Below are 54,615 nucleotides of genomic sequence, written 5' to 3' on the forward strand. Positions count from 1 at the left end.
AAAGGCTATGGGCAGGACCGCTTGAGGTTCGCTTCGGCGGTGGCGCGCGCGGTCTGGGCAAGGTCGGCGAACTGACCGGCGAGCGATTCGATGACTTCCGGGCGCAGGCGGTAGTAGATGTACCTCCCGCATGGCTCCGTCTCCACGACCCCGGCCTCGCGCAGCACCTTCAGGTGGTTGGAGAGGTTCGTCTGCTTCGCTCCGGTCTCCTCGACCAGGTGCGTGGTGCAGAGCGTCTCCCGTGCGAGGAGGGTCACGATCTGGAGCCTGAGCGGGTCGGCCAGAACCCGGATCAGATCAGTGTCGACTGACGTCATCATGGGCTGATACTGTCACATCAGCTGGGGCTGACACCAGCCTGAACTGACCTTATTGGCTCCTTTGAACGGGAACGCCATGTCCACGTCTTCCTCGCCCCGTCTGCCCACCCGACCGAGGAGGTCGAGCCGTTCGTCGCGCAGGCTCTGACCGAGGCGGGCGTGGACCTGGCAGATGCCTACCCCAAGCCGTTGACCGAGGAGGTCGTCCAGGCCGCCGACATCGTGATCACGATGGGCTGCGGTGACGCCTGCCCCGTCGTGCCCGGCCGCCGCTACCTCGACTGGCCCGTCCCCGACCCCGACGGAGCTCCGATCGCCGTCGTCCGCGACATCCGCGAAGCCATCGACACCCGCATCACCGAACTCCTCACCGAGCTCGGCGCCTGACCAATCCGCTCATCCCCGCAGTTGCCCGACCTTCAAGGAAGAACGATGTCCTCCACGCCTGCCGCGTCCGTCCTGTTCGTCTGCATCCACAACGCCGGCCGCTCCCAGATGGCCGCAGGCTTCCTGCGCCACCTCGCCGGCGACCGCGTCGAGGTCCGCTCCGCCGGCTCCGTGCCCGGCGAGCACATCAACCCCTCCGCGGTGGCCGCCATGGCCGAGCTGGGCATCGACATCTCCGACCAGAAGCCCAAGGTGCTGACCCCCGAGGCCGCTCAGGCGTCCGACTACATCATCACGATGGGCTGCGGGGACGCCTGCCCGTACTTCCCCGGCAAGACCTACCTCGACTGGCAGCTCGAAGACCCGGCAGGCCAGGGCGTCGAGGCCGTCCGCCCCATCCGCGACGAGATCAAGGGCCTCATCGAGGACCTGATCGCCGAGATCGACGCCAAGAAGCAGGGCTGACACCGATGCCGCAGACCAGCGCCGGCGACGGCATACGCGACGTCATCATCATCGGCTCCGGCCCCGCCGGATACACCGCCGCCCTCTGCACCGCCCGCGCACAGCTCAAGCCGCTGCTGTTCGGCAGCTCCATCTTCGCCGTCGACGGCCCCTCAGGACGCCAAAGCCTGCGCCGTCGTCCAGGGCCGCGGCACCGTCTGCGCCACCCAGCAGGGCGCCGTGGCCCCCGCCCCCACCGCAACAGGCTGAACCGCTGTTGTCACCTCTGTTGTGAAAGGCTACGACCCTTGGTGAGGGCGGGCGCCGCCTCACTCCACGGGGGAGCAGTGTCGCTGCCTATCGTTCGGTGGCGCGGGCGCGCAGGCGGGCCATGATGCCGTTCGCCGGACCCACATCCACCCCGCGGCGTTCACGTTCGAGATCGCGACGCGCCTGCTCGCAACGGGGGCACAGCCCGCCTTCCTCTGGCCGGTAGCCGTCCCGGCGACGCGCTCCCGCCGGCCTGGCCGCACACACCTGCCCGGTCTGCGACCGCGTCTTCACCGCCAACCCCCGACTCCGCCAGGTCTACTGCTCGCCCGAATGCCGCCGCGAGTCGGAAAGACAACGCCACCGGACCCGCGACGAAGAACGAGCACGACGCCTCGACGAACACCCCCGAGCACTACCGCCCGCCCCGCAGCCGGCAGCCCCCAAAAAACATCGCCCCTCTGGCACCGACGGCAGTCCGGAACTGTCCTCACTGCGACCAGCCCGTCACGATCGTCGCCCTGCTCGCCACCCAGGAAGCCGCCCGCCCCACGATCACCAACCGCGTCACCGACATCGTCCCGCTCAGACGCCTCCAGTGAGCTCCGGCCGACCGTCACCGATCAGCGGGCCCGCCGACCTGACGGTCGGCGGGCCCGCAACAGTCAGGTCACCGATCGCAGCCGGTCCAGCTCGCTGCCGAGGAACCCTGTGTCGTCCACGACCAGCACAGTCGGGTCGATCTCCTCGTGTATCCGCCACGCCGGCCTCGCCCGCACATGAGCGCTGTCCCACGGGCTGGAGGTCACGAAGTGAGCCAGCGCCTGACGGTTACCGTCCTCGCCCAGCCGGGCAGCCATCTGCTCCACTGACTTGCGCCGCCCGTCCAGCAGTAGCCCGCGCACGTATGCCCGCCCCCAGCGGTGCTGATCCGTGCGCGTGAACGCCTCGAACATCCCCGCTGTGAACGCCACCAGGTCCTCCCGGACCTGATCCAACTCCCCAGGTGTCACACACCATCAACGCGCACAGCGCCAGCAGGACACGCCATCAGCACGTACACCTGACCAAGCCCTACTAGAAGCCCCGCGCAACAAGCTGATCGTGTTTCACGGGGTCGGCGGCATCGGTAAGACCACTCTCTCCTGCAGGCTCGAGAACGCGCTCGCTGGCCCCGCCCACCGGCCCGCCCAGTGGGGCGAGCCCACTTTGCAAACACGGATTTCGAGCAGCTCGTACTGACCATCCGGGCCTCGCTCGCTGCACTCGGCCGCCCACCCGCTTCTCGACCTGGCACTTGTTCAGAGTGCCTTCCGGTCAGCCTCACCCAGCAAGCAGGAGCGAAGACGATGTCATCACACTATGTGCGGCCGTAGGAGCGCACGTCGGCGGAGGCTACGAAGGCACGGCAGGGTGAGGCCATGATGCCCAGGCCGACTCCGAGCGCTACTGCCGGCGGCACCGGGAGCTGCAACCCCGGCGAACCGGTGCCGACCCGGCGGGCGTAACGAGCGACACCGGCCGCACGATCGCGAGAAGCACCCACAGAGCCGCTGCTGCTGACGCATGTCGAAGCGATCTGGTGGGCGGCGGATGCGTTCGGCCGCGTCGTAGGCATCTCAGCGGGCCAGCGTCGAAATCGCGGGTCATTCGGAGTTCCCCCAGCCCACCCACCCAGTGCGTTGCCGCCGCGGCTCCTCGACACGTGCTGGAACACCGCTGACCGGCAGGGGCGATGTCGGGCATTGGGGCCGGGCGGCGAGCGACGGCGCCGTGACATGCTGTGGCCCCGCCGGGTCGCGCAAGGGAGCAGCGTCAACTGCCCGTGGATTCCTGGGGAGGTTCCGTGATCATCACATGCGCACAACTGGACGATCTGCCCATGCTGTTGTCCTTCCGCGATGAGGCGGCGGCCTGGCTCGGTGGGCTCGGTACCGACCAGTGGCGTCGTCCCTACCCGGCAGAACGCCTGCGGGCAGCCGTCGAAGCGGGGCAGACGTTCGTAGTGCGCGACGGCGAGGTGACCGCCGCCATCGTCACCTTGGCCCCGGTTCCCCCGGAAGGGCTGTGGACCTCGCAGGAGGAGGCCGACCCTGCGTTGTACATCAGCAAGCTCACCGTGGCCCGCACACACGCCGGGCAGAACCTCGGCGGGCGGCTGCTCGACTGGGGCGGGGACAGGGCGTACCGGTCTCGGGTGGCCTGGGTCAGGCTGGACGCCTGGACGACGAACCGGGCCCTGCACCGCTATTACCTCCGCCAGGGCTTCGAACACGTCCGCACGGTCCTTGAAGGCAGCGCGGTCAGCGGCGGTCCCCGGGTGTCGGGCTGGCTCGCCCAGCGCGCGGCCCGCCCGGCGGAGCACGGTTTCGCGGACCGGACGCCGGTGGCCTGACGCGGCGGGGGCAGGGGCGGCAGGGTGCGACAGCCTCGAGCTCGGGAGGCGCCACGGCCCTGAAGATCACCTCTGCAGGGGGACACTCCTGTCCTCGGGCGGAGCCGCAACGCGCCGCGGAGTCATCAGAGCGGCCAGACGCTCGAGGTCCTCGTAGAGCCGCGGCTCACAGCGGGCGCGCCTCTGGCGCTCGATCCACGGTCGGTAACCCTCCCAGATGGCGATGACCGAGCCGCCCCATGCCTGGTCGATGACTCGCAGGTCGAACGCGTCCGACCGCGCGGCCACTCCGAGATGGTTGTAGATCGTCAGGTAGGCGTAGACGAGCCGTGTCGCCGTCCGGTCACCCGCGTCCATTCGGCCGATCAACGCGGAGACGGCCGCGGGGTCCCGCTCGTCAGGGATGCCCTCGTCGCGCAGTTCCTTGCGCCTGTCCATAGTGGCGGCGAGGTACTCCACCGTCGCCTGCTTGCGCCGTCGGTCATGGTCGAGTGTCGTGGCGCGCGACAGCATCACGAGCTGCCACAGCACCGCGCCGAAGGCGACGACACTAACCACGAGGGCACCGAACGAGGCGACCAGCGACCAGCGCTCATACGACGTCACGACCGCACACCCTACGCAACTCGCCGACGTCGCACACCGGTTCCTTGCCTTCGGCCGGGCAACCCAGCCGTCCATCAGGAGCCCCCGACACCACCCACTGGAACAGCTCGCCCGCGGTCGATGTCGCCCGGGCCGCCTGTGCCACGCCGCTACTTGGCGTGCCAGTACCCGAGGTTGTTCTCGCCCGCGTCCGCGGCGCGCTGCAGCTCGTCCGTGCGGCCCAGAATGCCGTGCGGCAGGTAGCCGGAGCGGACCTCCAGCTCCCACCCGTGGACCTGGACCGCGAGGGCTGCCAAGGCGAGGGTGTCGAGCGGCAGCAGCGTCCGCGGGACGGGGTCCGCGCCGACGCTCTCCCGATGCTCAACGAGCCGGGCCACAAGGGCCTGCTCGAAGGCGCTCCGTTCGTCGTCGAGCAGGACGCGCAGAAGCCGCTGATCCGGCGTCAGGGCGCCGGCTGTGTCCAGCCGCCCGGCCGCCTCGGCGCGCTCCTGGGCGTCCGGCTCGCGGAGGGGCACGGTCGGCCAGTCCTACCGCCAGGAGCCTGAGCAGCCGGGGACGGCTACTCAGGCCGGGCTGCATGGGCAGTTGGCGGTGGACCCGGTGACGGACTGACGACGCACGCAGCGCCATGATGGCGACGGCCTTGAGGCCCCGTGGAGCGCCGGCGGCCTGGGTCTCCTGCGGCTGTGGGAACCGCGAGCGGCATGGGGTCGTTGCTCAGCGTCGAGAGGGCAGGGATGCCGTTGACCAGCGCAGGCGCTCACTGGCATGCAGACGCTGTCTGCCAGACGGCCGACTCGGAGGAGATGTTCGCCGACGCTGCGGAGCAGAGTCGGCGTACCAGCTCACCGTCGGGCGCGGGCCCCACAGTGTCCTCGATCCAGCAGCGGGGGTCCGGTGCCGCCCTGAGGTGCGGGATGCGACCCCGGTTGATCGGTGGTGTCATGGAAGAGGGATCTGGCGCGCCGTCACCGCCATGTCCTGGCAATCGGCGGGCTCACCGCACACTCGATCCGGTCTGTGCGGATTTCTGTGCAGCAGACCGACCAGCTGCGCGCAGCCAGCGTGATCGCCTTCCAGTCTCCTTAGAGGCACACCATGACAACGTACAAGCAGACCGCGCACGCGCCGCGTTTCGTCAATGACGGCGAGCGGCCACTGACTCCATATGAACTCGCCACGCTGCGGCCCAGTCTGGGAACCGGCGAACGGCCTCCGGCGATGGCTGAGCTCGCCAGCCGTCGGCCCATCTATGTCCGTGCCGATGGAAGCCCCCCAGAGCCAGAGGTCCGCCGCATGGATGGAGCGGCTGAGGATCTGTGGCGTGTCGACGTGCCGGTCGGGCCCGAGGGCGAGATTTCCCTGCCCGGCAGGACGGCCCTGCGCATCGACCCACGAGAGCTGCTTTCCGGGATCGATTCCGATGTGGATCTGCAAGCATGCCGCCCCGAGTGGCTCGACCTGTTCCATGTACCGCGCGTCCTTCCCCTTCGCAGCAGAGGACCGATGAGGCGAGCAAACGGCGATCTCGTTGAGCCGAGAGTTGACCCGAGATTCGTCTTCGGCGACGACAACCGGCAGGAACTGAACGAAACGAGCTGGCCCTGGGGCTGTGTGGGGAAAATCGTCAACAGCGAGGGCCAACACGGGGCAGGGGCGCTCGTCGGCAACCGTCTAGTGCTCACAGCCGCCCATGCGTTGCCATGGGATGACATCGCGGCAGGCAATTGGTGGATGCGTTTCGTGCCCACCTACTGGAACGGCGAGTCCCTCCACGGTGCCGGCGTCCAATCCTACGTCTCGGATGCGACGGCCTTTCCGGAGAGCACGTCAACAGCCCATGACTGGGCCGTTTGTCGACTGTACGAACCGCTCGGGACATCGGAGCGACTCGGTCACTTCGGCACCCGGCCCTACAACCCCGCCTGGAACGGTCAGAGAAACTGGATCAACATGGGCTACCCGATCAACGATTGGTTCCTGGGCACCAGCTTCCAGAGCGGCATCAGCATCGATGCCGCCTACAGCGGCGACCACGGTGGCCTCGAATGCGAACATTACGGCGACACTACCGACGGCAACTCCGGCGGCCCGGTGTTCGCCTTCTTCGGCGCAGGAAACCCTCGCATCATCGCGGTTCAGGCCTTCGGGGCAGTAAACGAAGATGGCACACGAGTCAACGTCGCGGCCGGCGGCCCTGGCCTTGACAAGCTTGTGGCATGGGCACGCACGAACTGGCCCTAGAAATCCACTCGAGTTCGGCTTGCGGGCCGATTTGCCCGTGGACTTACGATGCGCTGGCGTTGTTGGCCGGCAACCGGCCCAGACGCTGCCTCTCCACCCTGATCTCACCCGTGATCGATCCCTAGCGAGCAGGTGCCCGGCCCTCCGTGCCCTCCCCCACGAGGCTACGAGCCGACGCTGACAGCCGGCCTCACGGGGCGGGCGGCCTCTGGGCCCAATCTCTGCTGGTCACCTGACATATGAGCGACGGAGCGGGGGCACAGCGCGGCGGGCATCGGCGGAGCCCCGTGGCACGCAGCGCCGAGGACAAGGGAGGCGGACAGCGCGAAGCAAGGGAGCGGGGCGCGCAGCGCCCTCAGCGACCGGCTGACCGGCCTCCGCGGCGCGTGAGAGCGCGCAACGCTCGGTCCGGCCGCAGCGCAGCGGAGCGCCCGGCACGCAGCGGGGGGCGAGGGCCGCGAAGCGGACCCGCCCCGGCCGCCGTCGTCCGCCGCTCAGTGCCCCGCCCCCGGTCAACGACGGTGCTGCGCACATGCCTCACTCGCGGCGGTGAACAGGACGGGCGAGCGTTGACCGAGGGGCGGGTAGGCGCCGGGCATCCGCAAAGCGGCCACCTCAGCGGCCCGCGGCCCGGACTTCATGCTGAGCACATGAATGACTGGGGCGGTCCCGATGAGCAATAGTCAATAGTTGTGGATCACTTCGCTTCTTGGTTGTCCGTCGCGCCGGTGTCCTCCAGTTGTCGGCGTAGGCGCCTGACTTCGGCGACGAGGCGGGGGATGTTGTCGCGGGCAGCGGCGATGAAGTGCGCGTTCTCGTCCCAGCGCTCATCGGCGGCCTCGACGTAGCGGGGCTGTTGGATGAGGGTTGCGGCCACGATCTCGCGATGGTCGAAGCCCGGCCACCGCTCACCGAGGCCGGTGTCGGGCAGGGTGCTCACGGCGACGAGGCTCATGGCGTCGACGTCGTCGAGGCTTCGGACGAACCACGGGCCTGGGGTCGCGGCCCGCGCGAGTTCGTCGAGCTCGTCCAGTTCCTCGTCGGTGAGCGGTTCCGGGGTGGTCATCAGGCCGCCAGCTCCTTTCGCTCCAGGAGCTGGCCACGTTCGAAGCGTGCTCCCGTGCGGACCAGGGGCACCAGGTGGGCCCCGGTGATCGCGCGCCAGCGGGCCTGGGCGGACTCGACGAGCTTGAACACCATGGCGAGGGCCGCGGCCGGGCTGCCGGCGCCGCGGGTGACTTTGGTGCGGAGCTTGACCCTGGAAAACCTGGACTCGATCGGGTTCGTGGTCCGCAGGTGGATCGAGTGCTCGGCCGGGAAGTCGTAGAACGCCAGTAGTTCCTCGGCGTCGTCGGTGATCTTCGCGACTGCCTTGGGCCACTTGGTGCCGTAGGTCTTCGCGAACGCCTCGATCGCCTTCTCGGCGTGCGCACGGTCCTCCGCGTGTAGATCTCCTGCATCGCCTTCGCCGCGCCCGGCTGCGCGGACTTCGGCAGGGCGTTCGAGACATTGCGGGCCTTGTGAACCCAGCACCTTTGATGCCTCGCTGCGGGGAACACCTCGGCCAGTGCCTTCCACAGGCCCATCGCGCCGTCGCCGACCACCAGCTCCGGATCGCGCATGCCGCGGTAACGGCAGTCGCGCAGCAGGTCGGCCCATGACTCGGTGGACTCCCGCAGTCCCTCGGCCAGCGCGATCAGCTCCTTGGTGCCGTCTGGGCGGACGCCGAGCAGGACCAGCACACGCACAAGTGCGCCTGCCCGAGCCGGACCTTGGGGTGGACGCCGTCGGCCCATACGCAGACGAAGTCGCGGTCGGACAGGTCGCGGTTCTGGAAGGCTGCGTGGTCATCGGCCCACTGCTTCGTCAGCCGCGTCACGGTCGTCGCCGACAGCCCGGACAACGGCGCCGGGTGCAGATAGCCCGCCACGTGGAAGTGCGGTGCTCCTGTGGTGCGTTGGGCCGTCATTCCGACGATGTGGTGGTTCCCGTCCACAGTCAGGGTCTCGATGAGGAACGGACTCGCCAATGACTCGGGTCGGATACAGCCAACCGGCATGACGACCACCCCGCGCGAGCGCTTCTCGATGCGCATCGGTGTCTCCGATGCCGTCGACGCCGCGCCGTACGACGGCGTTCCGGACCCCTTGCTTCGCCCCCTGGTGGAGGACCTGCAGGCGCCTTCCGAGTCCTGGGCGACACTGGTCGAGTGATTGTCGAACGCGCGTATGCCCATCTCTCCTCGTACGACGAGGGCTCCTGGCCGTGGTCCGTGCCCTGCGTCCGGCAGCTGCTCAACGAGGGGCTGCGCTTCACCGCACCGGTGACCTTTCTGGTCGGTGAGAACGGCTCGGGAAAGTCGACCCTGGTTGAGGCCCTGGCGGAGGCGTTCGGGCTCGACTCCTACGGCGGCTCCCACGAATGGCGCTACGCCTCCCCGCGTGGCAAGTCGGCGCTGGGCGAGCGGATAAGGTTCGACGCCGCCTCGCGGGGGCGCCGCATGGTCACCAGCTGGTCAGCCCGCAAGGGCTTCTTCTTGCGAGCCGAGACCGCGATGGACGCCCTGGACAGGGAGGGGTTCTCGCCAGACTCGGTCAGCCATGGCGAGGGCTTTCTCGCTGCGTTCCGCGGGAAGTTCCTTCACGCCGGCCTCTATGTTCTCGATGAGCCGGAGGCGGCGCTCTCCTTCTCTTCGTGCCTCGAACTACTCGGGCACGTCGATCGGGTGGCCAAGGCTGGCGGCCAAGTTATCTGCGCCACGCACTCCCCGTTGCTGACCGCCCTGCCGGGCGCGGACATCGTTGAGGTCGGCGAGCACGGCATGCGGAGGGTCGCGTGGCGGGAGCTCGGCATCGTGGATCACTGGCGGCGTTATCTCGCCGACCCGCATGTCTATCTGCGGCACATCGTCGAACCGTAAGCGACGCCTCCCCCTCTCGGCATATGGCCCCTCACCTGAAGCGATGTCGAAATCAACTTGGCACACCCGCGGCCTCGTGGGGCGGTGCGAGTGGTGACGGCCGCACCAGCTTGGGCTGCCGCCGCGCTGGATGCACCACGAATGGGGACGTGGCTGTGTTCGACTCCGTCTAGCGACCGGAACGAGGGGCGTCCTTCTCTCACCTCTTCGTCGCCGGATGCCGCCCGGCGTGCCGCTGGCCTGCTCGGTGTCAAGAGGGTGTTGCTCGTTCGGGTGATGCGGGCGGTCTATCCACTCCCCTGCGCATCAAAGCGCTGGGCGAGGTCGGTGAGGTCGTGTCGGCAGAGCTGACCACCCTGCTGCAGCAGATGGCGCACGAGTGGGTGGTGCTGGAGTACCAGCAACTGCCGCACGGCGGGCTGGCCCATCCGGCGCTGCCCGGGGTGACGTTGTCCCCGAACGAGATGTACGCAGCGCTCGTCTCCCGCTCCGGGTACCGGCCCAGGCCCCTGACGCCGGAGGACAACCGACAGCTGCTGGTGCCGGCCTGGGTGACGATCACTGACACGGGTTTCGACATCGACAAGCGCACCTACCAGAACGGGGCGGGTGAGCTGCGGTGGATGGCCGGCCTGAATTCCGGGCTGCCTGGTCCTGGGCAGGGCGGCAGGTGGGAGGCACGCTACAACCCCTACCGGCCCGAGGTCGCCTGGCTCTACGACCGCCGCGGAGATGGCCACTGGATCAAGGCAGAGTTCGTCCACCGTCATCTGCTCACCAGCCCCTGGACCGTCGATCACTGGGAAGAGGCCACGGCACGGGTCTGGCCGCGGGATCCTGTTCGTCCTGCACACCGGCATCCAGTGGGAGTATCTGCCTCAGGAGCTCGGCTTCGGTTCCGGTATGACGTGCTGGCGGCGGCTCGCCGCCTGGAACGAGGCCGGCCTGTGGGACCGTCTCCACGTCATCCTGCTGTCGAAGCTGCGGGCGGCGAAGCAGCTCGACTGGTCCTGGGCGGTGATCGACTCCAGCCACGTGCGGGCCGCTCGGCGAGGCCCAAAAAGCGGCCCCAGCCCGGTCGACCGCGCACGTCCGGGCAGCAAGCACCACGTCCTCGTCGACAGCCAGGGCATCCCACTCGCCGTGTCGCTGACCGGCGGAAACCGCAACGACGTCACGCAACTGCTGCCTCTCCTCGCCAAGGTCCCGTCCGTTCCGGGACTGGTCGGGCGTCCGCCCCGTCCTTGGCGATCACTCGAGTAACCCGCAGGCAGCCGCTTGCGAGGGGGCGACTTCGTCGCCCATCGCGAAGCGCGGGACGTTCCGGGTCGGGCGGAGCGGCCCGTGCCTCCGTAGCGAGTGGACGACGACCTCACCCGCCTGGGTCGCCTCGCATGCCCTCCCCCGGAGTCCGCCGCCGCGCACGGTGATGACCGGCGGAGGTAAACAGCCGAAGCCCTACGGAAGGTGCTGTGTGATGCGGGCGCGGGGCCCAGCGGTGTTGAGTGGGGGAATGAAGCTCCTCACCCGCCGCACACTGGTTCCAGCCTCCCTGGTACTGGCCGTTGTCGCCGCCTTCGGGCTCTACTTTTTCCAGCCGTGGAAGCTGTTCACCAACACGACCGTCGATGAATCGCTCCCCACCGTGCCCTCGATTGCCGCGCCCGAGCAGCCCGGGACGGCCAGCCAGTCGCCGGCTGCCGCACCGGAGGAGCTGGCGCGGGGCTCCTTCATCTCGCACGGCCACCCCACCAGCGGCACGGCCCGGACTTTCCGTCTCGCTGACGGTGGGCAGATTCTGAGGTTCGAGGACCTGAAGACGGATGAGGGGCCCGATGTACGCGTCTACCTCTCCATGCGTTCGGCGCAGGAGGCCGAGGACGGGCTCGGGGTTGGCGCGATCCAGCTGGCACATCTCAAGGGCAACCTGGGCAACCAGAACTACGTCGTGCCGGTCGGCACCGACCTGTCCGGCTTCAAGAGCGCGGTGATCTGGTGCAAGCGTTTCTCCGTCTCCTTCGGGGCCGCGGATCTGGTGCCTGTCCAGGGACAGTGATCCGTCTTGTTTGGCCGGGGCTCGGCCGAGGAGCAGCTCCGCCTGCCTGAGCCGCCGGCCACATCGAAGCCGCCCGTCACCCATGGCGGTGCCCTGGAGCCGGTCGAACAACGCCTCCACCTCACGGTGGTCCTCGATCAGCTCCTCAATCACATTCCCGCCGTACCCTATAGCCGCGTAATCCTCCAGGTCGGATCCCGTTGCGCCGGCCCGCGGCCGTGAGATACCCGCCATCCCTGACCAGGCAGCGAACCGGTGTAACCGACTCGGCCGGACGGCCTTGGAGAACCGCCGACCTCGAAGGGCGAGAGCGGGTCACAGCTGCTGCTTCACTTCGCCGCGGGACCATCACTGCCACGCGGTGAGTGGGGGTGCTGGTCGCTGCTCCAGGGACCGGAAATTGGGGGCGGGCTGGCGTATCCGCGCGGCCGGGTGCTGCGCACCGACTCGCTTCCCGCCCCGCAGGGCGTACCCCGGCCGTGCCCTGCGGCCCGGAGGTGAAGGCCGGAGGCCAGCCGTCGCGCTTTCACCGCGGTCTGTACCGCCAACCTCGAGCTCGCCGCCCTCGGTGTGGCCAGCAGGTGCTCATCGTCAACTGCCGTGGCATCCGGGCCTCCGAGTCCCAGTGTCGGTTGGAGGCCTGGCATGACTGGGGTGCCGGGCGGCACCATCGCAATGCTCGCCCTCATCCTCACCGGCATCAAAACCCCCGCCACGGGTCTCCTACGGCCGCGGAACCGCGGGGCCTCACCCAGGCGGGTGCCGATCTTTCACTGGAGAAACGTTGCCCCCTGAGGACACCGATCGTATGAGTGGGCGGGACACCACAATTGGCGCTCTCGATGACCGGCGGTGCGACAGAATCTGCTCCGGGGCCGCGAATTTCATGGCGGCGCGCATGGGGGCAGGGACCGACGTGAACGACGAGCAGGACTTCATCGCGGTGCGGCTGGGCGGTGAGGAGTGAGTTGATGGGCCATCCAGCGACGGGGGCGGGCATGCCGGACGGGCTGCAGCGGCGGCTTGGGCTGTTCGACGCCGTGACCATCGGCTTGGGCGCAATGATCGGCGCAGGGATCTTCTCTGCCCTTGCCCCGGCTGCACATGCGGCCGGCTCCGGGATGATGCTCGGTCTGGCTCTGGCCGCGGCGGTGGCGTACTGCAACGCCACCTCATCCGCCCGGCTCGCAGCTCGCTATCCGGCCTCGGGTGGCACCTATGTGTACGGGCGCGAGCGGCTCGGGGAGTTCTGGGGGTACCTGGCCGGATGGGGGTTCGTAGTCGGCAAGACCGCCTCCTGTGCGGCTATGGCGCTGACTGTCGGCTCGTACCTGTGGCCGGGCCACGCGCACACGGTAGCGGTCGCCGCGGTTGTGGCGCTGACCGCGGTGAACTACGCCGGGGTGCACAAGTCCGTGCTGTTGACCCGCGTGATCGTGGCCGTCGTCCTAGTGGTGCTCGCGGCGGTGGCCGTGGCCCTGCTCAACTCCACTGCCCCGGACTCGGGCAGCCTGGGCGTTGGTGACGATGCCACCCTCGGCGGCGTGCTCCAGGCCGCGGGGCTGCTCTTCTTCGCCTTCGCCGGATACGCGCGTATCGCCACCCTGGGCGAGGAGGTCCGCAACCCGTCCCGCACCATTCCCAGGGCGATCCCGATCGCGCTGGGCACAACGCTCGTCGTCTATGCCGTCATCGCGGTCGCCGCTCTGAGGGTGCTGGGCCCGATGGGGTTGGCTGATGCGAGCGCGCCGCTGTCGGAGGCGGTCCGGGCGGCCGGTGCCGGTTGGCTGGCGCCGGTGGTCAGGGTCGGAGCGGTGGTTGCGGCGCTCGGTTCGCTGCTGGCCCTGATCCTCGGCGTCTCGCGAACCACGCTTGCGATGGCCCGCGACCGGCATCTGCCGCACGTCTTGGCCGCCGTCCATCCGCGGTTCAAGACGCCGCACCGGGCCGAGCTCGTGGTCGGTGGCGTGGTGGCGCTGGTTGCCGCGACGGCGGACCTGCGCGGGGCGATCGGTTTCTCGTCCTTCGGAGTGCTGGCGTACTACGCCATCGCCAACGCCTCGGCTTGGACTCTCAATCCGGACGAAGGCCGCCCCGCCCGCTTCATTCCTGCTCTCGGCATGGTCGGCTGCCTGATGCTTGCCTTCGCCCTGCCGCTGACGTCGGTCATCGCGGGGGTCTGCGTGCTGACCTTTGGGGCCGCCGCGTTCGCACTCCGCCGGGTCGTAGCCGCCCGCACGCCGTAGACCGTCAAATACGCCTGCGTCTTCGAGCGGAAGGCTGCCGGCTGCACCGCTGCTCACGATCAGCCGGTTCGGCGGGAGCGGGGCGGCAGACAGGAGCGGGCGGCGGTCACCGACCGCCGGCGCGCGGCGGCCCGCGTCAGCGGGACGCCCTTGATCAAGTAATCTGACAGCTCGCTCCGTGCTGCTCCGTCCTGCGTGTGTTGCCGCTCCGTCGCGTGCGGCCGGTTCAACGTCGGCGTCTGCCTTCTTTCAGCCGGTCGTGCCGGGCCTTGGCGGCGGCCTCTTCGGGTGTGTAGTTGCCGCTGAAGCGCTTGCGTTGTTCCCTGACGCGCGCATGGCGTCGCGGTGGGCGATGGCTGCTTCGCATTCGGTGCTGGCCTTGGCGAATCGTTCTTCGGCAGCGGCGAGCTCGGCGGCTACCTCGTCGTCGCTCTTTCCGCTGAGCCGTACCGCTTCCTCGTCCGCCCGGCGCTGGGCCTCCTCCAGCGTCTCGTTGTAGCGCTTGAGGAACTGATCGCGCGGGCTGAGCTGGCGGACGAAGACGCCCCGGCCCTGTACGGAGTAGATCAGCCCCTCCTCCTTGAGGATGCGCAAGGCGTTCTGCGCGGTGGAGTTGGCGATGCCGTACTGGGCTTGCAGGTCGCGGGCGGACGGGAGCTTGGCACCGGGCGCGAACCGGCCGTCCTGGATCTGCTTGCGGAGCTCGTCCGGCGGTCATCCAGGTAGGGCTTGAACGCGTCCACCTTGGACGGTCGGCCCTGCCACTGCCCATGGAAGAGGTCCTCCGGTGCGGCTTGCGTCGGCGAAGAGCTTGACGGCGCGCGAGGTCATGCGGAGTTGGCGGCCGATCGCCCTCCGGCTGAGCCCTGCCGCAGCAGTTCGTGGACGGTCGCGTGCTTGGCGCGGGTGCGGTCGGCGTAACGATGTCCGGTCGGCCAGGGCGAGCCGGATGGGTCTTCGAAACTTCTCCGGTGGGGGCGGCGGACTGGGCTGGATCCGGGGCCAGGACCCGCAGGCATCCGCGGTGGTCTGCGACACGACGTTCGGCTGCACCCACGACCTCACCGCTGCCCGCACCCACCGGATCATCCGGATCTGTGAACGTCAAGGCGTGCCCGTCCTCGCCGACCGCGCCTACATCGGAGCCGGCCCCTGGGTGACCACGCCGATCAGACGCCCGCCCCTCGGAGAGCTCACTCCCACACAGCGGACGGTCAACCGAGCTCTGTCAGCAGCGCGGGCACCAGTCGAACGAAGTGTCGCAAGGCCGAAGTCCTGGCGGATCTTCCGCCGAGCCCGATGCAGCCCGAACCGCCTCTCGTCAATCGCCGCCGCCGTCCTCACCCTGGAGCGTCAACGCTGAAAAGGCTCACTCGCCGAAAGCGGTGCGACAAACGCGCCGCGCGTCCCCACGCGCCGAACGGCGGTGGGCTCGGCCGCACCGGACCACCGCCGCCCCGCTACGGCGCGAGCGCCGACTGCTCCGTCGCCCCAGCCACGACCCGTCCGGCGGGCGACGTGCTAGCTCGTCCGGAGAGCGCAGAAGCGCAATCTCATCGAGTCCGGGTTCACGGCCCTGCGTGCGTTCCGCCCTTGCCGCGGGAGGCGAGGCCCTCACACCGTGCGGACTCCGGCAGCGCCCGAACGAGGTAGCCCAGGCCGATGCTGCTGTTCTCCCCACGGGTAACCGTCCACACCCGCAACGCCTGTGGGTCCGTGTCGAACCCAACCCCAAAGACTGATCCACTTCGCCGCTCGAACGTCTCTACGACGCGCCGAGTCCTCTGGACGTGGGGTCGCACCTCGCCGTGGAGATGGGGTTGCACGCGGTCAATTGACCACTCCACCGGAGGAGACACGCGAACCTTCGGCTGGAACCAGGAAAGCCGCGGACCGCCTTACAGATTGCTGCTTTGTTCTTGTGTGGAGACCAGGTTGAAGGTGAAGTTGCAGGTGCCCTCCTGGGCATTCGCCTGAGTGGATGTCGCCGTATTCGCCTGTGTCAGCGTACTGTCGGTGGTTTCGCCCGTGACGATGGAGTTCGACTGCTCGATGGTCGACACCTGACTCTGGCTCTGAGTGACCACACAGGTGGGCACGATGATGACGGGCTGCTCCTTCTCTCGGTCCTTTGGGTCGTCCCGGTCCATCGCGCGGGACTTCACGACGCGCTCACCGCCGTCATCGGAGTGGGCGAGTGCGGTGCCTGAAGCTGCCGCAGAAAGCGCGCTGATCACCGCGCCGACGAGGACAGCCTTTGTAGTGAAGTGCACAGGTTCTTCCCTTCTCAGTCGCTGCCCAGGATGCGCACCTGGGCTCCAGGAGGCATACCGGGTTCCAAGGAGAACGCCGCTGGAGCAACTGACACTTCGCCTGATCGGACGACATGACGATCAGCGAAGTTGTGCTGGTACCTCGCCGCGGATCGGCCGGAGCGGCAGCCGCCCACCGGCTCGACCTGAGGCGTACAAGCAGCGGAACACCGTCGAGCGGTGCATCAGCTGTTGACTGTTTCCCTGTGCCATCAAATTGATCGTTGCCACTGAAGCTACGCCGTCAAGCCAGGAAGCCACCCGTTCGTCACTCTGAAGTTTGAATGATCGCATGGAGTGACAGGCATGCGCTGACACAGCGCGGGCGGGCCGTGCCGGACCGCGCGTCCACCTATCGCGGAAACTTCGCCTTCCGGAGGTAACAATGGCATCTGCTCGGATGCGACGCGGACTGGTAATTTCTCTGGCCACCATGCCCCTGCTGGCCATGGTCAACGCTGGCACGACCGCGGTGGCCCAGGAGACCATCACACGCTCCGCGGACGTCAGGGTGGAGGGCACATCGAATGTGTGCCTCACCTACGCCGGCTTCGAACGGTGCGTCCCACATGATGGGCAAGTGGAGGGCACCATGACCGTGAGCGTCACAGCACCCTCGAGACCGAGCGTGAACGTCAGCGAACGGCAGTGTCCGCAGGGCCAGAAAGGCCGTCAACTCGCGGTCAACGGCGAGGTGCCCGCCGGGGCAGCCATCACGCTCCAGTTCAGCGGCTCCGTGAACGGGGCGCCCCTCAACCACACGATCGTCGTTCTCCGAGGCACCCAAGTGAACAACGCTGTCGCCAGCGTCTGCACCAGCAAGTAGGGCGACACGTTGCCGAAGTGGGGGCCGAGGAAATCGGCAACGACCAGTTACCCGAATGCGGTGTGCACGCTTCAACGCACTTGAGCAACGGGATGCAGAACATCTCGGCTGCCGCGAAATCGGCGAGGGACTGCTGGGCATCGTTGGGCGGTCGACCAGCCAAGATCACCGTTACCGCTCAACCAGAAAGTGTCTGCAGACAGATCAGGAACGGAACGCCCTGCCCCGGTGAGCCCCTGCACCGCACCCGCGATGCTGGGGCTCACGCGTACCCGCCCGTTTGCCGGCTTGCGACCATGGCCACGCTCATCGTCGGGGTTGTGCGACGCCGTCGACCCCGACAGCGCGGCATCGGCGATCGCCAACCAGGGGGCCAACCGACCCATCCCCGTGTCCGGAGGGAACGTGCACGTGATTCAGCGCCTGGGAGTATCCAGGTCATCTGAATAGCCCTACGAGCGTGCATCTTTTGGGGCTGGGATCTGGGTCGCGAAAGGACTTACGCCGCTATCCCACGCTCCGTCCACAGGGCCCCGCAGCCCCGACACGCGCGATCAACACCACCGCCGAAGGGGACCTCTTCAACGTCTACGCCGCCTTGCCAATGGAACTCCCTGATTACGAGGCGACGTACGCAGTTACTCGGAACGCTTTCGGCGGGGCGTGACCGGCGTTGCAGGCCTCGCATGAAAGGCCTCAGCGGCCGGGGATGACATTGCGCCGAGGATCTCCGCTCCGGCCGGCCCGACGGCACCCCGTTCGCGCCGGGGTGTTCGTAAGCAACCAGAAGGCGAGGCGCGACCGGCTGGGTGAGGGAAACGGCTCCCTCCACTGGCCCCGCCGGAGGGCCGACGCAGGCGGCAAGTGATCGGCTGGCTCCAAGCGCCAGTGCACCGGACGAGTGCTCCCCGGCGCAGAAGGAGGAGCTCTCGATGTTCCGGTTGTGTTTCCGAGGCAAGGGCACGGCTCCGAGCCGGGGGCGAGCGCGTGTTCTCCGGGTGGGCGCGCTGCTGCTGGCGGCACTGACGCCGGCCCTTCCGGCTTCGGCCGCCCATGCGTTTCCCCCCACCTCCCCACCCGGCCAGGCTCCTCGCGGTGTCGTGAGCACGCCGCGGGGCGATGCCGAAGACCGGCTCGGCACTCCCGTGGTCACGCCTCTGGGTTCGTTCGGTGGAATCCGCTACGTGCAGTACGACGGCGTGTTCGAGGGCGAGACGTCGACCGGGCGGTTCCGCGTGCCCTACCGGATCAGCGCTCCGGCCGATCCACAGCGCAACAACGGCACCGTTGTGGTGGAGCCGCCGCACTTCGTGGTGGGGCTCGGCGCGTTGAATGTCTACCTGCGCAGGGACTTCCTGTTCCGCCAGGGATTCGTGCACGCCGGCGTCGGCTGGAGCACGCTCGGCAACCGCATCCTCGACCCGTCGGTGCCCGGCACGTTCATCGAGGGCGGATTCGAGGAGGCCGGCGAGAGGGTCGACGACGAGATCATCACCGACTTCGCCCGGGCGCTCTCCTCCCGCTCCTCCGACGCGCGCCCCCTGGTCGGCAAGGTGCACCGGCAGTACGTCACGGGCTTCTCCGACAGCTCGTATCCGCTCCTGCGCCTGGTCCGTTCCGGCCACGCCGAAGGCGCCTTCGACCTGGTGCTGCCCATCACCACGGAGGGCTTCGACCCCCAGGCCGACATCACCGCCGGCCGCTACAAGGGCAAGATCCTCATCGTAAATTCGGAAGCCGACGACGCGACGAACCTGACCGACCGGGGCGTCGCAAGCAAGCGGTACCGCTTCTACGTCGTCGCCGGAAGCCCGCACATTCCCGATCCGCTGGACGTGCCGCTGGACGTGCCGTTCCCTGTCAGGAGGTCCACACCGGCGAGCTTCGTGCCCGCGCTACGCGTGCACTTCCTGCAGGGCCACGACTGGGTTCGCAAGGGATCCCCGCCGCCGACGAGCACGCAGTTGCGCACCGAGGGCGACAGCATCGTCCGGGACGCCAACGGCAACGCGATCACCGAGGACCGCACCGGCCGGCTCGTGCCCCGGCTGCCGTTCGTCGAACTCGGCGAGGCACGGTACATCGCCGGCTTCATCGGCAGCTACGACACCGTGCGCACCGTGCAACAACTCGGCTTCAGCAGCCACCGTGCCTACACCAAGGCCTTCGCCGACAAACTCCGGGACTACCAAAGAGCCGGCTTCATCCTGCCGCAGGACGCCGCTGACATGCGCCGCCGCGCAAAGCTGTGCCCTCCGTCGACCTTCACCGAGACATACCGCGACCACTACACCCAGTTCGTCACCATCCAGCCCTGCACCGCCCGGTGACCCCCCACGGCACGGCCGACGGCATCAAGGCATGCGCCTGGCACTGCCTTTCTGTTGGGCTGGCGGCCTAGCACCTTCCACTCGATCGGCATCTGTGCTGGCCAAAGTCTCAAGGGCGGGTGGAACGGTGGCCGACAGATGTCGTGCATGGCAAGGACCCGATGTCACTCGGCATGGCCGGGTTTCCCGGTACCCGGACAGCGCAGACCCAGCCGGTGCCGTTCGGCGGTTCCTGACGGGCATACGGGAGATCATGGTCGCGGACCAATCGGGGAAGACACAGGGGGTAGGGGAATCATGGTGGCGTTCCACGCATCCGCGCTGGACGGAGTCGCCCGCAATTCGGCCCTGCCAACACCGCTGCTACTGCGCCTGCTCGCCTTCGACGGGGGCGGTGACCGTCCGCCCCGTGACGTCCTCCAGCGGGCCGGACTCCCCGAGCCGGCCGTCGTGGCGATCCTGGCCCACCCGAACCCGGGCGCCCGGATCGACTTCGCCATGAGCGCCAGGGCGGAGCCGGCACAGCGGGCCCGGCTCGCGGACGATCCTTCTCCCAACGTGCGGGCAGCTCTTGCGTACGGACCCGAGGTGTACGACCCGCGCACAAAGGTCGCGCCGCTCCCGGACGCCGTGTGCGTCCGCCTGCTCGACGACCCCGCCCCTTCTGTCCGGACGGCACTGCTGGACTCGCCCCATTTGGCGCCGTCGTTCGTGGCCTCGATGGCTACTCATAACAGTTCGGCAGCGCGCCGGGAAGCGGTGCGTGCATGGGAGATCCTGCCACCGGGCGAGCGGTCGGCGCTGCTGGCCGACCCTGATCCCGAGGTGCGGCGGGCCGCCGCGCTGTGGGAGTGCCGCCGGGACGCACACGTCACCACCGAACTCCTCTGCCATCCGAAGTCCGCCGCCGATGCGCTGCGCCGAGGGCTCCTCGTCCGCGCCGACGCCGAGCGGTGCGTCGCCGAGCGGACGCACCTGGCGGCCCTCGCCGAGAACCCGTCGTTGCCCGCCGACCTCGTGGAGCGGCTCGCCGTCGACCCCGACGAGGCCGTACGGCTCGCGGTCTCCCTCAGGCCCGAGCTGGACGAGACACGGCGCATGGCGATCGACTTCACGGTCGGGGACTTCGACCGGCGCGACGGCGTGCAGTGGGTACGGGACGGGCTCGCCGACCCCAAGGTGCTGCGTCGGGCCGCGACCTCCGCCCACCCGCTGCTACGGCGCGCCGCCGCCCAGAGCCCCCACCTGCCGCCCGACCTGCTGCGCCTACTCGCACGCGTCGAGGACCCGGTGGTGGAGAACCGCCTGGGTATTCACCACCCCGACACCCCGGAGGAGGTCCTGATGCGTGTGTACGCGAGGCTCGGAGGGACGTTCTCCGCCTGGATGGCGGAGACACACCCCCACTTTCCCCGCGAGGGCCTCGCCGCGCGCTACGCGGACCACCCGGACGGGAACTACCGTCGGCTGGCCGTCCGGGACCCGGCCGCCACGCCCGCGCTGATCGAACGGCTCAGCCATGACCCCGCGGTCTGGACGCGCCAGGCGGCGGTCGGCGACCCGCGCCTCCCGCTCCACCGGCTCCGCGAGGCGCTCCATGTCCCCGAATTGGCTTCCAGCGCGGGCGCCAACCCGGCGCTCCCCGAGGACGAGATGGCCGCCGTCCTGGACCGGGCCGGTGTTCCTGCCTGACCGCTGAGCAGAACCGCCTTGCTCGCACCCCAAAGCGAAAGCCGCGATCCACCGCCCAGTCCTACGCGGTTGATAACTGGGTTCGCAGGTCAGCGCGGGCGGTGAGGGGTGCTGTTGAGCTGGGTCATCAACTCTCGGTCAGCGGCTCGGGATGCCTGGAGGTCTTCTTCGCGTTCGGAGAGCTGGTCGCGGAGTTCGGCGACCTGTTGTTCAAGGTGGTCGATCTTCCGCTGGAGGGTGTCTGAGTCGGTGGGAGCGCCGAGGCCAGTGGCGCGCCAGGCGTCTTGGCCAAAGGCTTCGGACAGGCGTTGAGACCGGCGGGCACCCGGAGAAGTGGCCACGGCGGGAGATCGTCGACGGCATCCGCTACGTCGTCGACAACGGCGCGAAGTGGCGTGCTCTGCCTGAGGATTTCCCTCCATGGGAGACGGTTTACGGGTTTTTCTGGAGGTGGAACCGGACCGGGGTGGTCGCCTAAATCCGTGATCAGCTCCGCCGGAGGATCCGCACCGGCAAGGGCCGTTGCCCGCACCCGGTGACGCTGATCGTGGACTCCCAGTCGGTCAAGGGCGCCTCCACCGTCGGCCGCAACAGCCGTGGCTACGACGCCGCGAAAAAGATCAACGGCCGAAAACGACATATCACCGTGGACACGCTCGGCCTGCCCGTGGTGATCACGGTGACGCCCGCCGACATCCAGGACCGCGACGCCGCCCGCGACGTGTTCTGGCGGCTGCGTCTCACCCAGCCGCAGATCACCCAGGTCTGGGCCGACCGCGGCTACGCCGGCGAACTCGTGGACTGGGCCCGCGAACGCCTCTGGCTCACCCTGCGCATCGTCTCCCGGCCCAAGGGCACCAAGGGCTTCGTCGTCCTGCCCCGCCGCTGGAAAGTCGAGCGGACGATCGGCTGGTGCATGAACGCCCGCCGTAACGCACGCGACTACGAACGTCTGCCCCAGCACTCCGAAGACCACCTGAACTGGGCACTCATCACCATGATGACCCGACGCCTCACCCGCAAAAGCCCCCGAACGAGCCAGTGGACGAGGAAGACTCTTCGCGCAGCCGGGGCTGCGGCCTGACTCCGACGAGCGCGTCACCCAGCCAGCGGACGGCCAGCGCGGTGTGGTGGTTCTCCCACGACACGCGCCGGTCGCCGCCGTCGACCGCCTCAGGCTCAGCCACCGAGAGGTCCGCGGATGAGGTTGACGGTGAGATTCGTTTCAGTGTCGCTGACAAGGACGGCGGAGATGAAGCCTTGGGCTGTGCGGTAGTCCCCCGTACCACCGGTGATCGCGAAAGTGATCGGGCCGGGGCCGGCGTTGGTGATGGTGAACCGGCCTTCTCAACCTGCCGCAGACCGGGCACTCCGCCTGGTCGCCCCTCTGTATCGCGATGACTCGCTGGCGGGTCTGCTGAAGCCTCCGCCACCGCCGTGACCTGCACCGTCCTGAGCAGAACACCGCTTCCGCGGCCATCGTCTGCGGCAGCGGATCACCGCAGCCGCGAGTACTGCCGCCTCTTCGGTGCCCCGCCCGGCCAGGATGCCGCCCACCTGCACAGTACGGCTGCGTCCTAGAGGTGCCCCGTCGATCGACGGGGCGCGCTTGACATGGCGGGAGGGTGGGAACTGACCTGCTGGGCAGGCGGTCGTCGAAGGCAGGCGCACACTCAAGCCCGCACCCGCACGACCGATGCGCTCCGGCGCTGTTTGGCCGCGATCAGTGCATCGCCAGGCGGTTGATCCATCCGTAGCGTTCGGCGAGGTCGGCATCGAAGTCGGCCGCCGTCAGCACGGCTTCGAGCGCCCGGCCCCGGCCCAGCAGACGGGTGAGGCGCTGGATCGCGCCCGCGCCGGGCGGGGTGCCGCCGACTTCGGGTTGGCCCAGGACAGTGTTCTCCCGGGAGGCGAAACGCATGTCGCAGGCGAGGAGGAACTCACTACCGGCCCCGTGCTCGGCCGCGCAGTTTGGCGACAGTGACGGCCGGGATCTCGTTGAGCTTGCGGAACAGCATCCCCAGGGAGGCGTCGCCCGACCTCCGGCTTTCGCGGCTTCAGCGGTGTACTCGGGTGGGGTGTACGTGCACGCCTCGTTGTACCCGTTTGCACCCACCGGCGGGGCATCGGAGGCTGGGCGGGAATGTCCGTACGGAAGGAAGGCGTGAGTCATGCCCGAGCAGAACGAGGCAAGGGACCCCGGGGCCAAGCACCCGGAACCGGACTTCCCCCACCAGGAGCAGCAGCACCCGGGCTGGACCGGACCCATGGATCCGCCTCCCGACCACGGCGAGGAAAGCTACCGCGGCAGCGGGCTGCTGGGCGGGCTGAAGGCCGTCCTGACCGGCGGCGACTCCGGGATCGGCCGGGCGGTCGCCCTCGCCTTCGCCCGTGAGGGCGCCGATGTCCTGTTCACCCACCTGCCGGAGGAGGAGGAAGAGGCCGGGCAGACGCGCTCGCTGATCGAGGACGCCGGACGCAAAGCGGTCTCCCTGGCCTGCGACATCCGCGAAGAGGAGCAGTGCCGGAAGGTGGTGGACCGCGCGGTCGCCGAGTTCGAGCGGATCGACATCCTGGTGAACAACGCCGCATACCAGATGTCGCAACCGGACGGTATCGGCGCGATCAGCACGGAGCAGTTCGACCGCGTCATGCGTACCAACCTGTACGGCATGTTCTGGCTGACGAAGATGGCTCTCCCCCACATGCCGAGGGGCGGTTGTGTCATCAATTCGACGTCGGTGCAGGCCTACAAGCCCAGTCCGCACCTCCTCGACTACGCCATGACGAAGGGTGCCATCGTCACCTTCACCCAGGGGCTCGCGCAGATGATGGCGTCCGACGGAATCCGCGTCAACGCAGTCGCACCCGGGCCCGTGTGGACGCCGCTGATTCCCGCCACCATGCCGGACACGGCCGAATTCGGGAAGCAGTCGCCGCTCGGCCGTCCCGCCCAGCCGGCGGAAATGGCTCCCGCCTATGTGTTCCTCGCCTCTCCGCAGGCGAGCTACATCACAGCCGAGATCGTCAACGCGACGGGCGGGACACCCCTGCCCTGAAATATTCATGCAATGAACTCCCTTGCCCCGTGCCTGGCTTGAGTCGCCTCTGGCGCTCGGGTGCGGGGCTTCGGCATTTGGGCCTTTCCGTTACCGGACACCCGCGTACGCCCCGACCACGGCAGCCGGTCGCCGGTTCGATCGCATCCTTCCGCCTTGGCGGCCAGGATTGCGAGGAACACCCCCCATCCGGCATCGGCGATCGAGCGGTTGAGCCCGGCCTTCGCAGCGGACCCGTTGGGCAGGAAGCTGCCCGGCTGTTCAGGGTCCGGTCTCGACGCCGGGGCCTTGCTCATGTTGCGGATCTTGAGGTCCTCGTACGCAGTCACCGGTGTGCTGGCGGTCGGCATCGCGGCGTACCTGGCCGCCGTCTATCTCACCCGTGACGCTCAGCGCACCGGCGACGAGGTACTCACCGCGCTGTTCCGGCGGCGTGCGCTGGGCACCGGCGTGGTCGTCGGAGTGCTGTCGGCCGTCGGTCTGTTCGTGCTGCACGCCGATGCGCGTCCCCTGTTCGACGAGCTGACGTCCGGGGCCGCGCTGCCGTTCACGGTGCTGTGGGTGGCGGCCGGTGTGCTGTCCCTGCTGCTCCTGCCTGGGGCCGCTGGTACCTGACGGTGCGTCTCACCGCGGCGCTCGCTGTGACCGGACTGCTGTGGGGCTGGGGAATCGGCCAATACCCCCAGCTGCTGCCGGGCTTGAACCTCGACGAGGCGGCCGCGACGGACACGGTGCTCGCCGCCAGTCTGGGCGCGCTGGCCGTCGGTGCCGTGCTCCTGCTGCCTTCGCTGTGGTGGCTGTACACCACATTCCAGCGCGACCCTGCGCGATACGAGTGACACCACAACCGGGTACATGCACCAAGACGCCATAACCCGGTACTTCGGCGGGAGTCGATGGTGTGGCGCCCGTACATAAGGCGGCAGGCAGGTCGTTCGGGGAGCGGCTGGATGTCGCACTGCGTGTCGGTCATGACTCTCTCTTCAACCGCACCCTGCTCGACGAATGGGTCTACCTGCGGCCCTGCACCAGCAACACCGAACGCACCGCAGCCCAGGCAGACTTCCTGCACACCTACAACCACCACCGATGTCACACCGCACTCGGCGGCCACCCGCCGATCAGCCGCGTGAACAACCCTGCGGGTCGATACGCCTGGCACCGAGGCCCGAGGTCACGCGCTGAGGGCGGCCCCCTTGGGGAGCCGCCCTCAGGGGTGCCGGGACCCGGCCGGAGAGGAGGCGGTGGGCGGGAGGACGGCCGGCCTCGCTCGCGAACTTCCCGCGGGGGCAGTGGACCGCCGACGCCAGCAGATAGTGCCCGGGGCTCGTGCTGCGTCCCGTCTGCGCCCTGGGCGGCTGGGCTTGTCATCGAGCCCGGGAGCCAAGATCGATTGTCAGTGGTGGGTGAGACGGTAGGAGCATCGAGTTCGGAAAGAGGGGGAGCTGTCATGTCCGGAAACCAGAACTACATCAATCACGTTGCTCTTGTGCTGGATGCCAGTTCGTCCATGTCGCACCTGAGCCGCAAGGTCGTCGAAGTCGCCGACCAGCAGATCGCGTACCTTGCCCGCCGATCGAGGGAACTGGACCAGGAAACCCGTGTCACCGTGTACGTCTTCGCGGACAAGGTGGAGTGCGTCATCTACGACAAGGACGTGCTGCGGATGCCGTCGCTGAAGCAGCTGTATCGGGTCGGTGGAATGACGGCTCTGCTGGCGGCCGCACTGAAGTCACAGCGTGAGCTGGCACAGACGGCTCAACTGTACGGCGACCACAGCTTTCTGACGTTCGTACTCACCGACGGTCAGGAGAACGCAAGCCACCGCTGCCCGGATGCCCCTGCCAGGAATCCGCGTGAACTGGTGGAGGCTGTCGCCAAGATGACCGAGACACAGGGGGACAACTGGACACTGGCCGTCCTTGTGCCGGACCAGATGGGCAAGCGCGAGGCCATGCAGTGCGGTTTCCCGAAGGACAACATCGCCATCTGGGACGCCACGAGCACACAGGGGCTGGAGGAGGCCGGGCAGGTCATCCGGCAGGCCACCGAGAAGTTCATGGTGGGCCGCACCCAGGGCATCCGGGGGTCGCGGGCGGTGTTCTCCACGGGCGCGGAGGCGGTCAACAAGGAAACCATCAAGGCGGCCGGCCTTGCCCCGGTGAATCCGTCGGAGTATCAGCTGCTCCCGGTGAGTCGTGACGCGGCGATCCGGGACTGGGTCGTCGAGTGCGGGCATACCTACCGTGCCGGTGGTGCGTTCTACCAGCTGAGCAAGTCGGAGAAGATTCAGGCGCAGAAGCAGATTGCGGTGCTGGAGAAAAAGACGGACCGGGTGTACACGGGGCCGGAGGCCCGAGCCCTGCTCGGCCTGCCGGACGTGGAAATACGCATCAAGCCGGACCACAACGACGGCTTCACGATCTTCGTGCAGAGCACCAGCGTGAACCGGAAGCTCGTACCGAACACGCGGCTGCTGCTTATGCTCTGACGCCTTGAAATGTCCGGTTCAGTCCGAGAACGATCCGTGGCGGCCGGCGCCGTGTGTGAACCGGTCGGCACCGGAGCGGGTCTCGCCCGCGGTGAGCGGGACGATGCCGTGCCGGTACTCGGCGGCGAGGGCGTCCGGCTCGCTCAGACCGTGCTGCTCGCGGACGGAGAGTCGGTCGTGGCGCAGACAGAGCTGGGGGAACCCGGCGATCTCACGGGCCAGTTGCTCCGCTGCTGCGCGGGCACCGCCGGCCGGGACGAGGCGGTTGGCGAGCCCCATGTCGTAGGCCTCGCGCGCGGGGACGGGCCGGCCTGTGAGGATCATGTCCATGGCGCGGCTCTCGCCGATCAGCCGCGGCAGGCGCACGGTGCCGCCGTCGATCAGCGGTACGCCCCAGCGGCGGCAGAACACCCCGAAGACCGCGTCCTCTTCGGCGACCCGCAGGTCGCACCAGATCGCCAGCTCCAGCCCGCCCGCCACCGCATGGCCGGAGACCGCGGCGATCACCGGCTTGCTCAGCCGCATCCGGGTCGGTCCCATCGGACCGTCGCCGCCGGCCTGCACCGTGTTGCCGCGCTCGGTGCCGATGCCCTTGAGGTCGGCGCCGGCGCAGAAGGTGCCGCCCTCGCCCCACAGCACGGCGACGGCCGCGTCCTTGTCCGCCTCGAACTCCCGGAAGGCATCGGCGAGCAGCAGGGCCGTGGGTCCGTCGACGGCGTTGCGTACTTCCGGACGCCCGAGGATCACCGTGAGCACGGGGCCGTCGCGCTCGGTCCGTACGGCGGGCGTGGGCATGGGCGGCACGATAGACGCCCCACGTACAGGCCGTCCAGACTGTTTGTTTGCTCCTGCTGGGTACTCTCCCGCCATGCCCGCCGCACCGGCCACCCGAGGCACCGAGCGGCAACGCCGGGAGGAGACGCGGCAGCGGCTCCTCGACGCCACGGTCGGCTGCCTGGTCGAGTACGGCTTCAGGAGCTTCGCAGGGTGGTCGTGCCCAGTCCCCAGGGGCTGCCTGGCTGAGTCCGGTGTCCAACTGGCCGTGTGCCGAGTGCGGGAGGTCCGTCGTCGCCGGGCTTCGGAAGGCCGGGGAAGGTGGGGTGAGCGCCAGTCGGCGGGTGTTCCCCCGACGTCGCCCCAAGGCCTGTTCGCGATGTGTGAACAGGCCTTGGGCGGGTGGGGCATTTTCGTTCGGCTCACGCGGGCTCTTGCCCGCTCCAGGTCACGGCTTGTTCGGGCGTTCGTCCTTGGAGGCGGAGTCGGCCGGGGCGGCGGTCGTGTCGGCCACGGTGACAGTGTCCCTGCAGCTGGTTCGATCGCGGATTCCTGTCCCGGAGTGGTCGACGCCGTCGGCGCTGCTGTCGTACGTGCAACTGCGGGCCACCGTGTCGGCAAACGTGCGGGCAGGTGGGGGCGGGTGTCTCAGCGACGTACGGCCCAGGGGGCCGCAGGAGTTCCTTGATCTGCCGGCGGCAGCTTGGGCCGGTGCCACGTCGGGCATCGTCGAGATGCTGCTCCAGAGAGCCGCCACGGCGTCATCGAGATCCTGCCGGCCTGCCGGAGCGCTCGGCCGGCAGCGCGGACGCTGATTTCGACACGCGGCTGCCACGAGGGAAAACGATTCTCCATCCGGCGGGTGAGTTTGACTTCTCGGGGTCGGATTTCCCTGCTGGAAGGATGCTGCCGTGGACGCTGTGCAGGCCCGGGCCGAGGTGGTGGCCGAGGAGATCCTGGCCGTATGGGACCGTTCCCCGGATTCGGAGGGGCTGCAGAGCGCCACCGTGTCGCCGTGGCAGGTTCTCCCGCTGGAGAGTACGCAGAGCACACAGGTTCCGGCGTCATGACCGGCCGGCAGCGCCCCGGGAGCGGCGCGCTGAGGACCGGCATCCTGATGGCGGCCACCATGACGACCGGACTGACGGCGGGCGTCTTCGCGGACTGGTCGAACGCGGTCATGCCCGGCCTCAGCAGTGTCGACGACCGCACCTTCGTCGCGGCCTTCCGAGCGCTCGATGCGTCGATCACCAGTCCGCTGTTCCTCGGGGTGGGGTTCATGGGCGCGCTGCTGTTGACGGCGCTGTCTGCCGTTCTCCATCTCCGCGCGGAGCAGCGGCCGGTGCTGATGTGGGTCGGGGCGGCACTGGTGTGTTCCCTGGTGGTGTTCGTGATCACGTTCGGCGTCCATGAGCCCCTCAACGAGCAACTCAGGACGGCCGGAGAGCCGGACAGCAACGCCGGTTTCGCGGCGGTGCGCGCCCAGCTCGACGAAGCGAGGTGGACCGCATGGAACACCGTTCGTGCTGTGGCGTCGACGATCGCGTTCGGCTGTCTCGCCTGGGCACTTGCGATCCATCGTCAGCCCGGCCCGATCGCCGGCCGACGAGCGGAGGGGTGACCACAGGGCGCTACCGACCCTCGGCTACTTCCATCGGCTGCCGAAGTCGAGCCTCTCGCTCTCCGGTCATTCGTCTTTCTCTGGTCATTCGTCGCCGTGCGGCGCAGGGCGCAAGGTGATCAGCGGCGGGAGGAAGTGGCCGAGGAGGGTCGCGGTGGTGATCGCGCCCAGGGTGATCCCCCAGGCGACGGGACCGAGCGGGGTGCAGCCGAAGAATTGGCTGATGCCGGGTGTCTGGATGATGGCGACAAGGACGGCCGCGGAGCCGAGTCCGGCCACGAGGACGTTGCGGTCTGTACCGCCGGCGGTGAGGGTCTGGGCCAGTTGGGTGCCGACCACGGCAGCCAGGGAGACGGTGGAAGCCCGGCGGCCGCGGCCCGTGAGCCGGGCCGCGGCCCACGCGAGTCCGGCGCCGATGGCGGTGACACTGCCGCGCAGCAGCATCTCCTGGGTCAGTGCGGTGCCCAGTGAGCGGTGGGGGCCCTCCGCGAGGAGGCGCTCTCCGGTCTGGCCCGATGGTTCGCGCACCGCGATGGCGAGGGAGGGGGCGAGGTCGGTGAGGAGGTTCACGAGCATGATCTGGCGAGCGTTCAGCGGAGTGGTGCCGGTGATTGCGGAGGTGAGGACGCTGAAGGTGACTTCGCCGAGGTTTCCGCCGATGAGGATGGCGAGCGCCGCGCGGACTGAGGTCCACATGGCGCGGCCTTCCATGAGGGCGGCCACGATGGTCTCGAGCCGGTCATCCGTGACGACGAGGTCCGCGGCCGCGGTCGCGGCCGGGGTGCCGCGGCGTCCGAGTGCGATACCGACGTCGGCGAGGCGGATGGCGGGGGCGTCGTTGGCTCCGTCACCGGTCATGGCCACGACCCGGCCGATGCGCTGGTAGGCCTGGACGATCCTGACCTTGTGACTGGGGCTGCAGCGGGCGATGACATCGACGGTGGGCAGCAGTTCGTCCAGGGCGGCATCGTCCAGTTCGTCGATTTCCGGGCCGGTGCACACGGTGGGCTGTGCGACGTTCTCGCTGATCGTGGAGGCGATGGCGTCGGCGGTGGCCGGGTGGTCACCGGTGAGCATGACGGTGTGCACGCCGGCCTCGCGCAGTCGGGCCGTCGCGGGCGCGGCGCTGTCGCGTACGGGGTCGGCCAGTGTCAGGAAGCCGAGGAAGACGAGGCCCTGGACGGTCTCATCGGCGAGCTCCTCCGCGGGGTCGATGCGGCGTTCGGCCACGGCCAGGACCCTTCGGCCCGCTGCCGCGAGTTCCTCTGCTGCCCTGGCGAGGGTGTTCCTGGCTGCGTCGTCCAGAGCGACCGCACCGTCCGCCCGTCGGCGCCGGCCGCAACGGTCGATGACGTTCTCCGGCGCTCCCTTGACGCTGAGCAGCATGCCGCCGCTGGTGTGGCCGACGGTGGCGTGGTAGGCCCGGGCCGGCTCGAAGGGGAGGGCGTCTGTGCGTCGCCACCGTGCAGCGCCGGTGCGGGTGGTGACGTTCGCGCGGCGTGCGCCGTCGACGATTGCCCGGTCGGTCTGGTGGGCCATCGGTTCGGCCTGGCGGGCAGGTGGTGTGGCGCGCAGCGCGGCGGCGAGGATTTCCTTGCGGCGGGTGTCGAGCCGGTCGAGGGCGGCGGTGCTGTCGCCGTCGCTGACGCCGGTCAGTTCCAGGGTTCCTTCGGTCAGGGTGCCGGTCTTGTCGAAGCAGAGGATGTCGGCGCGGCCGAGCGCCTCGATGGTGCGGGGGTTGCGTACGAGGGCGCCCACGTCGGCCAGGCGGCGTGCGGCGGCCAGTTGGGCGGCGTTGACCAGGAAGGGCAGTCCCTCGGGGACAGAGGCGACAGCCAGGTTGACGGCTGAGGCGAGATTGTCCGTCAGGGGCCGGCCGTGCAGCAGGCCGGAGAGGGCGACCGCGACGGCGGACCCCAGGGCGATGGGCATGCTGGCGCGGGTCAGCGAGGACAGCCGGGCCTCGACGCCTGTTTCCGGTGCGGCCTGGCGTGCGGTGGCGAGACTGCGCCCGGCTTCCGTGGCCGAGCCGGTCGCCACGACGACGGCGACGGCCCGGCCGGAGGAGATGGTGGTGCCCTCGTAGAGCATCGACCGGCGATCCGTGAGGTGTGCGGCGACCACGGGTGCCGGGTCCTTGCTCACGGCCAGGGACTCCCCGGTGAGGGAGGATTCGTCGACCTCGAGCCCTTCGGCCTCCAGGAGGCGGCAGTCCGCGGGCACCACGTCCTCGGAACGCAGAGCTACGACGTCACCGGGGACCAGGTCGCCTGAGGTGACCAGGTGTTCCCGGCCCTCGCGCCGCACACGCGCCCCGATGGCCGACTGGGCGAAGAGCTCGGCGAGCGCGTGATCGGTCCTCACCCGCTGGGCGCCTCCGACCAGTGCGGAGACACCGGTGATGACGGCCACCAGAGCGGCGTCGGTCCGGGACCCCACAGCCGCGGCGAGAGCGGCACCCGCGGCAAGAATCGGTGTGAGGGGATTGGACAGCTCCTCGACGAACGCGTACGGCAGAGTCAGCTTCGCCGGCTCCCCGGTGTGCGCTTCGGCACTGCGAGAAGCCGCCTCCTGCGGGGTGAGGCCGTCTGGGCGGGTACGCAGCCGCTCCATGACGCGATCGGCGGGCATGAGGTGCCAGGGGACGCTGGTCACCGGCGGCGTGAGAGGCCGGCTCAGCAGCTGCCGGGCGCGCCAGGCGCCCAGACAGAAGGCCATGGCACCGGCCGTGTTGCTCACCGCCATCACCCGCGCGGTCGCTCGCCGGGCGGGTGCCTGCAGCGCGGCGACCGCGCCGACCCCGCTGCCGCCGGCGGCCAGGTGGTGGCTGTCCCGGTCCACCACTGCGGCTGCCCCCACCGCGTCGACGATCAGACCGGCCGCCTCAAGATCCGCCCCGACCAGTACGTGCGCTCCCCAGGGCGTGTGCTCCTCCTCGCGGTGCACACCGATGGCGCAGTCCGCTGCGCCCAGCGCCGGGCGGTTGCCGGAGACCAGCAGAACAACTGCCCCGTCCGCCTGCAGGTCCCGCACCGATGCTGCGAGGTGCTCGCCCGCCGGAACCACGGCATCGGCGAACGTGAGGCCGGGTCTTTCACGGTCCGATGCCACCACCACTCGTGCTCCGGCCCGTCGCGCTGCCGCGGCCACGGCCTCGGCTCCGGGAGCCGACTGGGTACTGAGTCCCGCCACCGCCAGGAGCCGATGGCCCCGGGCCAGTCCGAGGAACTTCTCGGCGCCGCGCCGCCGCAGCCGTTTCGCCGCCTTGCGGCCGGTCCGCCCTTTCAGGTTCAGCTCGTCCAGCGGTCCCAGCGCCCAGCCGCCGGCGCGTTGGAGGGACAGAGGCGTATCGGAGTCGAAGAGCGCAAAGAGCCGCTCGGACACCTGCTCGGGATCTGCGCCCTCGAACAGCTCCAGATCCACCGGCTCGTATCGGTCGCCCCGCAGGGCCTGTTCGTCGAGGAGGATCGTGTCCACCTGACCCAGGCGCCGGAGTGCCGTGCGGTCCATCGTCACGACGCCGCGCAGGGCCAGGTGCCGTCCCAGACTCGTGGCGAAGCCCTCACGTCCCGCGCCGGGTGCCTTCGGCACCGAGGCCACAGCCACCGCGATCGCCTTGCGGACGCCGGCGAACGGCAACGTGGCTGCACCGGCCGCGAGACCGGCCGCCATCGAACGCACCGCGTACCGGTCGGCGGCATCGCGCTGAGTGGGCCCGGGCCGGTGCGCTGTGACCGCATCGGCCGAGGCTTCTTCCGGGCTGCGGACAAGGTTCGTCTCGCGCTCGCACCACGCGGTGCCTTCCGCGCTCGCCTCCCGCCACACCGCCAGACGCTGCAGCACGTCCAGGGCAAGCCCCCCGCCGCCCGTGGCCACGCCCTGCACGAGCGCGGCGACAACCGGCAGCAGCGAGTCGGCATGCTCGTTCGGGCCGACGTCCTCGATCAGGTGCCGAAGCCGGGGATGGGAACGAACCGCGTCGATGCCGCCGGCGATCTCCGGCGGCAGCCCGAACCAGGGAGCGAGGCGCCGGAGCGTCACCAGAGCCAGCCCCAGCGTGTCCGCGACCAGAGCCGGCACCGCCGGGAACGGCTGGCCCTCCGCCGGATGATGCGGCTCCGGCTGCCACGCGTCGTACGCGGCCGCATCCGCGGCATGATCGCCCTCGGCCTGCTCCACCAGCGCGACCAGCTCGTTCTGCGGCGGGGCAGGCGAACCGACCGCGATGATCACCCGTTCCATGGGCGCGTTCACTCGCGCCCACAGCACTCCCGGATGCCCTTCCAGCGCCTGCTCCACCCGGCGAGCGACGCGCTCGCCTGCGGGGCCGTGCACACCAAAGACCCTGATGTAACACCGCCCGGCCGTCCACGACACCTCACGGCCGGGCCCCTGCAAGAGACTGCCCGCCGCCTCCCGGACAACCCGGACACCGGCCGTGGTCCGGGAGGCAACGCCGGAGATGATCGAATGCAGGAAAGGGGGGATTCCGAGGCCGGAGGCCTGCTCCGATGGCATGAAGCGTGCCCCCTCATGTCAGAGCGGTCGGTTCGGGTCAACCTACAGAGGCAGTCTGATCGAAACTCATGAAAGCGGCGATATCGGATAGACCTATTGATAAGGGTCTAAGGTCCATGACCGAACAGGTGAGGTGATAGCCGTGACCTCCACACCCCGGACCCACTTCCCGTCCAGCACCGGAACCGCTGCCCCGGGCGAGCGCCTGGCCCCGCCCCCTTCCGAAGCCACCACCCCATCTCCGTCGGCAGCCAAGCACCGCACGGTCACCCTGACCATGCCCTCCGCCGGAGAGATAGCCGGCGGGGCACTCAACGCCGCCCTGCACCCGGTCGCCGTCGCCCGACAGGTCCTGCCTGCCAAGAAGGGCCTCCCGCTCTACCTGGGTCTGGGAGCCCTCGCAGCCGCAGAAGTCCTGGAATGGCCGGTAGCCGCCGGCATCGGACTCGGTTACGCCGTCCTGCGCCGCGACGGCGGCGTTCTCGGTGAGCCGCCCGCCGCCGCACGCCCCACCGCCAGGGCCGAGGCGGAGAAGACCTCCATGACCACCGCCCGCGAGATCATGACTCCGGACGCCACCTGTATCGGCGCCAACGAAACCGCCCTGGAGGCGGCGAAGAAAATGACCGAACTCGGCGTCGGGGCCTTGCCCATCTGCGGCACCGACGAGAAGCTCAAGGGCATGCTCACCGACCGCGACATCGTCGTGAAGGTCCTCGGAGCAGGCAAAAACCCTGCACAGGTGAAAGCCGGGGACCTCGCCCAGGGCGAAGCAGTGACCATCGGCGCCGACGACGACGCGGAAGAGATCCTGCGAACCATGAGCCACCACAAGGTCCGCCGCCTTCCCGTCATCGACGGCCACATCCTGGTCGGCATCGTCACCCAGGCCGACGTGGCCCGCGCCTTGCCCGACCCCAAGGTCGGCGACCTCCTCGAAGCCATCAGCGCCTGAGCGAGCACCCCGGCGGGCACACTGCGGGGCGCACGCATCCTCGACTCCGACGGTGTTCCGGCGAAGGACATGAACTACACGGCCGAGGCCCCGGCCGTGGCGGGATCCGGCGTGCGCTGTCCGTTCACATGGCCGAACCGCGCTACTGCTTGAGGCGGTTGCTGCATCGTTCGACCGTGTTGCGCTGCGTGTGTGCCTCGGCATCGAACGCGGGCGGGCGATCGCCGGCGCTGACGCAGCCTGGCGCCGGTCCGGGCGGTGCCGCGCCTTGGGGGCGTCCCTGTGGTGTGTCAGCGGGTGCGGCGGATGCGGATCGGGCCGCGGGTCTTTGTCGGTTCGACGGGGCGGCCGGCCTGGGTGATGTCCACCTCGCCTGCCGTGACCAGCCGCCGGGCTGCGCGGCGGGCCGGTTCCATGAGCGCGCGCCAGCCGTCGTCGTCCCCTGTGTACACCGCCCGCGCGGCGTCGGAGGGGCAGATCGTCGCGGTCGGGCCACGACGATCCAGCAGCTCCAGGATGGCCCGTTCCAAGCGCCGGTCCGTCTGCCGTTCGTGTCTGTCACTCCGCCAGTGTCACACCGGCGATGGCGAGAGCCAGGACGCCGGCCACAGCGCCGATGCCCCGGACCGGGGCCAGGCCGGGAGCGTGCGCTCCCCGATCGTCGACTACCGCCTGGCCAGCGACGAGTACGTCGTCAAAGGCGCGGCATTGCGCAACTTTGTACGCGTCTTCGCCGTCACCGGCAGCAGCAACTGTTCGTCGCCCGCCCCGCTCCAGTCGGCCTGGCGGCCACCGCGACCACCATGTGCGTCATCCCCCCGAACGACGCCAGTCACGGCGTTTGCCGGTGGCCCTATTGCGCGCGCCGAACCTCGGGGCGTTCTGCTCGTTTGTCCCGCGGCGCGCCTCTTGGCTTCCGTGCGACGAGCAAGACACCAACGCAAGAACGCAAAGCAGCGACGTACCCCAAGGCGTTCAGCGTCCCGGGGGGCGTCGCTGAAGGGGTTCGTCAGAAGGGGCGTTGTGCCCGGCCGGGGTTCGGTCAGCCGGTGAAGCCTTGGTCACTCAACGCCTTCTCGATGCGGGCGCGGTGGTCCGCCTCCCAGGCGTCGAGAGACTGCTCGGCCTCCTTGGCGAGCTTCGCCTGAGCGGCCTCGAGAATCTCCTCCTGGCGGGCGGCGGGGGCGACGACGATGCCTTCCTCGTCGGCGACCACGATGTCGCCGGGGTGCACCAGCACACCGCCGACGCGGGCCGGCTCACCATGCGCGCCGAGCTTCTTCTTGGTGCCGGGGATGGGGATGACGCCGCGCGAGAAGACCGGGAAGCCGGCCTCGCGCACCTCGCCGAGGTCGCGTATGACACCGTCGACCACGAAGGCCGCCACGCCCCGACGCTGGGCGACGGCGCACACGTTGCCGCCGGCCAGCGCGTAGTCCACGTCGCCCGACTCCACGACGATGACCGAGCCCGGCTCGGCGCGGTAGATCGCGGCGTGCAGCATCAGGTTGTCGCCGGGCTCGCACCGTACGGTGTACGCGGGTCCGGCGACGCGCGGCGAGTCCCACAGCGGGCGGATGCCGATGTCCATGACCTGCGCGCGGCCCAGCAGGTCGGCGAGGGTGGTGGGGGGAACATCCTTGAAAGCGTTGTCCATTACTTCCTCTGTTCCTGTGCGCGGTGGGACGGTCGGCGGCCATCGGCCGCGTCCTTCTCCCGGCTGTAGAAGTGATGTTGCCAGGTGGCGCCACCGTCGGAAATCGACAGTGCGCTCCCTTCGTCGCCGACAATCCATGACCTCGGTGAGGATCCGCACGTCACAGGGACATCCCCGTGCCGATGGTGCCGACCTCTCCCAGGTCGTACCGGCGTCGTGCGGGGTCATGGCGGTGTTTGCTACGGCCGACCACACAGCCGAGCCGGCGTCGGGCGAAAAGTGCACGACGGTGAAGTTCTGCCGGGTGGTGCTCTCACGGCGCTCCTGCACGCGGCGGTAAGCAGCTGGCTTTGCGGTGTTCTGGCCGGCAGGGGGTTACTTCATGGTGGCGATCTGGATCAGGTTTCCGCAGGTGTCGTCGAAGACGGCGGTGACCACCGGCCCCAGGTCGGTGGCGTCCTGGGTGAACTCGACGCCCAGCCCCTTGAGCCGTTCGACCTCGGTGTGTACGTCGTCGACGGCGAACTGGGTGAACGGGATGCCGTCGGCGACCAGGGCGCTCTTGAACGGGCCCGCCGCCGGGTGGCCGTCCGGCTCCAGCAGCAGTTCGACACCGTCCGGGTCGGCAGGGGACACCACGGTGAGCCAGCGGGCGTCGCCGGTGGGCACGTCGGTCTTCTTGATGAACCCCAGCTTCTCGGTGTAGAAGGCGAGCGCTTTGGCCTGGTCGTCGACGAACACGCTGGTGAGATTGATGCGGATCACGGTTTCGGTTCCTCTTGGTCGAAGGGCCACCGCTCGACGATCGAACGCAGCGGGCTCGTGTCGATGTGGTGGAATTTGTACCGGCCCTGTCGCCGGGCGTGCACCAGGCCGGTCTGTTCGAGTACGGCGAGGTGCTGGGAGATGGCCTGGCGTGAGGAGGCGAGGCCGTGCTTCATGGTCAGCCGGCCGCAGATCTCGAACAGCGTCTGGCCGTCCTTGTCGGTCAGCTCGTCCAGGATGATGCGTCGCGTCGCGTCTCCGATGGCTTTGAACAGGTCGGGGTCTGAGGTCATGGAACCCCGTTATAGGCAAGTGGGCACTTGCCTGTCAAGGAAGTGCCCCGCGGTGCTGTGCCTGCGGCCATGGCTCACCGGCTGACGTCCGGATCGTGGAGGTCGGGCGGGATCAGTCGGCCGCGCCGGGGCGTCGCGCACGGTTCCGGTGCTGTTCTTCGGCGACAACTGCGGGGGCGGGACCGGTTCGTCTTCGTGCTCACGCCCGGGCGTGCGGACATCTTCGTCCGGGCCCCGAGACCGATGTTCTGCGGTGGGCTGCGGGGCAGTTGGAGGATTGCCTGCACCGTTCCCCGCGAGTGACGACGACTGGTGGCGCCGGCCGCGCGAGGCATCGCCGCATTGGCAAGCAGCGTTCGCGAACGCCGTCAGCAACGGCGGGTCTGGTAGGGCACGGGGGTGGGCACCGGTTCGGTCGGTGTCGGGCAGCGGGCCAGGGCGACGAGCATCGTCAGCGCGATCCCGCCTGCGACGACGAACAAGGTCGTGCTGATCCCGTCGGCGGTGGCGATGCGAAGTTGTTCGCCGGAGAGGTCGTCGAAACCGGCCGTCGCGACCAGAACGAGGACGGCGAGTCCGACAGCAGCGCCCACGCCCGAGCCGGTGGACGCGATACCTGAGGCGATCCCCTGGTCGCGGTCGGGGATTCCGGTGGCGGCGGCGATGAACATGGCGGTGAAGACAATGCCGTCACCGATACTGAGCGCCACGAGGCCGGGGATCAGTTCGGCGTACGCGCCGTGCGGCGAGATCGCGAGGCCGAGCCCTACCGCACCGAGCGCACCGACGGCGAGGGCGGCGATCAGCGTGCCCCGGAGACCGAACCGCGTCAGCAGATGGCCTGCCGTCGTCGAGCCTGCGACCACCACTGCCGTGGGGATGAGAAAGCCGGCGCCGGTCTGCAAGGCGTCGTAGCCCAGGGTCTCCTGGAAGTAGACGGACAGGAAGTAGAGCACTGAGCCGAAGGTCGCCATGAACATGAACGCAATGGTGACGCCGGTGATGAGGTTGCGGTTGGCGAGCAGCCGGGGCGGCATGAGCGGGTCGTCGCTGCGCCGCTCGACGACGGCGAAGACTCCGATCAGCAGCACGCCCGCAACCGCGCTGACGAGGATGCCGGGCGCGAGCCAGCCCCATCCGGGGCCCTGCACCAGAGCGAACACGATCAACGTGACGCCCAGGGTGACGCTGAGCGCACCGGGCAGATCGAACGTGCGGCGCCTCTCCCGCTCGCCGTCCGGGGGGATCAGCACGAAGGCAAGCAGCAGCGCTGGTCCCGCCAGGACGACGTTGACCAGGAACACCGCTTCCCAGCCGAACGCCCGCGTCAGAAGGCCGCCGAGCAGCACACCGATCACGAGTCCCGCAGCGCCGGCACCGCCCCAGATCCCCAACGCGCGATTGCGCATCCGGCCTTCCGCGAAGGTGGTGTTGATGAGGGCCAAGGTGGTGGGGAAGACGAGGGCCCCGCCGAGACCTTGGACGGCCCGGGCGGCGAGCAGCATCTCGGGCCCGGTCGCGAGTCCACCCGCGAGCGCTGCGGCCGCATAGAGGCCGAGGCCGGTGGCCAGGATGCGGCGGCGTCCGAGCAGATCGCCCGCGCGGCCGCCGAACAGCAGGAAGCCGGCCGAGACCACGGCGTAGGCGATGATGACCGACTGGAGCGTCTGCGCCGAGTACCCGAGGTCGCGTGCGATGTCGGGCAGCGCCACGACCACGATGTACTGGTCGAGCGAGACGATCAGCATGGCGAAGGACAGCAGCACCAGTGTCGCGGTGTCGCGGTTCCACCCCAGACCGTCTGGCGCGGACGACGTCTCGATGGGGCGCAACGGCAGCACTCCTGGTGATCGGTCAGGTCTGCGCATACGGTCTGCGGGGCGTTCAGCCAAAGCAGACGCTCGCCAGGACCCTATACAGCCGGCTGTCGCCGTCCCGTCATCAACACCCGGGATTGCCGCAGGGGCAGTCGGCCGCTCCCGGGCGGGCCACGCCGAGTACCGCCGCTTCCGTGCCCACCCCGTCCAACCCTGTTGATGTCAGCCATGGATGTCCTCGCGTACGCAGATCGGAGCCGGGACATCCATCCCTCTTCTTCGGAGGGAATCCCCGCCTTCAGGCGGGGAGGGAATCTGATCCTGGGCCCGGAAGTGCGGAGCGCCGGAGTTCTGTGCCTCTTCGTGGTCACGGTCAGGTAGGCCGTTTCTGGTTCTCGATGTAGTCCTTCACCGCTTGAAGTGGTGTGCCGCCGCATGATCCGGCGAAGTAGGAGCCGGACCAGAAGCGGCCGTGCAGGGTGGCGTGGTTGACGCGGCCGGTGAACTCGGCGCGCAGGTACCGCGAGCTGACGCCCTTGAGGCTGTTGACCAGGCTGGAGAGAGCGACTTTCGGCGGGTGGTGCACGAGCAGGTGGACGTGGTCTTCTTCGCCGTTGAACTCGATCAGGTCCGCTCCGAAGTCGGTGCACACGTTTCGCATGATCTCTTCGCAGCGTGTCAGCATCTCGTCGTTGAAGACGTTGCGGTATTTGGTGACGAACACCAAGTGCGCGTGAAGGTTGTAGACTACGTGACGGCCGCGCCGTATATCGGGGTTTGGTTCCCAGCGTGGTGACATGCACCAAGTCTAGTGCGGTCGGCGGAATCGACGCGGAGGGGGTGGGCTGGATGATCCGTGCGTACACGTTCCTCATGCGGCCCACCGTGGGCCAGGCGATCGCGCTCGGCGAGATGCTGCGCGATCACTGCTCGCTCTACAACGGCGCCCTGCAGGAACGCCGCGACGCCTACCGACACCTCTCCAAGACCACCGTCCGCTACGGGGACCAGTCGGCTCAGCTCAAAAGAGATTCGGGCGTTCGACCCGGAGCGTCAGGGCCGATGGTCGTTCAGCTCGCAGCAGGCGACGCTCAGGCGTCTGGACAAGGCGTTCGCCGCGTTCTTCCGTCGCGTCAAGGCCGGGGAGAAGCCGGCCGCGTCCAAGGCCGGGCTGAACCGCTCGATCGCTGATGCCGGTTGGGGGGTGTTCCTCGCGATCCTGAACGCCAAGGCTGAAAGCGCCGGGCGAGAAGTAATCGCTGTGGACCCCCGCAACACCTCCCGGCGGTGCCCCGCATGCGGGCACACCGTCAAGGAGAACCGGCCCACACAGGAGAAGTTCCACTGCGTCGCCTGCGGCCACCACGCCCACGCGGACACCGTGGGCGCCCTGAACGTTCTACGGGCCGGGCTGGTCCGTCGCGAAGCCCAACCGGCATAGCGAGCAGCCACCCCCTTCAGGGGGAGGAGGAGTCACGTCGGCAGTCGGTACAGGGAGAGAAGAGCACCGCCGCAGTGGTTCAGCGGCGGCGGGGCTGCACCGTCATGGGGATGCTGTCTGCGTGCGCCACGGCCGAGGCGACTTCCTTGGGGGTGTGGCCGGCAGCGGGGGTGAGTTTCCATTGTGAGAGCACGGTGGCGATGGCGATGGTTGCCTCGGTCCAGACGAATTGGTCTCCGATGCATTTGCGGTTGCCGGCGCCGAAGGGCATGTAGGCCTGGCGGTCGATGCTGGTGCGGCGCTCGGGCAGCCACCGGTCGGGGTCGAAGCTGTCGGCGTTCTCGTACAGGCCGGGATCGCGGTGCAGGGCGTAGAGGCTGAAGGCGATCTCGGTGCCTGCGGGGAAGGTGTGATCGCCGAGCTGCACCGGTGTCGTGGTGCGGCGCATCAGGAGAGTGACGCCGTGCAGGCGGATCACTTCGTCCAGAACCCGGCGGATGCCCTCGAGTTGGGGGACGTCGTTGATGGTCACGGGACGGTCGCCTACGACCTTGTCGACCTCGTCGACCAGTTGTTTCTCGATGTCGGGGCTGCCTGCGAGTTCGTGGAAGGTCCAGGCGAGTGTGGCTGCGGTGGTTTCGGCGCCGGCGAAGAGGATGGTGCTCAGTTCGTCGCGGACCTCGACGTCGCTCAAGCCTTGACCGCTTTCGGTGTCCTGGGCGGCCAGGAGGAGGGACAGCAGGTCGGTGTGGCCGGTGTGTCCCGTGCGGCGCGAGGTGGTGATGACGGTATCGATGACGGAGCGCAGGGCGGTCGCCGCGGCGTCGAAGTCCCGGTTCGCGCGGATGGGAAGGCGGTCCAGGAACTTGGGCGAGGCTGCCCGTATGAGGAGGTTCTTCAGCAGGACTGGCAGGTTCTTGCGCACGGCCTCGACCGCTGGGAGCCCGATGTCGGTGGAGAACATCGTGGAGGCAAGGGTTTCGATGGCGTACTCGGCCATGGCCTGCTCCAGGTCGACCACCTGGCCGGGAGTCCAGGAATCGGCCATGGACCGTGCGTTGCGGCTCATCATGTCCGAGTAGCCGGCGATGCGGTCCTTGGAGAACATGGGCTGCAGCATCCGTCGGTGCCGTCGGTGGATGTCGCCGTCGGAGTTCGCCAGCCCGTTGCCGGCGAGCGGGCGCAGCCGGTCGAAGAAGCGGCCCTTCTCGAAGCTGCGCACCTGGCCCACGAGGATCTCGTGCACCAGCTTTGCGGAGGTCACGACGTACATCGGCATGGTGCCGAGGTCGACACGGACGATGTCGCCGTGCCGGCGGAGGGAGGTCAAGAATCCGAGCGGGTCACGCCACAGACCCCATGCGTGCCCGAGGAGCGGCACCGCGCCAGGGGCTCGCGGGACGGTGTGTGCTCCGGTCGATTGCAGCGCAACTGCCATGGGGCTTCCTTAGCTCGTGTCGTGATGGCGACCGCCGGCCGCCGGGGGAATCTCACCATCCGTATGTGATTTGCGCGAGACCACCTCGGGTGCTTCAACCGCCTGCGGTGGTTGTGCAGTTCGGTGACGGACCGCCTCCATGGCGGTCGGGAGGCACGGATATGCTGCACGCGCTCCTGCTTCCTGATCGTGCGCGAGGGGACACGCATCTTCCGTGTGCATCTCATGTGGCGAGGTCGCGGGCCGTCGGCGCGAGGGCGGACTGGAGTACTTGATGATGATCACGCCGTCGGCCTGCACGGGCCTGACCGTCGCTCTCCGCATGTCCACGTATCGCTTCCTGGAGGCCTCGTGACCACCCCCTTCTCACAACCGGCCGGCTCGCCTACGGCCGCCGTCCCCCCGCCGCAGTGCCCAGCGCACGGCGGAGGGCTCGGACCGCGGCGCATCTACGGACCGGAGGCCGACGCGCCGTACGCCTTGTACGAGAAGCTGCGCCGGGAGAACGGCCAGGTCGCACCCGTCCTGCTGCCCGGCGATGTACCTGCCTGGTTCGTGCTCGGGCACCGCGAGAATCTTGAGGTCATGCGCACCCCGTCGCTGTGGTCGTGCGACTCGCGCATATGGAACGTTCAGCTGTCCGCCGATTCGCCGCTGCTGCCGATCACAGCCTGGCAGCCGCTGCTCGTTTTCGCCGATGGGGAGGAGCATGCGCGGCTGCGGGCCGCGGTGACCGACAGCCTGGCCCGGTTCAACAGGCATGGTGTGCGCCGCTACGTCGTCCGCTACACCAACCAGCTTGTCGACTCGTTCGCCAGCGTGGGCCGGGTGGATCTGGTGGCCGACTTCGCCGAGAAGCTGCCGATCCTGGTGCTCGCGCGGCAGTTCGGCGCCTTGGACGAAGACGCGCTGCCGCTCGGCGCGGCAGTGCGCGACATGGTCAAGGGCACGGAGACCGCGCTGCAGAGCAACCAGTATGTCGTGAGCGTCATGTCGGAGCTGGTGAAGCGGAAGAAGGACAAGCCTGGCGACGACTTCGCCAGTTGGCTACTGAGTCATGAGTCAGAGCTCACGGACGATGAGGTCATGGAGCATCTGCGGCACGCGATTGTCGCCGCGCACGAGAACACGACCAACCTGGTCGCGAACACGTTGAAGATGCTGCTGACCGACCGGCGTTTCCGCGCGAGTTTGTCCGGCGGCTCGATGACGCTGCCTGATGCCCTGGACCAGGTGATGTGGGATGCGCCGCCGCTTGCGGTGGGTGCGTGCCGGTGGGCGCGGCGCGACACCCGGCTCGGCGACCAGGAGATCAGGGCAGGCGACATGGTGATGCTCGGCCTCGCGGCCGGCAACGTCGACCCCCAGATCCGGCCTGAGCTGTCTACCCCTGTGCACGGCAATCGCTCGCACCTCGCCTTCAGCGGCGGGCCCCACGAATGCCCGGGCCAGGACATCGGCCGGGCCATCGCCGACACCGGCATCGACACCCTGCTGGCTCGGTTGCCCGACATCCAGCTCGACGGCAGCAGCGGCGAGCTGCAGGTGACGTCCTCCTTGGTCTCCAGTCGTCTGAACAGCCTGCCCTCCCGTTTCACGCCCCGTTCGACGGTACGCAAGGACACGGTTGCTGCTGCGGCAGCGGCCAACGGAGCCCAGCCGCTTCCTGCGGCCGCACCGGCGCCTGCGGCCGGGTCGGACGCAGTGGCACCCCATGCCCGCACCGCGAAAGCGTCGTGGTGGAGCGGTCTCTTCGGCCGGCGCAGGCGCTGACCTGCGTGCTGCGGTCGAGCGGGTTGGCGTCCCGGCGCCCTCCTTGGCGGCACCCGGGTCTCCCTTTTGATGTCCGGTCAGGCATGGGCGGCGTTGTGAGCCGGGCATGTCTTCGACCCGGGCGGCTGCGGCGTCCTGCCGGTCATGTGGACCGGCAAAGCGGCGTAACCCTGCAGGGGGATGGAGGTCAGACGTTGCGGCTCTGCGGCGAGGGTGATCGCCGGGTAGCGAGTGAAAAGAGCCTGCAGCGCGATTTTCGTCTCGAGCTTGGCCAGGCGCGCTCCCAGGCAGTAGTGAGCGCCGAAGCCGAAGGCAAGGTGCTCTCGACGCGTGGGCCGGTTGATGTCGAAGGTGTCCGGGTTCTCGTGCCGTGTCGCGTCCCGGCCCGCGGCCACGAGGCTTGCGAGGACCGGATCGCCTTGCGCCACCCGCACGCCCGCGATCTCGACGTCCTTCACGGCATAGCGCAGGAGGGCGTGGCGTACGGGTGAGGCGTAGCGCAGCCCTTCGTCTGCCGCCGCTTCCCAGGCTGCGTCGGGGTCGTGTGACCCGAGTGCGGTCGCGACCATGGTGGGGTTCTGCAGCAGTGCGTACGCGGTGTTGGTGATCGAGTTGATCGTGGTCTCGTGGCCGGCGATGAGGATCAGGAAGAGGGTCTCCACCAGTTCCTGCTGGCTGAGCCGGTCGTCGTGGTCGCGTGCTTGGATGAGCGCTGTGGTCAGGTCGTTGCCGGGTCGGCTCCGCTTGGTTTCGATCAGTGCGGTGAGGCTGGTGAAGATGTCCGTTTGAGCGGTGCGGATGTCCTCCTCCGCGGAGATGCTCTCCCGGGGAGTGACCAGACGGTGGAAGCTGTGTCGTAGGTCGCTGACTGCGGTGTCCGGGACGCCGAGGACTTCACAGATCACCCTGACCGGCAGCGGATAGGCGTACTGCTCGCGCAGGTCGGCTGTCTCCCCCGAGGCCGCAGTGTCGAGGTTCTTCAGGAGCTCGTCGGCGATCTGCTCGATACGCGGCCGTAGCGCTTCGATCGGCGCTCGGGTGAAGGCGGTACTGACGAGTTGGCGCAGCCTGCGGTGTTCCCAACCGCCTTGGTGGAGCATTGCTGCGCCGCGGACCAGGGCGATGAGATCCCAGTCGTCGGGTATGCGGCCCTGGTTGAGATCAGGCCAGCAGGCGGGGTCCTTCGTCAGGTCCTCATGGCCGAGGATCGTCTGCGCGGTGGCGTGGTCGGTCGCTGCCCAGGCGGCGACGCCTCCGGGTAGTTCGACGGGAACGAGTGAGCCGAGGCTCCTCAACTGTCGCGCCTCTTCGACGGGATCGGCAGCAGGATCGAGAGGGCAGCGCTTGCGCCGGGACAGGTCCATGGAGACTCCAGCAGTGGGAAGGGACGGCACACGACGTGCAGTCGGCGGAGCACGCATCAGTTCTGATCAAGAGTCTGCCAAAAACGCGCGTGGCCAATCGGCTTCGCTGTGGTGCCCGGACCTGGCTGTCGTCGCCCGCGCCGGCGACAAGGAAGTGATCGTCTGCATGCTGCACACCTCATGAAACGGCAGCCAACTCAACCGGTAGGCACATCAGGGGCGGTGACCGCCTCCCCCGGGTCCGTCCAGGTGCGCCGCACGCCGCTGCTCGGGCCCCCGGCGCGGGGGCCCGAGTGAACGGCCTCGGGTGGTCACCGACCGTTCCCGGTCCAGTCGGCACATGCTGTTCCTGGCGCTGTCCCCGGCCGCGCAGGGCCGGGGATCGGGTTCTGGTGTCGGCGGTGAGGCGGGCGCCCTGCGTGTTGTGGGTGCCCGCCTCCTGGGTGGGTCAGGCCGATGCCGTGGCGGTCGAGGGCGTCCGGGTCGGGTTCTGGGTGATGCGGCGGGGGCGGGTGGGGAGGCCGAAGGTGGGGTTGGCGGTGAACCAGGCCGCGCCTTTGCAGACCAGTTCCTTGTAGAGGGCGGCGGGCCGGCCGGTGAGGGCCGCCCGGAGGGCGCGGTCGTCGGCGGTGACGTACTGGATCAGGCCTTCCTTGCGGCCGAGCGAGATGCACTGATTGAAGTAGCGGAGCGGCACCTTGGGGAGCTTTCCGCCGGTCAGGCGGGCCGTGATGGCGTCGGCGGCCTGCAGGGCGGTAGGGCCGCCCGTGGCGCAGGACATGCGCAGCGGCTTGTTGCCGGGGCCCATGGCCATGGCGGCGTCGCCGATGGCGTAGACGTGGGGGTGGGAGAGGGAGCGCATGGTCTCGTCGACCACGATCTGGCCCGTGTCGGTGACGTGCAACGGGGTGGCCTGCGCGATGGGGTGGACGGCGAAGCCGGTGGTCCACACGGTGACCGCGGCCGGGATGGGCGTGCCGTCGGCGGTGGTGACGTGATCGGCTTCGACGCTGGTGACGAGGGTGTGTTCGCGCACGGTGATGCCCAGCTTGTCGAAGACTTTCCGCAGGTGCCGGCGGCCCTTGGGCGAGAGCCGGTCGCCGAGGTCGGCGCGGGCGGCGAGGGTGACGTCGAGGTCGGGGCGGGATTCGGCGATCTCGGTGGCGGCTTCCAGGCCGGTGAGGCCACCGCCGACGACGAGGACGGGCCGGCCGGCGTCCAGGCGGGCGAGTCGTTCGCGCAGGCGGAGTGCTCCGGGCCGGCTCGCGATTTCGTAGGCGTGCTCGGTGGTGCCGGGGACGCCTTGGTCGGTCCAGCCGCTGCCGAGGGCGTATACGAGGGTGTCGTACTCGAGTTCCTGGGCGTCGCCGTCGGCGTCGACGACGGCGACGGTCCGGCGGTCGACGTCGACGCCGGTGACCTGTGCGAACTGCAGGTCGACGGCGGTGCCTTGGAACATGTCGCTGAAGGGACGGGACTTGAGGTCCTGGCCGGTTGCGAGTTGGTGCATGCGGACGCGTTCGACGAAGTCGGGCTCGGCGTTGACGAGCGTGATGGTGGCGTCGTCGCGGTGCAGCCGCTTGGCGAGGCGGCCGGCCGCGACGGCTCCGGTGTATCCGGCGCCGAGGACGATGATGCGGTGCTGCATTTCTTGCTCCTGTCTGCGCGGGTCCGCCTTGTGTCGTGCGCGGTTTCCACCGCTTGAACCGGGCAGCCGGCTGTTTCCTGACAGGAATGCGTTGTGATGCAGCTCACATCGCGTTCGGGGGCGTGTGTCGTGGTCAGAAGGCGTGGAACAGGGGCTTCCCGTGGTCGGCGGCTGCCCACGTCTCGGTCGCGCGCTGGAGCTTGTCGGGGTTGACCTGGCTGCGGAAGGCGGTGATGCCGTCGGCGGTGACGTCCAGGCACATGATGCCGACGATCCGGCCGTCGAGGACCGCCACGACGGCGGGGCTGTTGTTGGCGGTGGTGGCGTGGATCTCGGGTGAGCCGCCGACCAGGGCGCGCTTGGACCGTGCGGGCTTGAACAGGCCGCGCATGAACGTGGCGACCGCCGTCGCGCCTTCGAAGGCCTTGGCGCGGGCCGGGACCTTGCCGCCGCCGTCGCCGATCGCGATGGCGTCGGCGGTGAGCAGCTGCACGAGCGGCTCGGTCTTCCCGCTGGTGGCGGCGGCCAGGAACTCCTCGACGATGCGGCGGGCCGCGGCCTGGTCGATCTCGGTGCGGGTCTTGCCGTCGGCGATGTGCTTCTTGGCGCGGTGGAAGATCTGCTGGGCGGCGGCCTCGGTGATGTCGAGGATTTCGGCGATGTCCCGGTGGGGGTAGTCGAAGGCTTCCCTCAGGACGTATACGGCTCGTTCCTTCGGGGCCAGCCGTTCCATGAGGGTCAGGACCGCGTAGGAGACCGATTCGCGCTGCTCGAAGGTGTCGGCCGGGCCGAGCATCGGGTCTCCGTCGAGGAGCGGCTCGGGCAGCCACTGGCCCACGTAGGCCTCGCGTCGCGCGCGGGCCGATGTGAGCTGGTTGAGGCACAGGTTGGTCAGCACCTTCGTCAGCCAGGCTTCGGGGACCTCGATGTGTTCGATGTCGGCGGCCTGCCAGCGCAGGAAGGTCTCCTGGACGGCGTCCTCGGCCTCGCTCACGGAGCCGAGGAGGCGGTAGGCGACGGCTTCCAGGCGGGGCCTTGCGGCCTCGAACCGGTCCACGTCCTTCGTCGTCAGCGGCATGGTCCGGATCCTAGCCGGGCGGCGCAGGAGAGCCTGGGGTGGTCCGCGGGCCTGGCGGACTGCGCAGACGGACGGAGACGATTCCGCGGCGTTCTCATCCCGCCGCCTTCAGCTCCCGCCGCCTTCTCATCCGTGGGAAGGCCACGTGGTCACGGGGTCCGCAGGTCGGCGGCCAGGGTGAGGCTGCCGGGGAGGGCGGCGAACGCGTCGCGCATGTCGGTGGTCAGGTCGCCGCGGGTGGGAGTGGCCGGCCGGTTCGTCCATCGGTCGAGGGCGCAGTGGAAGGCGGCGACCAGCATGTCCAGGGCGAGTTGCGGGCGCAGGTCGTCGGGGGCGGCGAAGTGGAGCCTGCGGTGCAGGATGTCGAGCGCGGTGCGGCTGGTCCGGTGGCAGAAGTGCAGGCCGTGCGCGTCCATGGACGGGGTCTGGCCGGCCAGTCGTCGGCTGAGCAGGGCGCGGCGCGGCCAGGCTTCGTCGGTCATGCGCTCCAGTGCGGCGTGCAGGGCCTGAAGGGTGAATTCCCGTGCGTGCTCCGCTGGTTGACCGCTCCACTCCTGCCGGACTGCGCCTCGGCCAGGTGCCCGATCCCGAACCGGGGCCGCACCAGGCTCTGATCCGGGTGACGGCGACCTCCCTCAACTACGGCGAGGTGCGGTTCAGCCTGCAAGAGGCGCCCGACGAAGCCGTCCTCGGCTGGGACGCGGCCGGGGTGGTGGAACAAGCCGCGGCCGACGGGTCCGGCCCGGCAGCCGGGACGGCCGTTGTCACGCCCGGCATCGACGGCGCATGGGCGGAACTCCGCGCCGTCGATACCGACTGGATCGGCACGGTGCCGGCCGGCGCCGACCCGGGGGCCGTCAGCACGGTCCCCGTCGCCGGGACCAGCGCCCTGCGTGCTCTGCACCGTGCGGGCCCGATCCTGGGCAGGCGAATCCTGGTCACCGGCGCCACGGGCGGCACCGGCCGGTATGCCGTGCGGCTCGCCCGCCTCGGCGGAGCGCACGTCATCGCGTCCACCGCAGCCCCGGACAGGCACGGCGACAGTCTGCGGGCGAACGGGGCGCACGAGGTGGTGGCCGGGCCACTCGACGTCAGCCGGCCGGTGGACGGCGTCGTGGACATGGTGGGCGGCCGTCAACTCGTCGACGCCTACCGCATGCTCGCCCAAGGAGGCACGCTGGTCGCGGTCGGGCACGCCGCTCACCAGGACGAAACCTTCCCCTTCGGCGCCCTCTTCGGCGACCAGGGCCGGCACGACCGCTCGATCGTCTCGTTCTCCCTGCCCGCCTGCACGGGCCTCGCGCCCGACCTGACCTGGCTCGCCCACCGCGTCGCCGCAGGCGAACTCGACCCGCAGATCTCATGGCGCGGCAGCTGGGACGCCGCCTCCGACGCCATCGACGCCCTTCTCCAGCGCCGGCTCCACGGCAAGGCGGTCCTGGACATCGCCTGACGCAGATCGAAGAGCTGCCGGCGAGCGGGGGCGCCGATTTCCGTGCGCTCCACATCAGTTGGGGGCGACGCACGGGCCGGCCGATGCCGGGGCTGATCCAGCCGATGCCGGGGCCGGCACCGTTGCGTGCGCCAGTTCGGCCCTGAACGCGGTCACCGGGTCGCCGGTGATGGCCACCAGGAGCCCGCCGTCGGGCCGCACGTCGACACGTACCCGGACGTCGCGGGGCCGTCCCATCGCCGCCCCCTGGCGACCGGTGAAGACGAGCCGCCCCTCGGTTGCCGGCACGATGCCGCCCTTACGGATGGTGCCCCTGCGTCCGTTCATGCATCGTGAGGATTTTCACGCGGTTCTCACACCGGTTGAAGTGCTCGTGCAAACGAGCAATGCGCTGGTTAGACTCACCGCCCATGTATCTCACCCCCCACGGTAGGACGCAGAACGGGCAGGGCAACCGCCCTATATTCATTGAACGTTCAGGAAAACGCAGGAGGATACTTCGCTTCACCACGATCGCACTCGGCGGTGCGTGCGGGGCCTACCTGTTGTTTGCCGCAATCGTCGTCGCCGGGCTCTGGCAGCCGGGCGGGCAGCAGCCCCCCGCCACCGGCGGCTCCGTTCCCGCCGCCCCGGCGCACCACGAGGCCGGGCAGGGCGTCGGCGACGGCGGTGTCGGCGAAGAGGGGCTTCCCGGCGGCGGGGCGGCGTCTTCGCCTCGGGGTGGCAGCGCCTCGACCCGCCCCGCAGAGGCCAACGGCGGATGAGCTCCCGGCACGCACTGCGCCGTCCCCCACGCGGGCATTGGGTGCTGTTGATGCTCATCCTCGCCGTCGTCGTGGTGAGCCTTCTCTTTGAGGGATGGACCACACACGAGGTCGATTCCGCGCGGAGCAAGCGTCCCTGCTCCAAGCCCATTCCGCGCAGCGCGGACACCGGGGAGCCCGTTCTGAGGTTCACCGGTGCCGGTGTCGAGACGGCCGCCATGCCGGCCCGCACGGCGGCTCTCACCTTCAACGGCGGACCGGATCCCGTCTGGACGCCCCGTCTGCTCGACCTGCTGCGGTCAAACGGCGCGCACGCCACGTTCTTCGTCCACGGCAGGCAGGCCACGCGCCATCCCGAGCTGGTCCGACGTATGCGGGACGAGGGGCACGAGATCGGCTCCTACACCTACACCGGGGGCGATCTGGGGGCGGCTTCCCAGGCCCGCGCCCGTATGGAACTGGGCTTCACGCAGATGGCGTTGGCGGGTGTGACCGGTGAACACACCCGGCTGTTGCGGCTGCCTCACACCACAACGGCGGACACCCTGTGCGGCGCCGAGTGGCCGGCCGCACAGCGTGCTGCCCGTCAGGGCTACCTCGTCGTCGCCGCGGACCGCAAGAGCCGGCAGGCCGCCGAGGGCGTCGTGCGGCAGTACAGCCACACCGATCTCGGCTTCCGTGAGGCCCGGTCGTTGCTGCGTGATCCCGGGGTGGAGCGGTTCACGACCCTCTCGGCCGGCCTGGGGCAGAGCGGGTTCACCACTCGGGCGCCGCTCGTGGAGCGGCTGAAGGGCGCAGGTTTGCTGCATGCTCAGGAGCTGGGGCGGGTCTTGTCCCGGGCGATGTCCTGGGCGATGGTCGTGGCGGGCGCGCTCGGTCTGTTGCGGCTGGCGGTGCTCGGCTGGTTCGCACGGGTCCATGTCCGCAGGCGCGGCAGGTTTCGGCCCGGCAGCCCGCGGCTGCGTGAGGTGACGGGTCCGGTCACGGTGCTGGTGCCCGCGCACAACGAGGAGGCGGGCATCGCCCCCACCGTGCGTTCGCTGCTCGCCTCGACCTACCGGGACCTGCATGTCATCGTCATCGACGACGGTTCGACGGACGGCACGGCGGATGTGGTCGAGCGCCTCGCCGACCCGCGGGTGACCCTGGTGCGCCAGCCCAACACCGGCAAGCCGGGGGCCCTGAACACCGGTCTGCTGCACGCTCGGGACGACATCGTGGTGATGGTGGACGCGGACACCGTGCTGGAGCCGGACGCCATCCATCATCTCGTCCAGCCGCTGGCCCACCCCGCGATCGGCGCGGTCAGCGGCAACACGAAGGTCGGCAACCGCGGGCATCTGCTGGGCAAGTGGCAGCACCTGGAGTACGTGCTGGGCTTCAATCTGGACCGGCGCATGTTCGAGGTGCTGGAGTGCATGCCCACTGTGCCGGGCGCCATCGGCGCCTTCCGCCGGGACGCCCTGATGGGCATCGGCGGCGTCAGCGACGAGACCCTCGCCGAGGACACCGACCTGACGATGGCCCTGTGGCGGGCCGGCTGGCGGGTCGTCTACGAGGAGTCCGCCGTGGCGTGGACGGAAGTCCCCAGCACGCTGCGGCAGTTGTGGCGGCAGAGATACCGGTGGTGCTACGGCACACTCCAGTCGATGTGGAAGCACCGGCGGTCCGTGGGCGAGCTCGGCACCGCGGGCCGGTTCGGGCGGCGCGGGCTGAGCTACCTGGCGTTGTTCCAGGTCGTACTGCCACTGTTCGCACCGGTGGTGGATGTCTTCGCGCTGTACGGCGTGTGCTTCCGCGACCCGTCCGAGGCCGTCGCCGTGTGGCTCGCCTTCCTCCTCGTGCAGTTGGTGACCGCCGGGTACGCGCTGCGGCTGGACGGCGAGCGGCTGCGTGCGCTGTGGTCGCTGCCGCTCCAGCTGTTCGTCTACCGGCAGTTGCTGTACCTGGTCGTTCTCCACTCGGTGATGACGGCGCTGCTCGGTACCCGGCTCAAGTGGCACCGTATGCACCGCACCGGCACCGCCGACCCCTACCGGCTCGACGAGCCGGCCAGGGACGAACCCGGCCTGGCCCTGCACGGTCCGAAGGGAGAGCTGCGGTGACCGAACCGCTCGAGCGTGCCGGCGGTCCGCCGCTGCCGGCCACGCCTCGGCCGCTCGGCCGGGTGGCTTCCGCGCCGGGCGCGGTGCGACGTACCGCGCTCGGCCCGGTGGCTTCCGCGCCGGGCGCGGTGCGACGTACCGCGCTCGGCCCGGTGGCTTCCGCGCCGGGCGCGGTGCGACGTGCGGCGGCGTACGGATGGCGCGGTCCCGCGCCTCGGCGGCGTGGCCGCGGCCGTGCCCGGCCGCGTCGTGGACGGCGGGTGATACGGGCCGTGCTGGCGATGGTGATCGCACTGGTGGCGATCGCGAGCGGCACGTTGGCCTGGGCGCAGACGGAGCTGAAGCAGGAGGTGGACCTCGGGGCGTACGGCGGCGGTCCGGCGGCAGGGGCGGGCACCAACTACCTGATCGTCGGTTCCGACAGCCGTGAGGGGCTCTCGGACGACGATGTGCGCGATCTGCGTGCGGGGGGCGGGGGCGGCCGCCGGACGGACTCGATCATCGTCCTGCACACCGGGGCCGACGGTGCGGTGATGGTCAGCCTGCCGCGCGACTCCTGGGTGACGATCCCCGGCTTCCACGACCCTGCGACCGGCAAGCGTGTCGCACCTGCCAAGGACAAGCTGAACGCCGCTTTCGCCTACGGCGGTCCGGAGCTGCTGGCGCACACGGTGGAACACAACACCGGCCTGCGGATCGACCACTACGCGGAGATCGGTTTCGCCGGCTTCGTGAAGGTCGTCGACGCCCTTGGCGGCGTCCGCTTCTGCCTGGACCGGGACATCAAGGACGAGAAGTCCGGGGCGGACCTGCGTCGGGGCTGCCAGACGCTGCGCGGCCGTCAGGCGCTGGCCTTCGTCCGTCAGCGCCACCAGGAGGCCGAGGGCGACCTGGGGCGCTCCCGCAACCAGCAGCGGTTCCTTGCCGCCCTGGCGGACAGGGTTTCCACGTCGGGCACTCTCCTGGACCCTTCGCAGCTGTATCCGGCGCTGGACGCGGGTCTCGACACGCTGGTCGTGGACCGGGACATGGACCTGCGCCGGCTGGCGCGGATGTTCCGCTCGCTGCAGGGCTCCGGCGACAGCGTCAGACGGGTCACCGTGCCGGTGGACGCGGTGGGCATCCCCACCTCCAAGGGCAACGTCATCCGCTGGGACGCCGAACGCGCGGCGCTGCTGTTCCGGCAGGTCCGCGAGGACCTGCCAGTCACGGTCGCGGAGACCGGCTCTCGCGGGGACTGACTCTGCGGCAAGGAGAGCTGTCTGGTGCGTCCTCGGGGCCGGGCCCGGCCCCGAGGACGCACCAACCCGTTCAAATCGCCGGGGCCGGGGTCTCCGAAGCCGGGCATGCCGGGGTTGCCGCTCACTGGGCCGGGCGGTCCTGCCCGCTCCGGGCCGTAGGCCATACAGGGGGCGTGATCAGCGAGGTCACGGCTGCTGCATGGCGGTGCCGCCGATGCGGCTTAGGGTCCTCGTCGTGGCAGAGATCCCGGATGAACTGGTCGAGCTGGAACGTTCCGCCGAGGAAGAGCGGGCGAAGCTCGCCGGCCTGGGCGACGAGGAGCGCGAGGCACAACGGAAGCGCTGGCGCGACGCGGCCGACAAGTTCGAGGCTGCGGTGACGAAGCACGCCGAGGCGACCGGGCGGAGCCGGGACGACGTGAGGGCGGCGGCGAGGAAGGCTGTCAGGAACGCGGAAGAGGACCCGGCGGAGTAGGAAGCTCCCCCGCTCCCCCGTTCTCCGATTCCGCCTCTCCCCCGGTTTTCCCGCTCCTGCGAGGAAGCGCCAGCGACGACAAGATCACCGGCGGAGCCGGGGGCGGGCACTTCCTCGTCGGTGACAGCCTCGCCAACCACGCAGCCCTTAGACCCGGCCTGTCCCTTCTTCGGCTTCCGGCGGGCGATCAGGCGCTGAGAGCGGGCAAGTTTCTGCGCGGCCGTCTTCCCGTGCCGGGCGTGGGGAAGGTCGTGGTCATCGCTCGTGGTCGTAGCGGTCTCCTTCACGCCCCAGTCGATACCGATCACGCGCCCGGTCTCGGGCAGCAGCAGCACGGCCCCGCGTACCGGCAGGTCAGCAGGTGATGTCCGCGCCGATGTAGAGCTCGGCGAACGCGGTCGCCGCCGTGGGTGATTCGAAGATGCGCCGCAGACGGGCGCCGGTAGTGCCGATGCGGAAGCCGTCGCCCGACGAGGCCCCGTGCATCACCTCCGAGAGCCAGAGCGAGAACTCCTCGTACTGCCACACGCGGCGCAGACAGGCGTCCGAGTAGCCGTTGAGACCGCTGTCGTCGCCCTTGCGGAAGTACGCGACGAGTGCGTCGGCGAGCAGGATCGCGTCGTGCAGGGCGAGGTTCATACCCTTTGCCGCGATCGGGGCGGCGAGGTGGGCCGCGTCGCCCGCCAGATACAGCCGGCCGTACGCCATCGGCTCCACGACGTAGTTGTGCATGTCCAGGACGCGCTTCTCGATGAGCCGCCCTTCGGTGAGCGGGCGGGCTCCGTCCGCGGACAGCCGGTGGCGCAGCTCCGTCCATACGCGCTCGTGCGGCCAGTT

The 54,615-nt window shown here is 69.4% G+C and carries 51 protein-coding genes and 11 pseudogenes (1 of these 62 cut by a window edge); 33 read left to right on the forward strand and 29 right to left on the reverse strand.

Going from position 1 to position 54,615, the window contains the following annotated elements; translation table 11 throughout:
• Positions 1–5: 5 nt before the first annotated feature.
• Positions 6–320, reverse strand: a complete 315-nt coding sequence (locus tag ACIQ7Q_RS24795; protein WP_403866103.1) for an ArsR/SmtB family transcription factor — start codon at positions 318–320, stop codon at positions 6–8.
• A gap of 51 nt (positions 321–371) precedes the next feature.
• On the opposite strand from ACIQ7Q_RS24795, the gene ACIQ7Q_RS24800 reads away from it, so the two are divergent.
• The 3 genes and pseudogenes from ACIQ7Q_RS24800 to ACIQ7Q_RS24810 form a co-directional block, all read left to right on the forward strand.
• Complete coding sequence (locus tag ACIQ7Q_RS24800; RefSeq protein WP_403866510.1) at positions 372–707, forward strand: low molecular weight phosphatase family protein; 336 nt, start codon at positions 372–374, stop codon at positions 705–707.
• A gap of 45 nt (positions 708–752) precedes the next feature.
• The gene (locus tag ACIQ7Q_RS24805) at positions 753–1,172 is read left to right on the forward strand and encodes an arsenate reductase ArsC (RefSeq protein WP_403866106.1); all 420 of its coding nucleotides are present in this window, start codon (positions 753–755) and stop codon (positions 1,170–1,172) included.
• Positions 1,173–1,177: 5 nt separating this feature from the next.
• Positions 1,178–1,310, forward strand: a pseudogene (locus ACIQ7Q_RS24810) (FAD-binding protein); the annotation flags it as partial.
• A 776-nt stretch (positions 1,311–2,086) separates the two neighbouring features.
• Here ACIQ7Q_RS24810 and ACIQ7Q_RS24815 read toward each other — a convergent pair.
• A complete protein-coding gene (locus ACIQ7Q_RS24815; protein WP_403866110.1) occupies positions 2,087–2,395 on the reverse strand; it encodes a transposase in 309 nt (102 codons plus the stop codon).
• A gap of 872 nt (positions 2,396–3,267) precedes the next feature.
• Between ACIQ7Q_RS24815 and ACIQ7Q_RS24820 the strand changes: the two genes are divergently transcribed.
• Positions 3,268–3,816, forward strand: coding sequence for a GNAT family N-acetyltransferase (locus ACIQ7Q_RS24820; RefSeq protein ID WP_403866113.1), 549 nt, complete (start codon positions 3,268–3,270; stop codon positions 3,814–3,816).
• A gap of 66 nt (positions 3,817–3,882) precedes the next feature.
• On the opposite strand, the gene ACIQ7Q_RS24825 is transcribed toward ACIQ7Q_RS24820, so the two are convergent.
• Both ACIQ7Q_RS24825 and ACIQ7Q_RS24830 read right to left on the reverse strand, forming a co-directional pair.
• The gene (locus ACIQ7Q_RS24825; protein ID WP_403866116.1) at positions 3,883–4,422 is read right to left on the reverse strand and encodes a DUF4760 domain-containing protein; all 540 of its coding nucleotides are present in this window, start codon (positions 4,420–4,422) and stop codon (positions 3,883–3,885) included.
• 149 nt (positions 4,423–4,571) lie between these two features.
• A pseudogene (locus ACIQ7Q_RS24830) lies at positions 4,572–4,946 on the reverse strand (Imm49 family immunity protein); the annotation flags it as partial.
• Between the two features lie 574 nt (positions 4,947–5,520).
• On the opposite strand from ACIQ7Q_RS24830, the gene ACIQ7Q_RS24835 reads away from it, so the two are divergent.
• Entirely contained in the window at positions 5,521–6,666 is a 1,146-nt protein-coding gene (locus tag ACIQ7Q_RS24835) for a trypsin-like serine peptidase (protein ID WP_403866119.1), read from the forward strand.
• Positions 6,667–7,363: 697 nt separating this feature from the next.
• On the opposite strand, the gene ACIQ7Q_RS24840 is transcribed toward ACIQ7Q_RS24835, so the two are convergent.
• The 3 genes and pseudogenes from ACIQ7Q_RS24840 to ACIQ7Q_RS24850 form a co-directional block, all read right to left on the reverse strand.
• Complete coding sequence (locus ACIQ7Q_RS24840) at positions 7,364–7,732, reverse strand: hypothetical protein (RefSeq protein ID WP_403866122.1); 369 nt, start codon at positions 7,730–7,732, stop codon at positions 7,364–7,366.
• A pseudogene (locus tag ACIQ7Q_RS24845) lies at positions 7,732–8,462 on the reverse strand (IS256 family transposase). Before ACIQ7Q_RS24845 ends, ACIQ7Q_RS24840 begins: the two are co-directional and overlap by 1 nt.
• Positions 8,363–8,695 (reverse strand): hypothetical protein, encoded by a 333-nt coding sequence (locus ACIQ7Q_RS24850; RefSeq protein ID WP_403866125.1) that lies wholly within the window; start codon positions 8,693–8,695, stop codon positions 8,363–8,365. The pseudogene ACIQ7Q_RS24845 and the gene ACIQ7Q_RS24850 overlap by 100 nt, the downstream one beginning before the upstream one ends.
• Before the next feature lie 28 nt (positions 8,696–8,723).
• Between ACIQ7Q_RS24850 and ACIQ7Q_RS24855 the strand changes: the two genes are divergently transcribed.
• From ACIQ7Q_RS24855 to ACIQ7Q_RS24880, 6 genes and pseudogenes are all read left to right on the forward strand, one after another.
• Positions 8,724–8,879, forward strand: a complete 156-nt coding sequence (locus ACIQ7Q_RS24855) for a hypothetical protein (protein WP_403866128.1) — start codon at positions 8,724–8,726, stop codon at positions 8,877–8,879.
• Positions 8,876–9,586, forward strand: coding sequence for an AAA family ATPase (locus ACIQ7Q_RS24860; RefSeq protein WP_403866131.1), 711 nt, complete (start codon positions 8,876–8,878; stop codon positions 9,584–9,586). The genes ACIQ7Q_RS24855 and ACIQ7Q_RS24860 overlap by 4 nt, the downstream gene beginning before the upstream one ends.
• An 831-nt stretch (positions 9,587–10,417) precedes the next feature.
• Positions 10,418–10,822: pseudogene (locus ACIQ7Q_RS24865) on the forward strand (IS5 family transposase); the annotation flags it as partial.
• Positions 10,823–11,099: 277 nt separating this feature from the next.
• Positions 11,100–11,642 (forward strand): DM13 domain-containing protein, encoded by a 543-nt coding sequence (locus tag ACIQ7Q_RS24870; protein ID WP_403866134.1) that lies wholly within the window; start codon positions 11,100–11,102, stop codon positions 11,640–11,642.
• Between the two features lie 808 nt (positions 11,643–12,450).
• The gene (locus ACIQ7Q_RS24875) at positions 12,451–12,609 is read left to right on the forward strand and encodes a hypothetical protein (RefSeq protein ID WP_403866137.1); all 159 of its coding nucleotides are present in this window, start codon (positions 12,451–12,453) and stop codon (positions 12,607–12,609) included.
• 4 nt (positions 12,610–12,613) lie between these two features.
• Positions 12,614–13,888 (forward strand): APC family permease, encoded by a 1,275-nt coding sequence (locus ACIQ7Q_RS24880; RefSeq protein ID WP_403866140.1) that lies wholly within the window; start codon positions 12,614–12,616, stop codon positions 13,886–13,888.
• Positions 13,889–14,137: 249 nt separating this feature from the next.
• Here ACIQ7Q_RS24880 and ACIQ7Q_RS24885 read toward each other — a convergent pair whose 3' ends face one another.
• Together ACIQ7Q_RS24885 and ACIQ7Q_RS24890 are read right to left on the reverse strand one after the other, a co-directional pair.
• Positions 14,138–14,482, reverse strand: coding sequence for a hypothetical protein (locus ACIQ7Q_RS24885; RefSeq protein ID WP_403866143.1), 345 nt, complete (start codon positions 14,480–14,482; stop codon positions 14,138–14,140).
• Positions 14,483–14,578: pseudogene (locus tag ACIQ7Q_RS24890) on the reverse strand (GntR family transcriptional regulator); the annotation flags it as partial.
• Between the two features lie 355 nt (positions 14,579–14,933).
• Here ACIQ7Q_RS24890 and ACIQ7Q_RS24895 point away from each other — a divergent pair.
• Positions 14,934–15,251 (forward strand): annotated as a pseudogene (locus ACIQ7Q_RS24895) (transposase family protein); the annotation flags it as partial.
• Between the two features lie 535 nt (positions 15,252–15,786).
• Here the strand turns inward: ACIQ7Q_RS24895 and ACIQ7Q_RS24900 are convergent.
• The gene (locus ACIQ7Q_RS24900) at positions 15,787–16,161 is read right to left on the reverse strand and encodes a hypothetical protein (RefSeq protein WP_403866146.1); all 375 of its coding nucleotides are present in this window, start codon (positions 16,159–16,161) and stop codon (positions 15,787–15,789) included.
• A gap of 472 nt (positions 16,162–16,633) precedes the next feature.
• Between ACIQ7Q_RS24900 and ACIQ7Q_RS24905 the strand changes: the two genes are divergently transcribed.
• The 5 genes and pseudogenes from ACIQ7Q_RS24905 to ACIQ7Q_RS24925 all read left to right on the forward strand — a co-directional run.
• Positions 16,634–17,026: a hypothetical protein gene (locus ACIQ7Q_RS24905; RefSeq protein WP_403866149.1), complete on the forward strand. Its 393-nt coding sequence runs from the start codon at positions 16,634–16,636 to the stop codon at positions 17,024–17,026.
• Between the two features lie 1,100 nt (positions 17,027–18,126).
• Positions 18,127–19,356, forward strand: a complete 1,230-nt coding sequence (locus ACIQ7Q_RS24910) for an alpha/beta hydrolase domain-containing protein (protein ID WP_403866152.1) — start codon at positions 18,127–18,129, stop codon at positions 19,354–19,356.
• A gap of 297 nt (positions 19,357–19,653) precedes the next feature.
• Complete coding sequence (locus ACIQ7Q_RS24915) at positions 19,654–21,048, forward strand: Mucin-2 (RefSeq protein WP_403866155.1); 1,395 nt, start codon at positions 19,654–19,656, stop codon at positions 21,046–21,048.
• Between the two features lie 101 nt (positions 21,049–21,149).
• Positions 21,150–21,293 (forward strand): hypothetical protein, encoded by a 144-nt coding sequence (locus ACIQ7Q_RS24920; RefSeq protein WP_403866539.1) that lies wholly within the window; start codon positions 21,150–21,152, stop codon positions 21,291–21,293.
• Positions 21,294–21,364: 71 nt separating this feature from the next.
• A pseudogene (locus ACIQ7Q_RS24925) lies at positions 21,365–22,126 on the forward strand (IS5 family transposase); the annotation flags it as partial.
• Between the two features lie 645 nt (positions 22,127–22,771).
• Here the strand turns inward: ACIQ7Q_RS24925 and ACIQ7Q_RS24930 are convergent.
• Positions 22,772–22,969, reverse strand: a complete 198-nt coding sequence (locus ACIQ7Q_RS24930; protein ID WP_403866158.1) for a hypothetical protein — start codon at positions 22,967–22,969, stop codon at positions 22,772–22,774.
• Positions 22,970–23,219: 250 nt separating this feature from the next.
• Here ACIQ7Q_RS24930 and ACIQ7Q_RS24935 point away from each other — a divergent pair, with 250 nt between their 5' ends.
• Positions 23,220–24,107 (forward strand): SDR family oxidoreductase, encoded by an 888-nt coding sequence (locus ACIQ7Q_RS24935; RefSeq protein ID WP_403866161.1) that lies wholly within the window; start codon positions 23,220–23,222, stop codon positions 24,105–24,107.
• A 5-nt stretch (positions 24,108–24,112) separates the two neighbouring features.
• Here the strand turns inward: ACIQ7Q_RS24935 and ACIQ7Q_RS24940 are convergent.
• Positions 24,113–24,436 (reverse strand): annotated as a pseudogene (locus ACIQ7Q_RS24940) (hypothetical protein); the annotation flags it as partial.
• On the opposite strand from ACIQ7Q_RS24940, the gene ACIQ7Q_RS24945 reads away from it, so the two are divergent.
• The 4 genes and pseudogenes from ACIQ7Q_RS24945 to ACIQ7Q_RS24960 all read left to right on the forward strand — a co-directional run bounded on the left by ACIQ7Q_RS24945 (position 24,414) and on the right by ACIQ7Q_RS24960 (position 26,598).
• Positions 24,414–24,722: a hypothetical protein gene (locus ACIQ7Q_RS24945; protein ID WP_403866164.1), complete on the forward strand. Its 309-nt coding sequence runs from the start codon at positions 24,414–24,416 to the stop codon at positions 24,720–24,722. The pseudogene ACIQ7Q_RS24940 and the gene ACIQ7Q_RS24945 sit on opposite strands and share 23 nt — an antisense overlap.
• A gap of 2 nt (positions 24,723–24,724) precedes the next feature.
• On the forward strand, positions 24,725–24,946 hold the full coding sequence (locus ACIQ7Q_RS24950) for a hypothetical protein (protein ID WP_403866167.1): 222 nt from the start codon (positions 24,725–24,727) through the stop codon (positions 24,944–24,946).
• Positions 24,947–25,092: 146 nt separating this feature from the next.
• Positions 25,093–25,260: pseudogene (locus ACIQ7Q_RS24955) on the forward strand (integrase core domain-containing protein); the annotation flags it as partial.
• A 297-nt stretch (positions 25,261–25,557) separates the two neighbouring features.
• A complete protein-coding gene (locus ACIQ7Q_RS24960) occupies positions 25,558–26,598 on the forward strand; it encodes a vWA domain-containing protein (RefSeq protein ID WP_403866512.1) in 1,041 nt (346 codons plus the stop codon).
• Between the two features lie 18 nt (positions 26,599–26,616).
• Here the strand turns inward: ACIQ7Q_RS24960 and ACIQ7Q_RS24965 are convergent, their stop codons facing one another.
• Both ACIQ7Q_RS24965 and ACIQ7Q_RS24970 read right to left on the reverse strand, forming a co-directional pair.
• Positions 26,617–27,393 (reverse strand): crotonase/enoyl-CoA hydratase family protein, encoded by a 777-nt coding sequence (locus ACIQ7Q_RS24965; RefSeq protein WP_403866170.1) that lies wholly within the window; start codon positions 27,391–27,393, stop codon positions 26,617–26,619.
• Between the two features lie 427 nt (positions 27,394–27,820).
• A complete protein-coding gene (locus ACIQ7Q_RS24970; RefSeq protein ID WP_403866173.1) occupies positions 27,821–28,099 on the reverse strand; it encodes a hypothetical protein in 279 nt (92 codons plus the stop codon).
• A gap of 184 nt (positions 28,100–28,283) precedes the next feature.
• On the opposite strand from ACIQ7Q_RS24970, the gene ACIQ7Q_RS24975 reads away from it, so the two are divergent.
• Both ACIQ7Q_RS24975 and ACIQ7Q_RS24980 read left to right on the forward strand, forming a co-directional pair.
• Positions 28,284–28,442, forward strand: a complete 159-nt coding sequence (locus ACIQ7Q_RS24975) for a hypothetical protein (RefSeq protein WP_403866176.1) — start codon at positions 28,284–28,286, stop codon at positions 28,440–28,442.
• Positions 28,439–28,993, forward strand: a complete 555-nt coding sequence (locus tag ACIQ7Q_RS24980; protein WP_403866179.1) for a DUF1772 domain-containing protein — start codon at positions 28,439–28,441, stop codon at positions 28,991–28,993. Before ACIQ7Q_RS24975 ends, ACIQ7Q_RS24980 begins: the two co-directional genes overlap by 4 nt.
• Before the next feature lie 84 nt (positions 28,994–29,077).
• On the opposite strand, the gene ACIQ7Q_RS24985 is transcribed toward ACIQ7Q_RS24980, so the two are convergent.
• Positions 29,078–33,328 carry an HAD-IC family P-type ATPase gene (locus ACIQ7Q_RS24985; protein WP_403866182.1) on the reverse strand — a complete coding sequence of 1,417 codons (4,251 nt, stop codon included), beginning with the start codon at positions 33,326–33,328 and terminating at the stop codon, positions 29,078–29,080.
• A 724-nt stretch (positions 33,329–34,052) separates the two neighbouring features.
• Between ACIQ7Q_RS24985 and ACIQ7Q_RS24990 the strand changes: the two genes are divergently transcribed.
• Complete coding sequence (locus ACIQ7Q_RS24990; RefSeq protein WP_403866515.1) at positions 34,053–34,466, forward strand: CBS domain-containing protein; 414 nt, start codon at positions 34,053–34,055, stop codon at positions 34,464–34,466.
• A 290-nt stretch (positions 34,467–34,756) separates the two neighbouring features.
• Here the strand turns inward: ACIQ7Q_RS24990 and ACIQ7Q_RS24995 are convergent, their stop codons facing one another.
• The 6 genes from ACIQ7Q_RS24995 to tnpA all read right to left on the reverse strand — a co-directional run bounded on the left by ACIQ7Q_RS24995 (position 34,757) and on the right by tnpA (position 39,797).
• A complete protein-coding gene (locus ACIQ7Q_RS24995; RefSeq protein ID WP_403866185.1) occupies positions 34,757–34,996 on the reverse strand; it encodes a DUF3253 domain-containing protein in 240 nt (79 codons plus the stop codon).
• 512 nt (positions 34,997–35,508) lie between these two features.
• Complete coding sequence (locus tag ACIQ7Q_RS25000) at positions 35,509–36,123, reverse strand: RraA family protein (RefSeq protein WP_403866187.1); 615 nt, start codon at positions 36,121–36,123, stop codon at positions 35,509–35,511.
• A 375-nt stretch (positions 36,124–36,498) separates the two neighbouring features.
• A complete protein-coding gene (locus tag ACIQ7Q_RS25005; protein ID WP_403866518.1) occupies positions 36,499–36,885 on the reverse strand; it encodes a VOC family protein in 387 nt (128 codons plus the stop codon).
• The gene (locus ACIQ7Q_RS25010) at positions 36,885–37,181 is read right to left on the reverse strand and encodes an ArsR/SmtB family transcription factor (protein ID WP_403866190.1); all 297 of its coding nucleotides are present in this window, start codon (positions 37,179–37,181) and stop codon (positions 36,885–36,887) included. The genes ACIQ7Q_RS25005 and ACIQ7Q_RS25010 overlap by 1 nt, the downstream gene beginning before the upstream one ends.
• A gap of 368 nt (positions 37,182–37,549) precedes the next feature.
• A complete protein-coding gene (locus ACIQ7Q_RS25015) occupies positions 37,550–39,013 on the reverse strand; it encodes an MFS transporter (RefSeq protein WP_403866193.1) in 1,464 nt (487 codons plus the stop codon).
• A 358-nt stretch (positions 39,014–39,371) separates the two neighbouring features.
• Complete coding sequence (gene tnpA, locus ACIQ7Q_RS25020; protein WP_403866196.1) at positions 39,372–39,797, reverse strand: IS200/IS605 family transposase; 426 nt, start codon at positions 39,795–39,797, stop codon at positions 39,372–39,374.
• Between the two features lie 50 nt (positions 39,798–39,847).
• On the opposite strand from tnpA, the pseudogene ACIQ7Q_RS25025 reads away from it, so the two are divergent.
• Positions 39,848–40,439 (forward strand): annotated as a pseudogene (locus tag ACIQ7Q_RS25025) (RNA-guided endonuclease InsQ/TnpB family protein).
• A 79-nt stretch (positions 40,440–40,518) separates the two neighbouring features.
• On the opposite strand, the gene ACIQ7Q_RS25030 reads toward ACIQ7Q_RS25025, so the two are convergent.
• On the reverse strand, positions 40,519–41,877 hold the full coding sequence (locus ACIQ7Q_RS25030) for a cytochrome P450 (protein ID WP_403866199.1): 1,359 nt from the start codon (positions 41,875–41,877) through the stop codon (positions 40,519–40,521).
• 214 nt (positions 41,878–42,091) lie between these two features.
• Here ACIQ7Q_RS25030 and ACIQ7Q_RS25035 point away from each other — a divergent pair, with 214 nt between their 5' ends.
• A complete protein-coding gene (locus ACIQ7Q_RS25035) occupies positions 42,092–42,232 on the forward strand; it encodes a hypothetical protein (RefSeq protein ID WP_403866202.1) in 141 nt (46 codons plus the stop codon).
• A gap of 125 nt (positions 42,233–42,357) precedes the next feature.
• Entirely contained in the window at positions 42,358–43,650 is a 1,293-nt protein-coding gene (locus tag ACIQ7Q_RS25040; RefSeq protein ID WP_403866205.1) for a cytochrome P450, read from the forward strand.
• 77 nt (positions 43,651–43,727) lie between these two features.
• Here ACIQ7Q_RS25040 and ACIQ7Q_RS25045 read toward each other — a convergent pair whose 3' ends face one another.
• From ACIQ7Q_RS25045 to ACIQ7Q_RS25060, 4 genes are all read right to left on the reverse strand, one after another.
• Positions 43,728–45,014 (reverse strand): cytochrome P450, encoded by a 1,287-nt coding sequence (locus ACIQ7Q_RS25045; protein WP_403866208.1) that lies wholly within the window; start codon positions 45,012–45,014, stop codon positions 43,728–43,730.
• Between the two features lie 448 nt (positions 45,015–45,462).
• On the reverse strand, positions 45,463–46,662 hold the full coding sequence (locus tag ACIQ7Q_RS25050) for an NAD(P)/FAD-dependent oxidoreductase (RefSeq protein ID WP_403866212.1): 1,200 nt from the start codon (positions 46,660–46,662) through the stop codon (positions 45,463–45,465).
• Positions 46,663–46,795: 133 nt separating this feature from the next.
• Positions 46,796–47,740 carry an RNA polymerase sigma-70 factor gene (locus ACIQ7Q_RS25055; protein ID WP_403866215.1) on the reverse strand — a complete coding sequence of 315 codons (945 nt, stop codon included), beginning with the start codon at positions 47,738–47,740 and terminating at the stop codon, positions 46,796–46,798.
• Positions 47,741–47,889: 149 nt separating this feature from the next.
• Positions 47,890–48,222 (reverse strand): hypothetical protein, encoded by a 333-nt coding sequence (locus ACIQ7Q_RS25060; RefSeq protein WP_403866218.1) that lies wholly within the window; start codon positions 48,220–48,222, stop codon positions 47,890–47,892.
• Positions 48,223–48,263: 41 nt separating this feature from the next.
• Between ACIQ7Q_RS25060 and ACIQ7Q_RS25065 the strand changes: the two genes are divergently transcribed.
• On the forward strand, positions 48,264–49,193 hold the full coding sequence (locus ACIQ7Q_RS25065; RefSeq protein WP_403866221.1) for a zinc-binding dehydrogenase: 930 nt from the start codon (positions 48,264–48,266) through the stop codon (positions 49,191–49,193).
• Between the two features lie 54 nt (positions 49,194–49,247).
• Here the strand turns inward: ACIQ7Q_RS25065 and ACIQ7Q_RS25070 are convergent, their stop codons facing one another.
• Complete coding sequence (locus tag ACIQ7Q_RS25070; protein WP_403866224.1) at positions 49,248–49,520, reverse strand: hypothetical protein; 273 nt, start codon at positions 49,518–49,520, stop codon at positions 49,248–49,250.
• A 218-nt stretch (positions 49,521–49,738) separates the two neighbouring features.
• On the opposite strand from ACIQ7Q_RS25070, the gene ACIQ7Q_RS25075 reads away from it, so the two are divergent.
• The 4 genes from ACIQ7Q_RS25075 (at position 49,739) to ACIQ7Q_RS25090 (ending at position 53,778) form a co-directional block, all read left to right on the forward strand.
• Positions 49,739–49,957, forward strand: coding sequence for a hypothetical protein (locus ACIQ7Q_RS25075; RefSeq protein ID WP_403866227.1), 219 nt, complete (start codon positions 49,739–49,741; stop codon positions 49,955–49,957).
• Complete coding sequence (locus ACIQ7Q_RS25080; protein ID WP_403866230.1) at positions 49,954–52,062, forward strand: bifunctional polysaccharide deacetylase/glycosyltransferase family 2 protein; 2,109 nt, start codon at positions 49,954–49,956, stop codon at positions 52,060–52,062. The genes ACIQ7Q_RS25075 and ACIQ7Q_RS25080 overlap by 4 nt, the downstream gene beginning before the upstream one ends.
• Positions 52,059–53,303: an LCP family protein gene (locus ACIQ7Q_RS25085; RefSeq protein ID WP_403866232.1), complete on the forward strand. Its 1,245-nt coding sequence runs from the start codon at positions 52,059–52,061 to the stop codon at positions 53,301–53,303. Before ACIQ7Q_RS25080 ends, ACIQ7Q_RS25085 begins: the two co-directional genes overlap by 4 nt.
• A gap of 235 nt (positions 53,304–53,538) precedes the next feature.
• Positions 53,539–53,778, forward strand: coding sequence for a hypothetical protein (locus ACIQ7Q_RS25090; RefSeq protein ID WP_403866235.1), 240 nt, complete (start codon positions 53,539–53,541; stop codon positions 53,776–53,778).
• A gap of 143 nt (positions 53,779–53,921) precedes the next feature.
• Here ACIQ7Q_RS25090 and ACIQ7Q_RS25095 read toward each other — a convergent pair.
• Both ACIQ7Q_RS25095 and ACIQ7Q_RS25100 read right to left on the reverse strand, forming a co-directional pair.
• A pseudogene (locus ACIQ7Q_RS25095) lies at positions 53,922–54,104 on the reverse strand (RNA-guided endonuclease TnpB family protein); the annotation flags it as partial.
• Between the two features lie 28 nt (positions 54,105–54,132).
• A protein-coding gene (locus ACIQ7Q_RS25100; RefSeq protein ID WP_403866237.1) for a 4-hydroxybenzoate 3-monooxygenase crosses the window boundary here: on the reverse strand, positions 54,133–54,615 show its end. 753 nt of this gene lie beyond the right edge of the window; 483 of the gene's 1,236 nt are visible here — the last part of the coding sequence; the start codon falls outside the window, past its right edge — the gene reads right to left on this strand; the stop codon is at positions 54,133–54,135.

The organism is Streptomyces sp. NPDC096176 (assembly GCF_044763255.1).
GTDB lineage: Bacteria > Actinomycetota > Actinomycetes > Streptomycetales > Streptomycetaceae > Streptomyces.

Excerpts from the sequence above, each read along its gene's own strand:
- ACIQ7Q_RS24795 (WP_403866103.1), bottom strand. The coding sequence starts at position 320 with ATGATGACGTCAGTCGACACTGATCTGATCCGGGTTCTGGCCGACCCG.
- ACIQ7Q_RS24805 (WP_403866106.1), top strand. The coding sequence starts at position 753 with ATGTCCTCCACGCCTGCCGCGTCCGTCCTGTTCGTCTGCATCCACAAC.
- ACIQ7Q_RS24835 (WP_403866119.1), top strand. The coding sequence starts at position 5,521 with ATGACAACGTACAAGCAGACCGCGCACGCGCCGCGTTTCGTCAATGAC.
- ACIQ7Q_RS24840 (WP_403866122.1), bottom strand. The coding sequence starts at position 7,732 with ATGACCACCCCGGAACCGCTCACCGACGAGGAACTGGACGAGCTCGAC.
- ACIQ7Q_RS24855 (WP_403866128.1), top strand. The coding sequence starts at position 8,724 with ATGACGACCACCCCGCGCGAGCGCTTCTCGATGCGCATCGGTGTCTCC.
- ACIQ7Q_RS24870 (WP_403866134.1), top strand. The coding sequence starts at position 11,100 with ATGAAGCTCCTCACCCGCCGCACACTGGTTCCAGCCTCCCTGGTACTG.
- ACIQ7Q_RS24875 (WP_403866137.1), top strand. The coding sequence starts at position 12,451 with ATGAGTGGGCGGGACACCACAATTGGCGCTCTCGATGACCGGCGGTGC.
- ACIQ7Q_RS24880 (WP_403866140.1), top strand. The coding sequence starts at position 12,614 with ATGGGCCATCCAGCGACGGGGGCGGGCATGCCGGACGGGCTGCAGCGG.
- ACIQ7Q_RS24905 (WP_403866149.1), top strand. The coding sequence starts at position 16,634 with ATGCCCCTGCTGGCCATGGTCAACGCTGGCACGACCGCGGTGGCCCAG.
- ACIQ7Q_RS24915 (WP_403866155.1), top strand. The coding sequence starts at position 19,654 with ATGGTGGCGTTCCACGCATCCGCGCTGGACGGAGTCGCCCGCAATTCG.
- ACIQ7Q_RS24930 (WP_403866158.1), bottom strand. The coding sequence starts at position 22,969 with ATGCGTTTCGCCTCCCGGGAGAACACTGTCCTGGGCCAACCCGAAGTC.
- ACIQ7Q_RS24935 (WP_403866161.1), top strand. The coding sequence starts at position 23,220 with ATGCCCGAGCAGAACGAGGCAAGGGACCCCGGGGCCAAGCACCCGGAA.
- ACIQ7Q_RS24960 (WP_403866512.1), top strand. The coding sequence starts at position 25,558 with ATGTCCGGAAACCAGAACTACATCAATCACGTTGCTCTTGTGCTGGAT.
- ACIQ7Q_RS24965 (WP_403866170.1), bottom strand. The coding sequence starts at position 27,393 with ATGCCCACGCCCGCCGTACGGACCGAGCGCGACGGCCCCGTGCTCACG.
- ACIQ7Q_RS24970 (WP_403866173.1), bottom strand. The coding sequence starts at position 28,099 with ATGCCCGACGTGGCACCGGCCCAAGCTGCCGCCGGCAGATCAAGGAAC.
- ACIQ7Q_RS24980 (WP_403866179.1), top strand. The coding sequence starts at position 28,439 with ATGACCGGCCGGCAGCGCCCCGGGAGCGGCGCGCTGAGGACCGGCATC.
- ACIQ7Q_RS24990 (WP_403866515.1), top strand. The coding sequence starts at position 34,053 with ATGACCACCGCCCGCGAGATCATGACTCCGGACGCCACCTGTATCGGC.
- ACIQ7Q_RS25000 (WP_403866187.1), bottom strand. The coding sequence starts at position 36,123 with ATGGACAACGCTTTCAAGGATGTTCCCCCCACCACCCTCGCCGACCTG.
- ACIQ7Q_RS25010 (WP_403866190.1), bottom strand. The coding sequence starts at position 37,181 with ATGACCTCAGACCCCGACCTGTTCAAAGCCATCGGAGACGCGACGCGA.
- tnpA (WP_403866196.1), bottom strand. The coding sequence starts at position 39,797 with ATGTCACCACGCTGGGAACCAAACCCCGATATACGGCGCGGCCGTCAC.
- ACIQ7Q_RS25030 (WP_403866199.1), bottom strand. The coding sequence starts at position 41,877 with ATGGCAGTTGCGCTGCAATCGACCGGAGCACACACCGTCCCGCGAGCC.
- ACIQ7Q_RS25045 (WP_403866208.1), bottom strand. The coding sequence starts at position 45,014 with ATGGACCTGTCCCGGCGCAAGCGCTGCCCTCTCGATCCTGCTGCCGAT.
- ACIQ7Q_RS25050 (WP_403866212.1), bottom strand. The coding sequence starts at position 46,662 with ATGCAGCACCGCATCATCGTCCTCGGCGCCGGATACACCGGAGCCGTC.
- ACIQ7Q_RS25055 (WP_403866215.1), bottom strand. The coding sequence starts at position 47,740 with ATGCCGCTGACGACGAAGGACGTGGACCGGTTCGAGGCCGCAAGGCCC.
- ACIQ7Q_RS25060 (WP_403866218.1), bottom strand. The coding sequence starts at position 48,222 with ATGACCGACGAAGCCTGGCCGCGCCGCGCCCTGCTCAGCCGACGACTG.
- ACIQ7Q_RS25070 (WP_403866224.1), bottom strand. The coding sequence starts at position 49,520 with ATGAACGGACGCAGGGGCACCATCCGTAAGGGCGGCATCGTGCCGGCA.
- ACIQ7Q_RS25080 (WP_403866230.1), top strand. The coding sequence starts at position 49,954 with ATGAGCTCCCGGCACGCACTGCGCCGTCCCCCACGCGGGCATTGGGTG.